We start from the raw sequence: 55,916 nt of genomic DNA on the forward strand, positions 1-55,916 counted from the left end.
CGGTCGCCGCCGCCTGCACCGTCGAGCGCAGCATCGTCCCGGGGGTCGAGGTCACGCACCGGATCCTCGGCGCCGAGGGCGAGACCGTCACGGAGGAGGACGCCCGATGAGCATCCGCCCCATCCGGATCGTCGGCGATCCCGTGTTGCGCACTCCCTGCGATCCCGTCCGCGAGATCACGGACTCCACGCGCCGCCTCGTGGCGGACCTCGTGGACACCGTCGACGACGAGGGCCGCGCGGGGGTCGCCGCGAACCAGATCGGCGTCTCCGTGCGCGCCTTCTCCTGGAACCTCCCGGACCTCGAGCAGCCGCTGGGCTGCATCCTCAACCCCGTCATCGTCGAGCTCTCGGACGAGCTGCAGGACGGGGACGAGGGCTGCCTCTCCGTCCCGAACCTCTGGTTCCCGCGCACCCGCTCCGCCTACGCGCGCTGCGTCGGCATGGACGTCGAGGGGCAGGAGATCGAGCTCGAGGGGGAGGGGATCATCGCGCGCCTCATCCAGCACGAGGTGGGCCACCTCGACGGGGCGCTGTACATCGACGGCCTCGAGCGCTCCGTGCGCAAGCAGGCGTTGCGCGCCATCCGCGAGACCCTCTAGTCTGTCCCCGGGCCTCGGTCCGCCACCTGCAGTCCATCGCAGCCTGCATCCTGTCCGCCGATTCGTGGGGAAGACGTCTCGGAGACCGGAAGGAACGCGATGACCCAGGGTGTTGTCCACATCCACTCCGCCCCGCGCGCCCTCACCCCTCACATTGAGTGGGCCGCGAGCGGAGTCCTCGGCATGCCGTGCCGCATCCGCTGGGAGGAGCAGCCCGCCCACCGCGGGATGCTCCGCGGCGAGATGACCTGGCGCGGCCGGGAGGACACCGGCGCCCGCCTCGTGAGCGCCCTGCGCGGCATGCACGAGGTGCGCTTCGAGGTGACCCAGGAGGCCACCACCCGGCAGGACGGCTCTCGCTGGAGCTGCACCCCCGACCTCGGCATCCACTACGCCATGACCGATCGCGCCGGCAACACGGTGCTCGGTGAGGACCAGGTGCGCGGCGCGATGGAACGGGCGGGCGCGGATCCCACGGCACTGCACCGCGAGCTCGGCATCGCGCTCGGCGAGCCCTGGGACGAGGAGCTCGAGATCTACCGGCACGGCGCCGAGGGCGCACCGATGCGCTGGCTCCATCGCGTGGGCTGAACCGCCCACCGGCGCCCGATGGCGCCGCCACCTCCTGCCGGTCGTCGGAGCCGCCGCGCGCCACCACCTGTCGGACGGTCCCCGCGCCGCCCGCCCCTCGCGCAGAGCGCCCCGCCCGGATCACCGGGACGGGGCGTTCTGCGTGACGGGTCGAATCAGGCGCTCGTGAACATCACGGCCACGTCGTGACCGCCGAACCCGAAGGCGTTGTTCAGGACCGCGAGATCACCCGAGGGGAGCTCCGCCGGCGCATTCTGCGCGACCCGCATCGGGGTCTCGGGGTCGAGGTTCTCGATGTTGATCGTCGGCGGGGCGATGCGGTGGTGCGCCGCGAGCACGGAGAAGACCGACTCGAGCGCGCCCGCGCCGCCCAGGAGGTGACCGGTCATCGACTTCGTCGAGGTGACGACGAGCTGGTCGGTGACGCCTCCGAGGGCCTGGGAGACGGCGTTCAGCTCGCCGATGTCGCCGAGCGGGGTCGAGGTGCCGTGGGCGTTGACGTGCTTGACGTCCCCCGCCTCGAGACCGGCGTCCTCGAGCGCCTCTCGCACCGCGCGGGCCTGGCCCTCCGCGGAGGGGGCGGAGATGTGGTGCGCGTCCGAGGCCATGCCGCGGCCGGCCACGTAGGCGTAGACGCGCGCACCGCGGGCGGCGGCGTGCTCCTCGGACTCGAGCACGAGCACGGCGGCGCCCTCACCGAGGACGAAGCCGTCGCGATCGGTGTCGTAGGGGCGGGAGGCGTGCTCGGGATCGTCGGTCCGCGTGGAGAGCGCGCGGATGTTCGCGAAGCCGGCGAGGGGCAGCGGGTGCACGCAGGACTCGGTGCCGCCCACGACGACCACGTCGGCGCGGCCGGAGCGGATCATGTCGAAGCCCTGGGCGACGGCCTCCGCGCCGGAGGCGCACGCGGAGACGGGGGTGTGCGCCCCGGCCTTCGCGCCGAGCTCGATCTCGATGTGCGCGCTCGAGGAGTTCGCCATGAGCATCGGGACGGTGAAGGGGTTCACGCGGCGGGCGCCGCGCTCCCGGACCACGTCCCACTGGTCCAGGATCGTCCAGACGCCGCCGATGCCGGTGCCGATGACGACGCCGAGGCGCTCACCGGGCACCTCGGGGGTGCCGGCGTCGGACCACGCCTCGCGCGCGGCGATGAGGGCGAACTGGCCGGAGGGGTCGAGCTTCTTCGCCTCGGGACGGGCGAGCACGTCGAACGGGTCGATCGTGACCTCGCACGCGAAGTCCACGGCGAGGCCGTAGCGCTCCTTCCAGTCGTTGTCGAGGGTGTGGGCCGTCGACGTGCCCTTGAGCGCGTTCTCCCAGGTGGTGGCGATATCGCCGCCGAGGGGGTTGACGGTGCCGAGACCGGTGACGGCGACACGGGGGCGAGGAGCGGTCATCTGGACCTCCGGAACGACGGGGACGGGAAGGGGCGAGGTGCAGCGACGCCCGGGACCAGAGGCCCCGGGCGCCAGGAGCGGGTCAGGACTGGGCGCCCGCGATGTAGGTGACGGCGTCGCCGACGGTGACGAGGTTCTTGACCTCTTCGTCGGGGATGCGGACGTCGAACTTCTCCTCGGCGTTGACGACGATGGTCATCATCGAGATGGAGTCGATGTCGAGGTCGTCGGTGAAGGACTTGTCGAGCTTGACGTCCTCCGTGGCGACACCGGTCTCCTCGTTGACGATCTCGGCGAGGCCCTCGAGGATCTCGTTCTCGGTGCTGGCCATGGGTGCTCCTTGTGGGTCGGTTTCTCTGGCGGGGACAGACTACCCGCGACGGACGGAGTCCGAGCGGTGATGGTCCGTCCTGGTCCGGCGCGGCGTGACGGTCACGACATGCCGCACCGGGTGGCGGGTGCTCAGGGGAGCACGATCACCTGGCCGGCGTAGGCGAGGCCCGCGCCGAAGCCGAACTGCACGAGGACGTCACCGCTGCTCGCGGAGCCCTCCTCGAGCAGACGATGGGTCGCGAGCGGGATCGACGCGGCCGAGGTGTTCCCGGTCTCCGCGATGTCCCTCCCGATGACGACGCGCTCGGGCAGCTTCAGCTGCTTGGCGAGCTCGTCGATGATGCGCATGTTCGCCTGGTGCGGCACGAACACGTCGATGTCGTCGACGGTCAGGCCGGACAGCTCGAGCATCTCGCGGATCTTCTCCGCGGTGTGCCACACGGCCCAGCGGAACACGGTGCGGCCGTCCTGCTCGAGCGTGGGCCACTCGGCGGTGCCGTCGCGGTAGTCGATCATCGACCCGGTCATCCGGATCGTGCTCCAGTTGTCGCCGTCGGAGCCCCACACGGTCGGGCCGATCAGCGGCTCGTCGCTCGCGCCGACCACGGCCGCGCCCGCGCCGTCGCCGAGCAGGAACGAGATCGAGCGATCGGTGGGGGAGACGAAGTCCGAGAGCTTTTCCGCGCCGATGACCAGCACGTTCCGGGCGCTGCCCGAGCGGATCAGCGCGTCCGCCTGGCCGATGCCGTAGGCGAAGCCCGCGCACGCGGCGGAGATGTCGTAGGCGATGACGTCGGGACGGCCGAGCTCCCCGGCGAGCAGGGTCGCGAGCGACGGGGTCGGGTAGGGGAACGATATCGTCGAGACGATGATCGCGTCGAGGGTCTCGAGGTCGATGCCGGAGCGCTCGATCGCCTCCTTCGCCGCGGCGAGGGAGAGGTCCTTGACGCCCACCTCGCGGGACGCGCGGGTGCGGGTGACGATGCCGGTCCGCTGGCGGATCCACTCGTCGGAGGAGTCGATGGGGCCCACGAGGTCGTCGTTGGGGACCACCAGGTCGCCGCGGGCGGCGCCGTAGGCGAGCACCCGGGAGCCGGCGACGACGGGCTGGGTCTTCAGCGCGGGTGCCATGGTCAGTCCTCCTGATGCGCGCTGGAGCGGTCGTCGGAGCCCGAGGAGAACAGTCCGTGCTCCGCGACGAAGGCCCGTGCGGCCTCGAGATCGTCGGGGGTGTTGAGGTTCATCAGAGCGACGCCCTTCAGCTCCCGCTTGGCGAGGCCGGTGAGCGTCCCCGCGGGGGCCACCTCGAGGATCCCGGTCACCTGCTTCTGCGCGAAGACCCCCATGCAGGACTCCCAGTCCACCGGAGCGGAGACCTGGTCGACGATCAGCTCGAGGTAGCGGGAGCCCGTGGTCACGATCTCGCCGCCCGCGTTGGACACCAGCGGGCACTGCGCCAGGGGATCCGAGACCGTCAGGCCGGGGGCGAAGGCGGCGAGCTCCTCCCGGGCCCCGGCCATGAAGGCGGTGTGGAAGGCCCCCGCGACCTGCAGCGGGATGACGCGGGCACGAGCCGGAGGGTTCTCCACGAGGGCCTGGATCTGCGCGGCGGTGCCCGCGGCGACCACCTGGGCGGCGGAGTTCAGGTTCGCCGGCGCCAGATCGTGCTCGCGGATCGCTGCGATGACCTCGTCGCGCACTCCGCCTACGACCGCGGCCATCGAGGTCGGCTCGGCCGCGGCGGCGGTCGCCATGGCCCGGGAGCGCACGGCGACCAGTCGCATCGCGTCCTCGGCCGTGAGAACACCGGACAGGGCCGCGGCGGTCACCTCGCCCACGCTATGACCGGCGAGCAGATCCGCCTGCGCGCCGGCCGCGAAGCCGTCCCCTTCGGTGAGGCAGTCCGCGGCGGTCAGACCCGCGGCGACCAGCAGCGGCTGGGCCACCGCGGTGTCGCGGATGGTCTCCGCATCGGACTCGGTGCCGTGGCGGAGAAGGTCGACGCCCGCGGCCTCGGAGAGCCCGGAGAGGGACGCCTCGACGCCGGGCAGCTCGAGCCACGGGGCGAGGAAGCCGGGCTTCTGCGCCCCCTGTCCGGGGCAGACGATCGCGAGCACGGGGACCTCCAAGGGAGTGGACGGGGCGGGCCGACCGGACGGCGGGACCCGCGGGGGTGAGGGGAGACGGCACCGGGCCGCCCGTCCCGGAGGACGGACGGCCCGGTGCGTGGATCAGGACTCGCCGCCGAACGACCCGGACTGGCCGGCGTTCACGTTCGTCAGGTCGTACTTGTCGAGCGCCTGGCGGACCACCGACGGGTCCACCTTGCCCTCGCGGGCGAGCAGCTGCAGAGCCTTGACGACCATGGAGTGCGCGTCGATCTTCAGGTGGCGTCGGGCGGCCGGACGGGTGTCGGAGAAGCCCCAGCCGTCGGCGCCGAGCACGCCGTAGCTGCCCGGGACCCACTCGCGGATGAGGTCCGGGACCAGGAAGTCGTAGTCGCTCGAGGCGACGAACGGCCCGGTCACGCCCTGCAGGCGGGAGGAGATCCACGGGGTGCGCTGGTCCTCGGGGTGGAGCAGGTTGTGCTTCTCCGCCTCGAGGGCCTCCTTGCGCAGCTCCGTCCAGGAGGTCACGGACCACACGCTCGCGCGCACGCCCCAGTCCTCCGCGAGGATCTCGCGGGCGTGGCGGGCCCACGGCACGCCGACGCCGGAGGAGAGCAGCTGGACCTCGGGACCCTCGCTCTCCGCGGCGCCCTCGAGCAGGTACATGCCCTTGAGCAGACCCTCGACGTCGAGCCCCTCGGGCTCGGCCGGCTGCACGATCGGCTCGTTGTAGACGGTGAGATAGTAGAAGACCTCCTGGAGGCGGGTCTCGTCCTCCCCGTACATCCGCTGCAGGCCGTCGCGCAGGATGTGCCCGATCTCGTAGCCGTACGCCGGGTCGTAGATGACCGTGCCCGGGTTGGTGTAGGCGAGGATCGGGGAGTGGCCGTCCATGTGCTGGAGGCCCTCGCCGGCGAGGGTGGTCTTGCCGGCGGTCGCTCCGATGACGAAGCCCTTCGCCATCTGGTCGCCGGCGGCCCAGAAGAAGTCGCCGGTGCGCTGGAACCCGAACATCGAGTAGAAGATGTAGAGAGGGATCATCGGCAGGTCATGGGTGGAGTACGAGGTGCCCGCCGCGGTGAACGCGGAGGTCGAGCTGATCTCGTTGATGCCCATGTGCTTGATCTGGCCCTGCACCGACTCCTTGTAGGCCAGGAGCAGGTCGCGGTCCACCGAGAGGTAGTTCTGGCCGTCGGGGTTGTAGATCTTCGCCGTCGGGAACAGCGAGTCCATGCCGAAGGTCCGCGCCTCGTCGGGGATGATCGGTACCCAGCGCTTGCCGCTCTGCTTGTCGCGCAGCAGGTCCTTGAGCAGTCGCACGAGCGCCATGGTCGTGGCGATCTCCTGCTTGCCGGAGCCGCGCTTGGCGACCTCCCAGACCTTCTCCTCGGGCATCGGCAGCGGGGTGTGCTCGGTGCGGCGCGAGGGCACCGCGCCGAGCTCGGCGCGACGGGACTCGAAGTAGCGCATGACCTCGGAGTCGGGCTCGGGCACGTAGAGCGGGGCGTCGTAGACGCTGCCGGACTCGAGCTGCTCGTCGGTGAAGGGGATGTTCAGGGTGTCGCGGAGGGCCTTGAGGTCCTCGAGCGTGAACTTCTTCATCTGGTGGGTCGCGTTGCGGCCCGCGAAGCTCTTGCCCAGGCGGTAGCCCTTGATGGTGTGCGCGAGGATCACCGTGGGCTGGCCCTTGTGGTCCATCGCGGCCTGGAAGGCGGCGTGGATCTTCCGGGTGTCGTGGCCGCCGCGGTTGAGCTTCCACCAGATGTCGTCGTCGGACATGTCCTCGACGAGCGCCTTCGTGCGCGGGTCGCGACCGAAGAAGTTGTCGCGGATGAAGCCGCCGTTCTCCGCCCGGTAGGTCTGGAAGTCGCCGTCCGGGGTGGAGTTCATGAGGTCGATGAGGGCGCCGTCGTCGGAGGCCTCGAGCAGCGGGTCCCAGCCCGCGCCCCAGATCACCTTGATGACGTTCCAGCCCGCACCGCGGAACTGCGCCTCGAGCTCCTGGATGATCTTGCCGTTGCCGCGCACCGGGCCGTCGAGGCGCTGCAGGTTGCAGTTCACGACGAAGGTGAGGTTGTCCAGGTGCTCCTTGGCGGCGATGTGCAGCGCGCCGCGGGACTCGACCTCGTCCATCTCGCCGTCGCCGAGGAACGCCCAGGTGTGCTGCTGGGAGGTGTCCTTGAGACCGCGGTTGTGGAGGTACTTGTCGAACGAGGCCTGCTCGATCGCGTTGACCGGGCCGATGCCCATCGAGACCGTCGGGAACTCCCAGAAGTCCTGCATCGCCCGCGGGTGCGGGTAGGACGGCATGCCGACGGGGCTGGACTTCTCCTGGCGGAACCCGTCGAGCTGCTCCTGGGTGAGGCGGCCCTGGAGGAAAGCGCGGGCGTAGATGCCGGGGGAGGCGTGGCCCTGGAAGAAGACGTGGTCGCCGCCGCCCTCGTGGTCACGGCCGCGGAAGAAATGGTTGAAGCCCACCTCGTACATCGTCGCGATCGAGGCGTAGCTCGAGAGGTGGCCGCCGACGGAGACGCCGGGGCGCTGGGCGCGATGGACGATCATCGCCGCGTTCCAGCGGTTGATGTCGCGGATCTCGCGCTCGAGGCGGAGGTCACCGGGGTACTCGGGCTGCTGATCCGCCGGGATCGTGTTGACGTAGTCCGTCGTCAGCGAATCGGGCAGGTGGAGATCCTGGTGGCGGGCATGCTGGATGAGGTTCTGGACGATCTCGGAGGCGCGGTCCTCACCGCGCTGCTCCACGAGGCCGTCGAAGGAGTCCAGCCACTCCCGCGTCTCCTCGGGATCAGGATCCTGCGCATGGCTGGGCAGGTTGATACCGATGGGACGAGGCGTCTCGAACGAACTCACACTGTCCTTCTCTCTACGGGAGGCGTCGGACCAGCCGACGGATGGTGCGACGGTGCGCCCGGACCTTCGGCCATGGTGCCCGCCAGCCTACCGTCGTGCGCACCGCTCCCGACGGTCCTGTCGGCCCCTGGGACCGTGAGAGACCCGACACGCGCCGCGGGTGGAGGAGGGCGGGCGGGCCGAGGATCCCGCCCCCGCCGGTGCGTGCCGACGGGCCGTGGGATAGCATCGACCTGCGCGCAGCAGTGCCTCTGGGCCTCTGTCCCCGGGCGTCCGCTCCGCATCCGGCGCCGCTCGTGCGCCGTCCGTCATCCCCGTCCCGTGAGGAGTCCGTTCTTGTCACCGTCGTCCGACGTCAATGCCACCAGCTCGCCCGTAGAGGTGATGGCCCTCTCGACGGGGCAGATCGTGCAGGAGTTCGGGTACGACGACGACGTCGACCTCGATCTGCGGGACGCGATCGAGGACGCCATCGGCGAGGAGCTCGAGGACGAGGACTGCCAGGAGATCGTCGACGCCGTCATCATGTGGTGGCGCGAGGAGGACGGCGACCTCACCGACGCCCTCATCAACACCCTGACCACCCTCACCGCGGGCGGGCCGATCTGGCTGCTGCTGCCCAAGGCCGGCCGTGACGGCCACGTCACCCCCGGCGAGGTCCAGGAGGCCGCGGGCACCGCGGGCCTGCGCGTCATGAGCACCGTGAGCCTCGCCGCGGACTGGACCGGCACCCGCCTCGCCTCCCGTCAGTGATCCACCGGCGCCGTCCTCCCGGGGCGGCGCCCACGGGGCCTCGCCCCGACGGGGTCGTTAGCTCAGCCGGTAGAGCGCCACGTTTACACCGTGGATGTCGGGGGTTCGAACCCCTCACGACCCACCCGATCAGCACCCTCGACGCAGGGCGAGCACTCCGGTGCGTCCGTCGAGCGCGCCGTGGAACCGGGCCGTGAGCGCCGGATCCGATGCCTTCCGTGCGAGCAGGGCGGCCTGCTCCCGGTGCAGCTCGAGCAGCAGCATCCCGCCCGGGGCGAGCCAGGTCGGCGCCTCGGTCACGAGCCGCCGCGCGAGGTCCAGCCCGTCCTCCCCGCCGTGCACCGCGAGCTCGCTCTCGTGCTCGCGCACCTCGCGGGGGAGGAGCGGCAGCGCCGTGGTCGGGACGTAGGGGGTGACCGCCGCGATCACGTCGACCGCGCCGCGCAGCGACGCTGGGAGCGCATCGAGCAGGTCCCCGCGGTGCACGCCGGCCGTGGGCGGCAGGTGGCGGTGTGCGTGGGCGAGCGGGACCGGGTCCACGTCCGCCACGTCCAGGGAGACGGTGGGCAGCGCACGGTGCACGACCGCGGCGATCGGGGCGATGCCGCAGCAGACCTCGACGAACCGGAGGTCGCGGGGCGAGGCGGGGTGACCGCGCAGGGCGGCGACCGCGAGCCGGGCGAGCAGGCGCGTGCGGCGCCGGGGCACGAAGCAGCCGGGGCCGAGCGGCAGCTGCAGCCCGCAGAACTCGACCTCGCCCACCACGTGCTCGAGCATGGCCCCGGCGATCCGGAGCGCGGCGAGCTCCTCGAGCTCCTCGGCGGAGCGGGCCCGGGAGAGGAGCAGCTGTGCCTCCTCCTCGGCGAAGACGCTGCCGGCGGTGCGCAGCCGCGCCGCGAGGGCGCTCGCGCTCAGGCGCTGCGCGTCAGCAGGTAGGCCAGGCACAGCGCTCCGACGACGATCACGACCACGAGCAGCCAGATGACGGCGGAGCGGGAGTCGCGCTCACGCTCGCGCTCCGATCGGGGTCGCGCCGCGTCGGCGCGCAGGGCGCGCACGGTGCGCGGGATCATCACCACCAGCGTGGTGACGATGGCGATCGCGAAGACGATGAGGATGACGGTGCCCACGGGCCCAGTCTGGCATCCCCGCCCTGCTCGTGTCCTGCACGGGTCCGACGGGTGCCCGCGATGCATGTCGCTCGGTGCGCGTGACCGCGGATGAGCCCGACGTGGCGTGCCCGACCCCGGCACCGCCGGCGGCGCCTCCCGTTCCTATACTGGAGGACCCCCAAGGTCCCCTATGGGAAGGCACCGCATGACCGCGCCGCAGGCGTCCACCGTCCCGTCCCCGCTCGACGTGGCCCGGATCCGGGAGGACTTCCCGATCCTCGGCCGCCGGCTCGACGAGACCACCCCGCTGATCTACCTGGACTCCGGAGCGACCGCCCAACGCCCCCAGCAGGTCATCGACGCCGAGGTCGCCTTCCTCCGTCACGACAACGCCGCCGTCAAGCGCGGGGCCCATCGCCTCGCCGAGGCCGCGACCGACGCCTACGAGACCGCGCGGGAGACCGTCGCCGGCTTCGTCGGCGCCACGCGACCCGAGGAGATCGCGTTCACGAAGAACGCGACCGAGGCGCTGAACCTCGTCGCCTACTCGCTGGGCAACGGGGACGCCTCGACGCCGGAGCGGCTGCGGGTGCGCGAGGGCGACGAGATCCTCGTGACCGAGATGGAGCACCACGCGAACCTCGTGCCCTGGCAGGAGCTCGCGCGGCGCACCGGCGCCACGCTGCGCTGGATCCCGCTCGGCGACGACTTCCACCTCGACCTCTCCGACCTGGGCTCCCTCCTCACCGAGCGCACCAAGGTGCTCGCCCTGACCCACCAGTCCAACGTGCTGGGCACCGTGAACCCGGTCGCCGAGCTCGCCGAGGCCGCCCACGCCGTGGGCGCGCTCGTGGTGCTCGACGCGTGCCAGTCCGTGCCTCACATGAGCGTGGACCTGCCGGGCCTCGGCGTGGACCTCGCCGCGTTCTCCGGGCACAAGATGCTGGGGCCGACGGGGATCGGCGCGCTCTGGGGACGCCACGAGATCCTCGAGCAGCTGCCGCCCTTCATCACCGGCGGATCCATGATCGAGACCGTGACCATGGAGCGCACGACCTACGCCGAGCCGCCGGCCCGCTTCGAGGCGGGCACCCCGATGATCTCCCAGGCCGTCGGGCTCGCCGCCGCCTGCGACTACCTCTCCGCGCTCGGCATGGACGCGGTCGCCGCCCATGAGCGCGAGCTCACCGACCGCGCCGTGCGGGGCCTCGCCGCCCTCCCCGGGGTGCGGATCCTGGGCCCTGGCCCCGGTCCGGACCGGGTGGGCGCCGTGTCCTTCGTCCTCGAGGGGCGCCACCCCCACGACGTGGGCCAGGTGCTCGACTCCCGCGGCGTCGAGGTGCGGGTGGGCCACCACTGCGCCTGGCCCCTGCACCGCCGCTACGGCGTGCCCGGCACCACGCGTGCCACCTTCTCCGTCTACACCACGCCGGAGGAGGTCGATGCGCTCGTCGAGGGCATGGGCGCCGTCATCGACTTCTTCGCCCGCTTCGAGTGATCGGAGACCCCATGGATCTCACCTCCCTGTACACCGACATCATCTTCGAGCACGACAAGCGCCCTCTCCACGCGGGGCTGCGCGAGCCCTTCGACGCCGAGGTCCACCACGTGAACCCCACCTGCGGCGACGAGATCACCCTGCGCGTGCACCTCGGCACCGGGGAGGACGGCGCCGTGCGCGTCGAGGACGTCTCCTACGACGCGACGGGCTGCGCGATGAGCCGCTCCTCCGCCTCGATCATGAGCGACCTGCTCATCGGGCGCACGCTCGCCGAGATCGAGCCGATCGCCGCCCACATGGACCAGGTCATGCATGCCCGCGGCAAGCAGGCCGGGGACGAGGAGATCATCGGCGACGGCATCGCGCTGGTGGGCGCCGCGAAGTTCCCCAACCGGGTGAAGTGCGTGCTCATGTCCTGGAAGGCGTTCCAGGCCGCGCTCGTCGAGACCCGCGTGCTGGGCGCCTGATGGGTGCCCCGGTGCTCGGCGACGTCGTCGGCGTCCTCGAGGAGGCCTACCCGCTCTCCTGGGCGGAGGACTGGGACCGCGCGGGCCTCGTGCTGGGGGAGCGGCAGGCGCCGGTGCGCTCCGTGCTGCTCGCCGTCGACCCGACGCTCGACGTGGCCCGCGAGGCGATCGACGGCGGTCACCAGCTGCTCGTCACCCACCATCCGCTGCTGCTGCGCGGCGCGAGCTTCCTCCCGGCAGACGACGGCAAGGGCGCGGTCGTCACCGCCCTGCTGCGCGCCGGCGTCGGCCTGTGGTGCGGGCACACGAACGTGGACCGCTCCACCCTCGGCACCGTCGGCGCCTGGATCCGGGCCCTCGACCTGCAGGACGCCCGCCCCCTCGGCGGCGGCGCCGAGGGACGGGACGCGACCGCCCGCGAGGGCGCCGGCCACGGCTCCTCCCGCTTCGGCCTGGGCGCCGTGGGCACGCTCCCCGCACCGATGAGCGTCGCCGCGCTCAGCGAGCGGATCGCCGGGATCGTCCCCGCGACAGCCCGCGGCATCCTCCGCACCGGCGACCCGGGCCGGATCGTCCGCACCCTCGCCGTCTGCCCCGGCGCGGGGGACTCCTTCCTCGCGGACGCCGCCGCGGTGGGGGCGGACGCCTACGTCACCTCGGACCTCCGCCACCATCCGGCCCTCGAACACGTGGAGTCCGCCGCGGACCCGCTCGCGGTCCCGGCGCTCGTGGACGTGCCGCACGCCGCGAGCGAGGCCCTGTGGCTCCCGCTCGCCCAGGAGCTGCTGACCGCGGCCCTTCCCGGTCTCGAGGTGGCCGTCTCCGCGCGCACCACCGATCCCTGGACCGGGCGCGCGGGCTGAGCCGTGGCCCGACTGGTCCTCCTCAACGGCGCGCCCGGGAGCGGGAAGTCGACGCTCGCCCGGGAGCTCGTCGCCGGCGACCCCGCCGCGCTCGCGATCGACGTCGACCAGATCAAGCACGGCCTCGGCTCCTGGCCCGGTGACCCGCAGCGGGCCGGGCTCCGGGCACGGGAGCTCGCCCTCGTGCTCGTCGAGGCGCAGCTCGCCGCCGGAGCCGATGCGGTGCTCGGGCAGTACCTCGCCCGGCCCGGGTTCCCCGCGGCGCTCGAGGAGGCGGCCCGCCACCACGGTGCCCGCTTCCACGAGCTCGTGCTCGATCTCGACGCCTCCGTGCTCGCCGCCCGGCTCGCGGCCCGTGCGGAACGACCGGACCGGCCCGAGCACCCGGTGAACAGCGTCCTCGCCGGGCCGACGGACGCGCCGCGGATGATCGCCTCGCTCGAGCGGATCGAGGAGATCCGCCCGCGGGCGCGGCGGATCGACGCCCGGGGCGGGATCGCGGAGGTGCGGGAGCGACTGCGCGCCGCGATCACCGCGGCGGAATCCGTCGACGATGCCACGGAGGACGACGGCGGCACGGAGGGCCCCGGCGGATCGGGGGAGGGGCCTCAGCCCACCGGGTCCACGACCACGAGCTGATCCCCGTCGAGCTCGACGCCGAGCGGCGCACCGGCGACCCCCGGCACCGCGGCGAGACGCTCGCGCAGCAGGTCCACGAGGGCGTCCGCGTCGCCGGGCAGCTCCGGGGCGGCGATCAGCTCCCGGGTGACGATCCCGCGGTAGCGCTTCGCATCGTGCGAGATCACCTTCCGCACGCCTCCCCGCTCCTGCACGGGTGCGACCTGCAGAACCCGCGCCCCGTGCCCGCTGCGCAGCGGGAGCATCGAGCGGTACGCCCCCGAGCGGGAGTCGACCACGAGCGGCGAGGGCCCCGCCCCCGTCTCCTCGAGCAGGCGCGTGCGCAGCGGCTTCAGGTGGGTGGACCACCAGGGCCCGGCCGCTCCGAGCCGCTGCACGCGGGACCCGGCGGAGAGCCGGTAGGCGGGCACGTGGTCCCCGGCGGCGTCGACGACGCCGAGCAGGGCGCTCATGATGAGCACCCGTCGGTCCTCGGGGATCACCGCGCCGGCGGAGAGCTGGTCGTAGAGCACCCCGGAGTAGACGGAGATGGCCGGCCCCGCGGGCTCCTCGTGGATCGCGGCCATCCGCGCCACGAGCTCGGGGGAGGAGGCGGGCACGCCGAGGCGCTCCCCGCCGTCGCGCCCCTCGGCGGTGCGCCGCGCCGCCCTCAGCATCGTCTCCCGCGCCCGCGCCAGCTCCGGGTGGGTGAGCGTCGACGGATCCAGCGGTGCGCTTCCGTCGGCGGGGCGGGTCTTCGTCTCGGAGGGCGGCAGCAGCATGAGCACCCGTCCATTGTCCCGGGCCGCGGCGTCGGGGCCGGCAGGCGGGGCGGAGAGCTTGCGCACGCCGCGACCGTGCCCGGCGCAGGGCAGGGACTCGCGGGCGTAGGATCCTGGGCGGACCAGTCGGCCGGGCAGTCGCGTCCCCGCACTCGTGCGGGGCCGAGGAAAGTCCGGGCTCCGTCTGGCACGGTGGTGGGTAACGCCCACCCGGAGTGATCCGCGGGACAGTGCCACAGAGAGCAGACCGCCTCCCCGCCCTCGGGCGGGGCGGTAAGGGTGAAAGGGTGGTGCAAGAGACCACCGCGGTCTCGGTGACGAGGCCGGCACGGTAAACCCCACCGGGAGCAAGGTCGGACAGGGCGCGTTCGAGGGTGCCAGCCCGAGCGTCCGGGTGGACCGCTGGAGGTCGTCGGCAACGGCGATCCGAGAGGGATGACTGTCGAACACAGAACCCGGCTTACAGGCCGGCTGGTCCGCTCGACATGGACGGGCCCGGACGCGAGAGCGTCCGGGCCCGTTCCTCGTCGGCGGGGGCGGTCCTCAGTCCGAGGACGCCGCCTTCTTCGCCCGCTTGGCCTCCTTGCGGGCCAGCGCCGCGGCGCCGATGATCCCGGCCTCGTTGCGCAGCTTCGCGGGCACGATCGGGGTCTTCAGGTCCAACAGCGGCAGGTACTTCTCGTGGTGCTTGGAGACGCCGCCGCCCACGACGAACAGGTCGGGGCTGAAGAGGAACTCGATGTGCGCGTAGTACTCCTGCAGGCGCGCCGCCCAGGTCGTCCAGTCGAGGTCCTCGCGGTCCCGGGCGGAGTCCGCCATGTACTTCTCGGCGTCCATGTCGTGGAGCAGCACGTGCCCGAGCTCCGTGTTGGGCACGAGCTCGCCGTCGTTGAACACCGCGCTGCCCACGCCGGTGCCGAGCGTGGTCACGATGACGACGCCCTTCTGCTTGCGGGCCGCGCCGAACTCGGCCTCGGCGATGCCGGCGGCGTCCGCGTCGTTGACCACGAACACGTCGTGGCCGGTGCGCTCGGTGAACAGGGCGTCGGCGTCCGTGCCGATCCAGGAGTCGTCCACGTTCGCCGCGGTGCGGGCGATCCCGTGCTGGATGACCGCCGGGAAGGTGACGCCCACCGGCATGCCGGCGGGGACGTCGAAGGAGTCCAGGAGGTCGCGGACGGTGTCCGCGACGGCATCGGGGAGGGACGGCTGGGGGGTCGGGATGCGCACGCGGTCCGCGGCGAGCTTCCCCTTGCGCAGATCGACGGGGGCGCCCTTGATGCCGCTGCCGCCGATGTCGATGCCGAAGGCCGTCTTCTGCTTGTCAGAGCTCACGATGGGTCCTCGTCCCGGTCCGCCGGGTCCGGGGCCGTCCGACGGGCGGCCGCGAGGGACAGTATGCCGAAGATCTCCTCGCGGCACGGACCCCGTCCTGCCCGTCGGCCCGTTCAGACGACCGTGAGCAGCTCCGGCCCGTCCTCGGTGATCACGAGGGTGTGCTCGAACTGCGCGGTGAAGCCGCGGTCGCGGGTGACGACGGTCCAGCCGTCGTCCCACTGCTCCCACGCCTGCGAGCCGAGCGTGACCATCGGCTCGACCGTGAGCGTCATGCCCTCGGCGATGACGTCGTCGAACATGGGCGCCGAGTCGTAGTGGGGGATGACCAGCCCGTTGTGGAAGCCCTCCGCCACGCCGTGACCGGTGTAGTCGTGCACGGACTCGTAGCCGAAGCGGCGCACGAACTTCTCGATGACCCGGCCGATGACGTTGACCTCGCGGCCGGGCTTCGCGGCGCGGATGCCGCGCATCATCGCCTCCTCGGAGCGGGTGACGAGCCCGTCGACGCGCGGGTCGACCTCGCCCACCCGGAAGGTGGCGTTGGTGTCGCCGTGCACGCCGTGCAGGAAGGCGGTGACGTCGACGTTGAGGATGTCGCCCTCCTCCATGACCGTCGAGTCGGGGATGCCGTGGCAGATGACCTCGTTGAGGCTCGTGCAGCACGACTTCTCGAAGCCGAGGTAGCCGAGGGTCGAGGGATACGCGCCCTCGGAGAGGAGCACCTCGTGGACGACCGCGTCGATCGCGTCGGTCGTCACCCCGGGGCGCGCGGCCTCGCCGGCGGCCTGCAGGGCGAGGGCCGCGACGCGGGAGGCCTCGCGGACGCGGGCGATGACGTCGGGCGTCTGGACGTAGGGACCGGAGTCGGAGACCGCCTCGTCCTTGCCGACGTACTCGGGGCGCTCGATGCTCGCGGGCACGCTGCGCCGGGGGGAGAGCTCGCCGGGCACCAGCTCCGCGCGTCCCTCCGGACGGATCCATTGCTGCTCTACAGTCATGGGCACCATCCTCTCAGCTCTGGGAAGGAGCACACCGTGAGCGAGCCCACGCCGTTCTACTACAACCTGGACACGAAGCAGGTCGAGGAGGGGCACCAGTCCCCGGGGAGCCAGCTGATGGGTCCCTACGCCTCCCGCGAGGAGGCGCAGCACGCGCTCGAGAAGGCCGCCGCGCGCAACGAGTCCTGGGACCGCGACGACGCGGCCTGGGACGCGGAGGACTGACCTCCGCGGATCAGCCCTCCCGGCCCGGGGTCACTCGAAGGAGTGCTCCGGGCCCGGGTAGGCGCGGGAGGTGACCGCGGCGCGGTACTCCTCCGCCGCGGTCTGCAGCTGACCGCGCAGGTGCGCGAAGGTGCGCACGAAACGGCCCTCGAAGCCGGAGAGGCCGGCCATGTCCTGCCACACGAGCACCTGGCCGTCGCAGTCGGGGCCGGCGCCGATCCCGATCGTCGGCACCGCGACCACCTCGGTGATGCGGGCGGCGACCGCGGCGGGCACGAGCTCGAGCACGATCGCGGAGACCCCGGCCTCCTGGAGGGCGATGGCGTCGTCGGCGAGCTGATCGGCCCCGGCGGTCTCCCGGCCCTGGACGCGATGCCCGGAGAGGGCGTTCACGGACTGCGGCGTGAAGCCCAGGTGGCCGATGACGGGGATCCCCGCGGCGACGAGCGCCCGCACCTGCGGCACGATCTCGTGGCCGCCCTCGAGCTTCACGGCCTCGGCGCCCGCCCGGATCAGCTCGACGCCGTGGCGCACGGCGTCCTCGGGGCCGGTCTGGTAGGTGCCGAAGGCGAGGTCCGCGACGACGAGCGGGCGGTGCACGCTGCGGGCGACCGCGCCCGTGAAGGTCAGCATGTCCTGGTGGGTGGTCGACGTGGTCGAGGCGTACCCGAGCACGGCGGTGCCCACCGAGTCGCCCACGAGCAGCACGTCGATGCCCGCGGCCTCGAAGACCTGCGCGGAGACCTGGTCGTACGCGGTGAGCATCGTGAACGGGCGACCGCGCTCCTTCGCGTCCAGCAAGTGGCGCAGGCGGATCTTGGCCGGGCCGGAGGTCGGGGGTGTCGGGGCGCTGCTCACGGGGTCTCCTGGGCGGGTCGGTGACGGACGGCTCCCATTGTGCCCGCGCAGGGCGGGACGTGGGGACCTCTCCCCATGGTGGGCGCCCGCAGGGCTGTGGCAGGCTGACGCTCACAGGGGACGCACAGCAGGTGGGTCCCTCCGGGGAACAGGGAACACCGATGACCACCATGATCCGCAGGAACGCCCGCCGCGGGGCCGTCGCGCTCGGAAGCCTGGCCGTGGTGCTCGGCGCCGCCGCGTGCGGCGGCAGCTCCGACGACGCCGCCGCGCCGGAGGAGAAGACCACCGAGGCCGCCAGCGCCGCCGAGGAGGCCGGGGACGACGCGGCCGCCGCCGAGGACAGCGCCTCCGACGAGGGCGGCGCCGCGAGCGAGGACGCCGGTGACGACGCCGCGGCCTCCGGCCCGCTGTCCGAGGAGGACCTCACCGCCGCGAGCCAGGCGTTCGTCGACTTCCTCACCGCGGCCGTCGAGGGCGACTCGGAGAAGGCGTGCGGGCTCATCAAGGATCCGACCACGGGAGATGCCTTCGCCTCGAGCAACCTCGAGACCTGCAAGTCGCAGTTCGGGTCGATGACGAAGGCGTACGAGGGTCAGGACTCGAGCCTGTTCACCACCGAGACGGTGACGGCGGCGGACAACGGGGACGGCACCGCCGCGATCTCGTTCAACGGCCAGGACATGGGCATCTCGATGTCCAAGGGCTCCGCGGGCAGCTGGCTCGTGGACACCTCCACCGCCACGAGCTGAGCCCGCCCAGCGCACACCACCCACACCCGACCCGCCCCCGGGACAGCATCCCGGGGGCGGGTCGCGTCGTGCACACTAAGGGCATGGATCAGCTGCAGGACGACGTCATCCGCCGGGTCACCGATCACGACGTGCGGTTCATCCGCCTGTGGTTCTGCGACATCGTAGGGACGCTGAAGTCCATCGCGATCTCGCCCGCGGATCTCGAGACCGCCTTCACCGAGGGCGTCGGCATCGACGGCTCCACGATCGAGGGGCTCACCCGCAGCTACGAGTCCGACATGCTGCTGCGGCCGGACCCGCGCACCTTCGAGCTGCTCACCTGGCGCGGCACGAGCAACGCGACCGCCCGCATGATGTGCGACGTGCTCACGCCGGACGGCGAGCCCGCCGCCTCGGACCCGCGCCGTGTCCTCAAGGACATGCTCGCCCGCGTGGAGCAGAAGGGCCTGGACTTCTACACGCACCCCGAGATCGAGTTCTACCTCTTCCAGGAGCCCTACCGGACCGGCCGCGCTCTCCAGCCGATCGACCACGCCGGCTACTTCGACCACGTGCACCGCGGCAACGGCCAGGACTTCCGCCGCGCCGCGATCGAGCACCTCGAGGGCATGAACATCCAGGTGGAGTTCTCCCACCACGAGAACGGCCCCGGCCAGAACGAGATCGACCTGCGCTACGCCGACGCTCTCACCACGGCGGACAACATCATCACGCTGCGCACCGTCGTCAAGGAGGTCGCGCTCGGCATGGACCAGGTGGCGACCTTCATGCCGAAGCCGATGATCGAGCACCCCGGCTCCGGCATGCACACGCACCTCTCGCTCTTCCAGGGCGGGCGCAACGCCTTCCACGAGCCGGGCGCCGAGTACGGCCTCTCCCGCATGGGCCGGCAGTTCATCGCCGGCCTGCTGCGTCACGCGGGGGAGTACTGCGCGGTGACGAACCAGTGGGTGAATTCCTACAAGCGCCTGTGGGGCGCGCAGGAGGCCCCGAGCTACGTCTGCTGGGGGCACAACAACCGTTCAGCGCTCGTGCGGGTGCCCTTCCACAAGCCCACCAAGGGCACCAGCTCACGCGTGGAGTTCCGGGGCCTGGACTCCGCCTCCAACCCGTACCTCGCCTTCGCGGTGCTGCTGGCGGCGGGGCTCGAGGGCATCGAGCAGGAGTACGAGCTGCCCGAGGGCTCCGAGGACGCCGTGTGGGACCTCACCGAGCGCGAGCGCCAGGCGATGGGCATCGAGCCGCTGCCCACGGACCTCTTCCGCGCCCTCGAGATCTTCGAGAGCTCCGAGCTCATGGCCCGCACCCTCGGCGAGCAGGTCTTCGAGTTCTTCCTGCGCGACAAGCGCAACGAGTGGTCCCGCTACCGAGAGCAGGTCACGGACTACGAGCTCGACGCGACCTTCGGGCGCGTGTGAGGGAGGGCATCCCGTGACCCCCGAGCCGCCCACCACCACCGGTGCCCTCGCACGACTGGGCTTCACGAGCACCGAGCGGGTGCGCCGCTTCCTCACCGAGCCGGCGCTGGCCGGGCTCGAGAAGGGCGCGGCGGCCGCGCTCGGCGCGACCCCGGACGGCGACGAGGCAGTCCTCGGTCTGCTCCGCCTCGCGGAGTCCGCGATCGAGGCGGGGCACCGGACCCTGCTCCAGGAGTTCCTCGGGGACGTCTCCACGCCCGGGAAGCCCGGGCATCGGCTGATCCGGCTGCTGGGGACCTCCGTCGCGCTCGGCGACGTGCTCACCCGCCATCCCGAACTGCTCGAGGTGCTGCGCCGCGGCGACGACGGGCTGACCCGGCCCCGGGACGCCGTGCGCGAGGACCTGCTGCGTGCCGTGGGCGCCGACCCCGCCGCCGACGTCCCCCTCGCCGCGCTCACCGGCCGTGAGGCGCGGGACGCCCTCCGCGTCGCCTATCACGAGCGCCTGCTGCAGATCGCCGCGGCGGACGTCGTCGCCGAGGAGCCGGTGCCGCTGCAGCCGCAGGTCTCCGCCGCGATCGCCGACCTTGCCGACGCGGCCCTCGAGACCGCGGCCGCCGTGGCCCGCGGCGCCGTGGACGGGCACGAGGCGGTGCGCTGGAGCGTCATCGCCATGGGGAAGACGGGCGCCCGGGAGCTCAACTACCTCTCCGACGTCGACGTCATGCACGTCGTCGCGGTGGCCGACGGCGCGGACATCGACGAGGACGAGCTCGTCGCGCGCGGATCCGCCCTCGCGCGCGAGCTCGCGCGGGTCTGCTCGGACCGCACGGCCGAGGGCTCCCTGTGGCAGGTCGACGCGAACCTCCGCCCCGAGGGCAAGGACGGCCCGCTCGTGCGCACCCCGGACTCGTTCCGGCGCTACTACACGACCTGGGCGAAGTCGTGGGAGTTCCAGGCGCTGCTGAAGGCGCGCGCCGCGGCCGGCGACCGGGAGCTGGGCCGCGACTTCGAGGCGATGGTCGAGCCCTGGATCTGGAAGGCCTCGACCCGCGACGGCTTCGTCGAGGACACCCGCGCCATGCGCCGCCGGGTGATCGCGCACATCAAGGCCGGCGAGGCGGACAGGAACCTCAAGCTCGGTCCGGGCGGACTGCGCGACGTCGAGTTCACCGTCCAGCTGCTGCAGATGGTCCACGGCCGCACCGACGAGCAGCTCCACGCCCGCACGACCCTCGAGGCGCTCGCGCGGCTGGGGGAGGGCGGCTACATCGCCCGCTCCCAGGTCGAGGAGATGGACGAGGCCTATCGCTTCCTGCGCGCCACCGAGCACCGGCTGCAGCTGCACCGCATGCGCCGCATTCAGGTCCTGCCGACGGCCGAGGGGGACCTGCGCCGTCTCGCCCGCTCGCTGCGGCTGGGCCCCGAGGAGTTCCGACGCCGCTACCAGCGCACCCGTCGGCGCGTGCGGCAGCTCCACGAGGAGATCTACTACCGACCGCTGCTCGTCACCTCCGCGAAGCTCTCCGACGATCAGATCGCGCTGAGCCCGGAGGGCGCCGCGGTGCGGCTCTCCGCGATCGGCTACCGGGACGGGGCACGCGCCCTGACCCACATCAAGGCCCTCACGGACGGGCTCTCGCGCCGCGCCGCCATCCAGCGCCAGCTCCTGCCCGCGCTGCTCGAATGGTTCTCCGAGGGCACGGACCCGGACCTCGGCCTGCTCATGTTCCGGCGGCTCTCCGACGTCATCGGCTCCGAGCACTGGTACCTGGGGCTCCTGCGGGACTCCGGCACCGCCGCCCGCCGTCTCACCGCGGTGCTCTCCACGAGCCGCTTCGTGGGGGAGCAGCTCGAGCAGATCCCCGGCGCCGTGCGCTGGCTGTCCCGCGACGAGGACCTCCGCCCGCTCGGCCGGGAGCACCTGAGCCGCGAGTTCCTCGCCGTCATCCGCCGCGTCGAGACCGTCGAGGCGGCACGGGACGTGCTGCGACGCACCCGCAACCGCGAGCTGCTCCGCATCGCGCTCGCCCACCTCACCGGCCTCGCCGCCCCGCGCGAGGTGGCGCACGCGCTCACCGATCTCGCGGAGGCGGTGCTCGAGGCCGGGCTGCTCGTCGCCTACCACGCCGTCGCGCGGGAGCGGAAGGTCGTGGCCGTCGACTCGGTGCCGCTGCCCGAGGTCGACGCCGTGGACGAGCACACCGCGCCGCAGCTGCGGGAGCGCCGCTCCGACCCGGCCCGCGCCCTCGGCATCGAGATGGCGATCATCGCGATGGGCAGCTTCGGCGCCCGGGAGATGGGCTACTCCTCGGATGCGGACGTCCAGTTCCTGGTCCTGGACCGCGGCGCCGGCGCGGCAAGCGGGGAGATCGGCGTGGCCGTCGCGACGCAGGTCCAGCACATCCTCAACGCCCCCGCCTCCGGGACCGACATGAGGGTCAGCGCGGACCTCCGCCCCGAGGGACGCAACGGCCTGCTCGCCCGCACGCTGCCCGCATGGGTCGACTACTACCGACGTGACGCCCTCACCTGGGAGAAGCAGGCGCTGCTCCGCGCGCGGCCCGTCGTCGCCTCGCAGTCCCTCGCCGAGGAGATCACCACGGAGATGGACCGCCACCGCTATCCGGCCGGCGGCCTCGATCGCGATGCCCGGCGGGAGATCACGCGCATGAAGGCGCGGATCGAGTCGGAGCGGCTGCCCCGCGGCGCCGATCCGGCCCGCCACGTGAAGCTCGGCAGGGGAGCGATGACGGACGTCGAGTGGTGCGCCCAGCTCGTCGCCCTCGAGCACGCCCACGACCACGAGGAGCTGCGCACGCCGTCCACCCTCGCGACCCTCGAGGCCGCGGCGGAGGCGGAGCTGCTCGATGCCCGCGAGGTCCGCGAGCTCACGGACGCCTGGGCGCTGTGCTGGCAGATCCGCCGCTGCCTGTTCCTGTGGAAGGGACGCGAGGGGGACCTGCTGCCGACGGACCGCTGGGACCTCCGCGCCCTCGCCCGGCTGGTGGACGGCGAGGAGGACTCCGCCGCGGACCTCGAGGAGCGGTACCTGCGGCTCACCCGCCGCTCCCGGACGATCGCGGAGGAGATCCTCTTCGGCGACAGCTCGGGGATGTCCGACCGCTGAGGGGCGCGCCACGTCGCCCCGGTGCGCACGGGACGGCCTCCCGCACCGCAGGCCGGGCCCGGCGTAGCCTGGGCCGGGCTCCCGCCACCGTTCCTCCCTCCGGCATCGCCGCCCCCCACCCTCGATCCGTCCCTCCACCACCCTGAGGTGCCATGACCACGCCCCGACTGAGCGCCGACTCCCCGCGCGGACGCATGTACCGCCTCGAGCCGGACGGCCCGCTCGTCTATCCCTCGATCACGACGGTCTCCGGGATGCGCGCGAAGGACCACCTCCAGGGCTGGTACGCCACGATGGCCTCCAAGCGGGCGCTCGAGATGTACAGCTGGCTCGCCCGGAACCCCGACCGGGCCGGGGCGGAGATCTCCCGGGTGACCCGTGATCGCTGGGGCTCGCAGAAGAAGATCGCCGCCGCCGCCGAGGAGCACACCCGCGGCGCGGCGGACTTCGGCACGCTCGTGCACGCGGCCTGCGAGATCTGGGGTCGTGACGGCGCGCGCCCGGCGCGGGCGCAGGTGGGGGAGATCGTCGCCGAGATGCGCTCCGCGAGCGGCGCCTTCGCCACGGAGAAGGACCTCGACACGCTGCTCACCCGCGCGGACGAGCGCCTCGACGGGTACGGCGCCTTCCTCGAGGCCTACCAGCCGGAGTTCGTCGAGGTCGAGCAGACCGTCGTCAACCACACCGTGGGCTACGCGGGCACGACCGATGCGATCGTGAGGATCGGCAACACCGTGCTCAGCGCCGACATCAAGACCTCGAAGAAGGTGCGCGGCGACTACGCGCTGCAGGGCGTCGCGGTCACCCGCGCCGAGCACCTGCTCGACGACGACGGCACCGTCCGGGACATGCCCGAGCTCATGGGCGCCTTCGTCATCCACCTGCCCGAAGGCGGCGGCTTCGCCGCGGTGCCATTGCGCACCGGGGACGCCGAGTTCGAGGTGTTCCGCGCGCTGCGCGCCGCCTGGTCGTTCGTCCCCGAGGACTGCGCCCTCCCCGCGGCGGGATCGCCGAAGGAGCTGCTGCTGTCGCTGCTGCGCGCCAAGGGCGGCCTGGACGACCTGGGTTGAGCCGCCGGGCTCAGTGCTCCGGGCGCAGCATCCCCCGCTCCCGGGCCGCGGCGACGGCCTCCGTGCGGCTCGTGACGGCGAGCTTGTCGAAGACGTGCACCAGGTGCGTCTTCACCGTCGCCTGGGACAGGAACAGCTCGCTCGCGATCGCGGAGTTGCTGCGCCCGGCGGCGACGAGGGCGAGCACCTCGAGCTCACGTGCGCTCAGCGCCGTCGGCGAGTCCCGGTCCCGGAGCCGGCGCGCGATCCGCGGGTCCAGCTGCGCCCCGACGGCATCTGACGCGGATGCGGCACCGGGCGACCCGGCGCCCCGCCCGGCGCGGCGCACGGCCGCCGCGAGCTCCTCCGCCGGGGAGTCCTTCAGGAGGTAGCCCGCGGCGCCGGCGTCCATCGCCGCGAGCACGTCCTGGTCGTTGTCGTAGGTCGTGAGGACCAGCACCGCCGGCGGCGGGTCGAGCGCACGCAGCGGGCCGATCACGGCGGTGCCGCGGGTGCCGGCGCCGAACTGCAGGTCGAGCAGGACGACGTCGGGGGAGACCCGCCGGGCGAGGTCGAGGGCGGCCTCCGCGGTCCCCGCCTCGCCCACCACCTCGATGCCGTCCTCCGCGGCGAGCACCGCGAGCAGGCCGCGGCGCACGATCGCATGGTCGTCGGCGAGCAGCACACGGCAGGTCATCGGGCCTCCTGGGGGTCGGCGGGGCCGGTGGGGGCACCGGGGATCGGGGTGTCCTCCGGGAGCGGGAGCGAGACCTGGACGGCGGTGCCCTCGCCGGGAGCGGACTCCACGAGCAGCGTCCCACCCACCGAGGCGGCGCGGGCGCGGGCTGAGCGCAGCCCGAACCCCTCCGCCGCGAGGTCGAATCCGCGGCCGTGATCGACGACGTCGAGCAGCACCGCGTTCCCCTGCAGGGAAACGGTCACGACGGCCTGCCGGGCATCGGCATGCCGCACCACGTTCGCGACGAGGTTCTCGGTGAGCCGGGCGAGGGCGCGCGAGAGGCTGCGGGGGAGCATCGGGCACGCCGGGTCGGTGAGCAGCTCGTCCCGGAGCCGGAGGTCCAGGTCGCCCTCCGCCGCGCCGCGCGCGACGATCCGCTCGAGCTCCGTGTGGAGGGCGGCGGGAGTGGGCAGCTCGGGCTCCGCGTCGTCCACGAAGCGCCTGGTCTGCACCGAGGTGCGTCGGGCCGCGGCACGGGCCTCGGCGAGCAGGCGGCCGACCTCCCCAGCGTCCTCGCGGTGCAGCGCGCCGTCGGCCGCATCGAGCAGGAGCTGGATGGACAACGAGGACTGCGCGACGGTGTCGTGCAGCTCGCGGGCGATGCGGTCCCGCTCCGCGGCGGTCGCGGCGGTGCGGGTCTGCTCGGCGATGAGGTCCCGGGCCTCGGCGAGCTCCCGGGCGAGGCGGGTACGCCGGTCCACCTCGTGCTGGAGGGCGCGCACCGTGAGCACGACGGCGAGGGCGACGAGGGCCCCCACCACGGGACCGACGATCTCCCCGGCGCTCGGGCTGCCGTCCCGCCCGCCGTAGCCGAGGACGGCGAGGGCGGTCACGACGATCAGCGCGACCACGCCGCCCACGGTGGGCAGGGCGTACAGCACGGCGAAGTCGAGCCCGAAGGCGATCCACACGGTGCCCGGGTCGAGGACGAGCGTCACCGCCCAGACCAGGACCGTGGGGGCGAGGTAGCCGAGCGCCCACCAGCTCCCGTGGGGCGAGGGGGAGTGGCGCAGCGCCCGGCGCGCACCGATCGAGTACACGGAGGCCAGCACCACCAGCAGGGCGACGAGCAGGAGATCCGCCGAGGTCGAAAGCGGGGCGAGCGCGAGGCCCGCCGCGAGCGCGATCAGCAGGTAGACCAGCGCGTGCACCGCCCAGCGCAGCGCCGCGGCGAAGGGCGTGCCCACCAGGTCCACCGTCAGGTCCTGCGCCGGCACGGCCGGGGGGACGGGTTCCGGGGTCGAGGCGACGGGCTCGTGGCGCGGGTGGGACATGGTGCGAGCCTATCCGCGGGGCCCCGGGGCCCCCGGGAACGCGACCGGTGCGAGCCGATGGTTAGGCCCCCGGAACGGGGGACGGGCCCCGACCCTGCACGGATGCAGGACCGGGGCCCGTCAGGACACCGAGATCGGCTCAGATGTCGTAGTACAGCTCGAACTCGTGGGGGTGCGGGCGGAAGCGGAACGGATCGATCTCCGTGGTGCGCTTGAGCTCGATCCAGGTCGAGATGAGGTCCTCGGGGAACACGTCGCCCTCGGTGAGGTAGTCGTGGTCCGCCTCGAGCGCGTCGAGCGCCTCGCCGAGGGACGCCGGGAGCTGCTTGATGAGCTGGTGCTCCTCGGGGGGCAGCTCGTAGAGGTCCTTGTCGATCGGCTCGGGCGGCTCGATGCGGTTGCGGATGCCGTCGATGCCGGCCATGAGCTGCGCCGCGAAGGACAGGTAGGGGTTCGCCGAGGGGTCGGGCGCACGGAACTCGATGCGCTTGGCCTTCGGGGAGGAGCCGGTGACCGGGATGCGGATCGCGGCGGAGCGGTTGCGGGCCGAGTAGACCATGTTGACCGGGGCCTCGAAGCCCGGCACGAGGCGCTTGAAGGAGTTCACCGTGGGGTTGGTGAAGGCCGTCAGCGAGGGGGCGTGCTCGATCAGGCCGCCGATGTACCAGCGGGCGAGGTCGGAGAGGCCGCCGTAGCCGCGCTCGTCGAAGAACAGCGGCTCGCCGTCCTTCCAGAGCGACTGGTGGGTGTGCATGCCCGAGCCGTTGTCGCCGAAGAGGGGCTTCGGCATGAAGGTCGCGGTCTTGCCTGCGTCCCACACTGTGTTCTTCACGACGTACTTGAACTTCATGACGTCGTCCGCCGCGTTGAGCAGCGTGTTGAAGCGGTAGTTGATCTCCTGCTGGCCGGCGGTGCCCACCTCGTGGTGCGCACGCTCGACCTCGAGGCCGGTGTCGCCGAGGATCGCGCAGATCTCGTCGCGCAGATCGGCCATCTGGTCGTTCGGCGGGACGGGGAAGTAGCCGCCCTTGACGCGGGTCTTGTAGCCCTGGTTGCCGCCGAACTCGGACTCGTCGCGGTCCGTGTTCCACGAGGCCTCGTCGGAGTCGATCGCGTAGAAGCCGGAGTTGATGCCGGTCTTGAAGCGGACGTCGTCGAAGATGTAGAACTCGGCCTCGGCGGCGAAGAACGCGGTGTCCGCGATGCCGGTCGAGGTGAGGTACTCCTGCGCCTTGGAGGCGACGGTGCGCGGGTCGCGGGAGTAGGGCTCGTCCGTGAACGGATCCACGATCGAGAAGTTGATGATGAGCGTCTTGCGCTCACGGAACGGGTCCAGGTACGCCGTGTCCAGATCCGGGACGAGCTTCATGTCGGACTCGTGGATCGCCTGGAAACCGCGGATGGAGGAGCCGTCGAACAGCTGCCCCGTCTCCATGGCCTCCTCGTCGAAGGAGCTGGCCGGCAGGTTGAAGTGCTGCATGACGCCGGGAAGGTCGCAGAAGCGGATGTCGATGAACTCGACGCCCTCCTCCTCGATGAACTTCACGACCTCGCTGGGATTGTTGAACACATCTCCTCCATCCGCACCGGGCGGTGCGTCTTGTGCTGTCTCACCCCGGGGCCATCTCGTGCCCCCGGACGTCCCGGCGCCCGAGCATGAGCGCCGTTCGCGGGTGCGCCCAGCGTAGACCGTGGGGATGACGGTCGCCCTGCGCTCCCGCGGACCGGTCGCGGCGCCCCGGACCCGCTCTCGCGCGGGAACGGGGCGGGTCCCAGGGACCGCTCCGCGCCCACGGCTAGGCTGGGCGCGTGATCGAGCGCAAGGACCTGGGCAGCTGGATGGACGGCGCCCCGAGCGAGGCCGGGCACGTCCCCGGGTCGACCTGGGGCCTGCCGGCCGACGGCCCCGGCGCGGTCGCCCCGGCAGGCCGCCGCTTCGCCACGCTGCTCGTCGACTGGGCGCTCGCCTCGGTCGTCTCCGCCCTCGTGTTCGACGACGAGTCCGTGGCGACCCTCGTCCTCTTCGCGACGATGAACGTCCTGCTCATCACGGTCTTCGGTGCGACGCCCGGGCAGTTCCTGCTGCGCCTGCGGGTGACCCCGGTGAGCGGCCGCTCGCCGATGGTGCTGCGCGCGCTGATCCGCGCGCTCCTGCTGCTGCTCGTCCTGCCCGCGGTCATCTGGAACCGCGACCGGCAGCCCCTCCACGACGCGGTCGCCGGGACCGCCGTCGTGCGCGCCTGAGCCCCCGCGCACGCACCGCCACCGCCGGCGCGGATCCCGTGACGCGAGGCCGTTGACCGCCCGCTGGACGCCGCCGCTGCGCACGGACAGCCGTCGGCTTCGCCTCCTCGACCGTCCCGGCGTCCCGCCGTCGCGCTGCCGACGGCGCCTCGACCGGTGTTCCCAGAAGCCGTGAATGTGCGCTCTGACCTGCGCATCCACGAAGATAACGTTCCGATAACGACGATAACGAATAGGTAACGCCGTCTCACGGGTGTCCATCGTCGGGCCCTCCGGCGTCGCCGGACGGCCATCGGACAGCACGGAACCCCGCCGGCAGACGCCGACGGGGTTCCGGATGCTGAGACGATCCGAGGCTCAGCGGCCGCGCATCGCCTTGCGGTTGGGGCGTGCGCGCATCGGGTCGACGCCCTTCGGCACGGCCTGGCGGATCGAGCGCTGGAGAGCCGCGAGACGCTTGGTCACCTGCGCCGCCTCGTCCTTCGTGAGCGTCCTCTTCAGACGCGTCATGTGCGAGGGCAGCTTGTGCAGCGGCACCTGGCCCTCACCGTCGCCCACGACGATCTGGTGGATGGGCACCTCGTCGTGGGGCAGCACCCGCCCGATCGCCCGGCGCTCCTTCTCGATGAGCTTCAGCGACAGGTTCGAGGCGTCCTCGGCGACGATCACGATGCCCGGGCGCCCGGAGGCGCGGAAGAGCATCTTCTGGCTGCGCGGATCGATCTGCACCGGCTCCTCGGAGACGTTCCAGCCGCGACGGATCGACTGCATGGCCGCGAGAGCGGCACCGGGCTGGTCCTTGATCCGCTCGAAGGCGGCGCGCTCCGCACGACGGGCGAGGATGATCATCGCGAGCAGGACGCCCACGGCCAGACCCAGGAACACGCCGTACCAGGGGCTGTTGAACACCAGCCAGCTCAGCAGCACGAACACGACGATCGAGAGCACGATCGCCCCGATCATCAGCGGCGCAGTGGCCTTGTCGACGCTCTGGGTGTACTTGAACACCTCGAGCATCTGCTTGAGCCGGCCGGGCTCCTTCTTCGGCTTCTCGGCGGCGGCGCCCCGGGGCGCGGTGGACTCGCTCTTGCGGGCCATGGTGGTACTCGGTCCTCTCGGTGGTCGGGCGTCAGCCCGCTGCGACCTGCTGCTGGCGGGCGACGACGCTCGCCGCCTCCTGACGTGCCGGCTGGTCCACGTCCAGGTGCCGCAGGTTCTCCGGGATCTCACGGCCGAGCTTGCGCATGGCCTGTGCCCAGAGCTTGCCGGCACGGTAGGAGGAGCGGACCATCGGACCAGCCATGACGCCGAGGAAGCCCATCTCCTCGGCCGCACGGGACAGCTCGAGGAACTCCTCGGGCTTGACCCAGCGGTCGATGGGGTGGTGCAGCTTCGACGGTCGCAGGTACTGGGTGATGGTGATGATGTCGCAGCCCGCGTCGTGCAGCTGCTGGAGGGAGTCGACGATCTCCTCGGTGGTCTCGCCCATCCCCAGGATGAGGTTCGACTTGGTGATCATGCCGTTGTCCTTGGCGAGGCGGATCACCGAGAGGGAGCGGTCGTAGCGGAAGGCGGGGCGGATCTGCTTGAAGATCCGCGGGACCGTCTCCAGGTTGTGGGCGAACACCTCGGGGCGGGACTCGAAGACCTGGGCGAGCGCCTCGCCGTTGCCCTTGATGTCGTCGATGAGGAGCTCGACGCCGGTGCCGGGGTTCATCGCGTGGATCTGGCGGCAGGTCTGCGCGAAGAGCCCGGCGGCGCCGTCGGGCAGGTCGTCGCGGGCCACGCCCGTGATCGTGGAGTAGCGCAGGCCCATCTCCTTGACGGACTGCGCGACCTTGAACGGCTCCATCGGATCCACGGCCATCGGCTTGCCGGTGGCGATGTCGCAGAAGTCGCAGCGGCGGGTGCAGGTGTCACCGCCGATGAGGAAGGTCGCCTCGCGATCCTCCCAGCACTCGAAGATGTTGGGACAGCCTGCCTCCTCGCAGACGGTGTGCAGACCCTGCCCGTGCACGCGCTTCTTCATGGCGCTGTACTCGGGGCCCATCACGGCACGGGTCTTGATCCATTCGGGCTTGCGCTCGATCGGGACCTCGGCGTTGCGCTTCTCGACGCGCAGCAGGCGCCGTCCTTCGGGAGCGATGGTCACCCTCGTGCCTCCTCGGAGTCGACTGTCACGGCAGTCTATCGAGCATGGAGGGCGGGCGGCGGCTCAGCGCGCTCGCGGGGCAGTGCGCTCCGCCACGAGCTCGCGCAGCCGCTCCTCCGCGACGTCGATCACCGCGGAGACGGGCACGCGGCGCCCCAGCTCCCGGCTGATGCTCGTCACGCCCGCGTCGTCGATGCCGCAGGGGATGACGTTCTGCGCCCACGAGAGATCGTTCGCGCAGTTCAGGGCGAAGCCGTGCATCGTGGTGCGCTTGGAGACGCGCATGCCGATCGCGCAGACCTTGCGGTCCTCCTCGCCGTCGCGCACTACCCAGACCCCGCTGCGGCCCTCGACCGGGCACGTGGGGAGTCCGATCTCATCGCACACGTCGATGATCGCGTGCTCGAGGGCGCGGACGAAGCCCACCACGTCGATCGGGGCGGCCAGCGTGACGATGGGGTAGCCGACGAGCTGCTGGGGACCGTGCCAGGTGATCTTGCCGCCGCGGTCGATGTCGACGACCGGTGCGCCGTCCTGCGGCCGCTCGGCCTCCGCCGTGAGCTTCCCGGCCGTGTAGACGGGCTGGTGCTCGAGGAGCAGGAAGGTGTTCGGCCGCTCGCCGGCGACGACCTCGGCATGGATCCTGCGCTGCAGATCCCACGCGGCCCGGTACTCGAGGGGACCGGGGGGAAGGTCGAACTCCTCATGGCGGTCCTCCCCGGGCCGGGGGTCGCTGAGGCCGAGGCGGATCACGTCGAGCACCCGGCCACCATACTCCGGCCACGACCTGCGCACTGTGGACGACCAGCGGGCCGGACACGCACCGTGGACGACACTGCCGCCATGCAGCCATCGGACGACGCCGCCCCCGCACCGACCCCGGCGGGGCACGAGGCCGGGGTACGGGGGCACGGACGCCGACGCGGCGACGGAGCACGCGCTCCCCGCCCCCTCACGACGCAGGAGGATCGGGAGGAGACGCTGCTCGAGGACGGCCGGCAGGGCGTGCGCGTGCGACCGCTCACCGCTGCGGGGGAGCTCCGGGTGCGCGAGGAGATGCAGCTGCTCGCCGAGCTCGAGATGGCCGGGGTACGCGCGGCGCCGGCCGTGCTCGCCGTCGAGGAGGAGGGCTACCTGCGTGAGCTCCTCGCGCCGGTGCGCGCCGGGACCGGGCGCCGCAGCGACCCCGACGGCGCCCCGCACACCGGGGAGCGCGAGGCGCTGGCGGCGGCGCGGGAGGATCTCGACGCGCTGCTCGCCGCTCTCCACGAACGCGGATGGGTCCTCGGGGCGGCGCCGGGCACGGGCCTCGGCCGACGCGCCTCCGGGGGCGTCGCCCCGATCCGGCTCGACGGGCTCCGGCGTTCGGGGAGCATCGGCGACCGGCAGCTCGACCGGCTCTGGGCGGACTCGGTGCTCGAGGACGGCGACCGGACGCTCCGACGCCGCGCCCCCTCGCGGAGCTGGACGGACCTCGAGGGCGGGAGGACCACCGGAGACATCGGAGACGACGGCGATGCGGGACCTGCGGCGGACCACGACCAGGAGGCGCCGCCCGAGGTCCCGGCACCGGAGACCGCACCGGGGATCGAACCGGCGGCGTTCCCGCCATGGCCCGGCCCCGTCCCGGGGGCCGCCCTCCCGCTGCCGGCACCCCGTGCCGCCGGCGGGGAGCACCGCACACGAGCGCGATCCCGCGCCGGCCTGTCCCGTCGCACCGTGGACCGGCTCCGTCGGACGGCCCGACGACGCCCCCGGACCCTCCTCGCCGCAGTGCTGGTCGGAGCCGTCCTGATCGGCGGATGCGCCGTCGTGGGGGCACGGTTCGCCGGGTCCGGCACCGCGGGCGAGGTCATCGCCGACGCCCCTGCCGCCCAGGCGCCGGCCGCGGCCGAGATCACCGACGCCCTCGCGCTCGCCACGGAGCTGGGCGCGGCGCGCCACTCCTATGTCATCGGGGCCTCGGGCACCTCGGTCGCCGTCCCGGGCAGCGACGCCGCGGCGGAGGACGACGCGCTGCGCGCCGCCTACGCCGGCAGCGAGGTGCGCGGCGGGGAGCCGGTCGTCGAGGACGCGGAGCTGCTCGCGGTCGAGGACGGCCCCGGGACGGCATCGCTGCGCGTGGTGACCTCGACCCCCGCCCACGAGGTGCAGGAGCAGGACGGCACGGTGCGCGCCGTCGCGGCGACGGCGCCGTCGGCCGTCGTGCTGCACCTCCAGTGGACCGGCACCCGCTGGCGCATCGCCTCCACCGAGGCCGCGTAGGAAAGCAGGTGGCCCGGCATCCTGGGCAGGATGCCGGGCCACCGGTGCTCGCTCAGGCCCGCGGGGGAGCGGGCCGGGCGTCGATCGGGCTCAGAGGCCGAGATCGGACTCGAACGCGCCCTCCTCGAGCCGCTTCTTCATGTGGGTGAGGAAGCGGGCGGCGTCGCCGCCGTCCACCAGGCGGTGGTCGTAGGAGAGGAACAGGTACATCATCGAGCGGATCGCGATGGAGTCGTCCCCCTCCGCGTTCTGCACGACCGCCGGGCGCTTCACGATGGTGCCGCAGCCCAGGATGCCGACCTGCGGATCCGGGACGATCGGGGTGTCCCAGAGGGCGCCGCCCGAACCGGTGTTCGTGATCGTGAAGGTCGCACCCTGGAGATCGTCCGGGGTGAGCTTGTTGGCCTTCGCCCGGGCGCCCAGGTCACCGATCTGCCGGGCGAGGCCCGCCAGGTTCAGGTCCCCGGAGTTCTTGATGACGGGGACCACGAGGCCGCGCTCGGTGTCCGCCGCCATGCCGATGTTCTCCGACGCGCCGTAGCGGATCGTCTCGCCGTCGATCGTGGCGTTGAGCTTCGGGTAGGTCTTCAGCGCCTCGACCGCCGCCTGCATGATGAACGGCAGGAAGGTGAGCTTGGCGCCCTCGCGCTGGGCGAAGGAGTCCTTGGCACGGCCGCGAAGCTTCGCGACGCGGGTCATGTCGACCTCGACCGCGGTGGTCAGCTGGGCCATGGAGTGCAGCGACTCCATCATCCGCTTGGCGGTGACCTTGCGGATACGGGTCATCTTCTCCTCGGTGCCGCGCAGCGGGGAGACCTCGACCGGAGCAGCGGCAGCGGCGGCGGGGGCGCCGGCGGGAGCCGAGGCGGCCGGGGCCGCCTGCTGCTGCGCCTGCGCGTCGATCGCCTTCTGCACGTCCTGCTTGCGGATGCGGCCGCCGAGACCGGTGCCGGCGACCGACGAGAGGTCGATGCCGGCCTCGGCCGCCATCTTCCGCACGAGCGGGGTCACGTAGCCGGAGGACTCCGCGCCGGAGACCGAGGCATCGGCCTGCGGGGCGGGAGCGGCGGGCGCCGCCGGAGCGGCGGGGGCCTTCTCCGGTGCGGGAGCCGGGGCCTCCTTCGGAGCAGGGGCCGGGGCCGGCTTCTCCTCGGCCGCGGGCTCCGGAGCCTTCTCCTCGGCCTTCGCCTCGGGCGCCGGGGCGGCCGGGGCCGCCGCGGGGGCGGAGCCGGAGGAGTCGCCGACGATCGCGAGCACGGCGCCGACCTCGGCGTCCTCGTCCTCCTGGACGCGGATCTCGATCACGGTGCCGGCGACGGGCGAGGGGATCTCGGTGTCGACCTTGTCGGTCGAGACCTCGAGCAGGGGCTCGTCGACCTCGACGGTGTCGCCGACGCTCTTCAGCCAGCGGGTGACCGTGCCCTCGGTGACGGACTCGCCGAGCGCGGGCATCGTCACCTCCTGGCCCTCACCGGAGCCGCCGGCGGCCGGCTTCTCCTCGGAGGCGGGGGTGTCGGTCGAGGGGGCGGCGGTCTCGTCGGACGCGAGGTCCTCGCCCTGGGCGGGCTCGGCGGCGGGCTCCTCCGCGGGAGCCACCTCCGCCGGGGCCTCGGCACCGGAGTCGCCGGAATCGGCGGCGCCGGAGCCGGAGCCGTCCCCGATCACGACGAGATCGGCGCCGACCTCGGCATCCTCGTCCTCCTGCACCAGGATCTGCTCGATGGTGCCGGCGACGGGGGAGGGGATCTCGGTGTCGACCTTGTCGGTCGAGACCTCGAGCAGGGGCTCGTCGACCTCGACGGTGTCGCCGACGCTCTTCAGCCAGCGGGTGACCGTGCCCTCGGTGACGGACTCGCCCAGTGCGGGCATCTTGACGGTTTCGGACATCAGGTGTCTCCTTCGGAAGTCGTCAGGCTCAGGCGTGGGCGTGGAGGGGCTTGCCGGCGAGTGCGAGGGCGGCCTCGCCCATGGCCTCGTGCTGCGAGGGGTGGCCGTGGATCAGCGAGGCGACGTCCTCCGGGTAGGCCTCCCAGTTCACCATGAGCAGGGCCTCACCCATGAGCTCCGAGACGCGCGTGCCGATCATGTGGACGCCGACGATCGGGCCGTCCTTCTCGCGCACGAGCTTGATGAAGCCGGTGGTGTTGAGGATCTGGGACTTGCCGTTGCCGCCGAGGTTGTACTCGTAGGACTGCACGCCCTCCTCGCCGAACTGCTCCTTGGCCTGCTTCTCGGTGAGGCCCACGGAGCCGAGCTCCGGCTCGCAGTAGGTGATGCGCTCGATGCCGGACTCGACTATCGGTGCGGGGTTCAGACCGGCGATCCGCTCCGCGACGAAGATGCCCTGGGCGAAGCCGCGGTGGGCGAGCTGGAGGCCGGGGACGATGTCGCCGACGGCGTGGATGCCGGGGACGTTCGTCTCGAGGGTCTGCTTGTCCGCGAGCACGAAGCCGCGGTCCATCTCGATGCCCTGCTCCTCGTAGCCGAGGTCCTTCGTGTTCGGGCCGCGGCCCACGGCGACGAGGAGGTAGTCGCCCTCGTAGACGGTGCCGTCGGCGAGGGTGACCTTCACACCGTCGGCGGTCTGCTCGGCCTTCTCGAAGAAGATGCCGAGCGAGAAGGCGATCCCGCGCTTCTTGTAAGCGCGCTCGAGCGCCTTGGAGAGCGACTCGTCCTCATTGGCGACCAGGTGGGGCAGGCCCTCGATGATCGTGACGGACTCGGCGCCGAGCGACTTCCACACCGAGGCGAACTCGACGCCGATGACGCCGCCGCCCAGGATGATGGGGTTCTTCGGCATGTCCGTGAGCTGCAGCGCGGCCTCGGAGTCGATGATGCGGCCGCCCAGCTCGAGGCCGGGGAGCGTCTTGGAGAACGACCCGGAGGCGAGCACGACGTTCTTGCCGGTGAGGGTGCGGGTGCCGCCCTCGGTCTCGACGGTGACGGTGTTCTTGCCGGTGAGCTTGCCGTAGCCCTCGACGTACTCGACCTTCGCGGACTTCACGAGGCCCTGGAGACCCTTGTACAGGCGGCCGATGATCTTGTCCTTGAAGCCCAGGACCTTCGAGTAGTCCACCGCGTTCAGGGTGATGTCCAGGCCCAGGGCGGAGCCCTCGGCGGGGGCGCCGGCGATCTCGCCGACGTGCAGGAGGGCCTTCGTGGGGACGCAGCCGCGGTGCAGGCAGGTGCCGCCGACCTTGTCCTTCTCGACGAGGGCGATGCTGAGGCCGAGCTGGGCGCCGCGCAGAGCGGTCGCGTACCCGCCGCTGCCACCGCCCAGGATCACGACGTCGTACTGGTCAGTGGTTGTATCCGCCACCTGTGTGCTCCTCGGTGCGTAGGGGGATCATGCGGCACGGCTGCCGGCCCCGTGGCCGACGCTGCCGCTTGCGGGGTCCATGCTAGGCCACGTCAGGGGCTCATGAGGCCCAGTCGGGGCCTCGTCGGGAGTGACCTGAGCGGCGTCCGCGCCGTGGGGGCCGGACCCGACGGTCGGTCCGGCCCCCACGGCGCGTCGGCCGGTCGGCTCAGGCGCGGCCGGCGCGCTGCTCGAGCACGGAGAGCACGGTGCGCATGCTCATGCCCGTCGCGCCCTTGCCCATGTAGCCGAACGGCGCGTCCGCGTAGGCGGGGCCGGCGATGTCGAGGTGGGCCCACGGGACGTCGCCCACGAACTCCTGGAGGAACACGCCCGCGGTGAGGGCGCCGCCCCAGCGGCCGGCACCCATGTTGCGCAGGTCCGCGACGAGGCCGTCCAGCGCGGGGCGCAGCTCCTCGGGGAAGGGCAGGGGCCAGAAGGGCTCACCGGTGGCGGCGGAGGCGGCGAGCACCTCGTCGCGCGCGGACTCCGTGCCCATCACCGCGGCGGTGCGCTGGCCGAGCGCGACGACGGCCGCACCCGTGAGCGTCGCCACGTCCATGACGAGGTCGGGCTCGCCGGCCGCGGCGTCGACGAGGGCGTCGGCCATGACCATGCGGCCCTCGGCGTCGGTGTTGAGCACCTCGACCGTGCGGCCGTTGCGCATCGTGACGACGTCCCCGGGACGCTGGGCGCCGCCGCCGGGCATGTTCTCGGCCAGGGCGAGGTAGGTCGTCACGGCGACGGGGAGGCCCAGTCGCGCGGCGGCGAGGGTCGCGCCGAGCACGGTCGCGGCGCCGGCCATGTCCGAGGTCATCTCCTCCATGCCGGCCGGCGGCTTGAGCGAGATGCCGCCCGTGTCGAAGGTGATCCCCTTCCCGACGAGGGCGACCGAGGAGACCGCGCCCGCGGGGGCGTACTCGACCTTCACCAGGCGCGGCGGCCGGGCCGAGCCCTGACCCACGCCGACGATGCCGCCGTAGCCGCCCGCGACGAGCTCCTCCTCGTCCAGCACGGTCACGGTGAGCGGGAGATCCGCGGCGAGCTCCTGGGCGCGCTCGGCGAAGGCCGCCGGGTACAGCAGGTTCGGCGGGGTGTTCACCAGGTCGCGCACGGCGGCGACGGCGTCCGCGAGGATCTCCGCCCGCTCGACGGCGGCCGGGGCGAGGTCACCGAGCACGGAGATCGCACCGAGGGCAGGCTTGGCGCCCGCGGCCTCGGACTTGTGGGCGATGAAGGCGTAGGCGCCGAGCGCCGCGCCCTCGAGGGCGGCGGCGAGCTGCTCGCCCGTGGCGCCCGGGAGCGCGATCGCGGCGGAGCCGACGCCCGCGAGGGACCGGGCGGCCGCGCCGTAGGCGAGACGCACGTCCTGGTCGGAGACGTCCGCGAGCTCCTCGGCGCCGAGACCGACGAGCAGCAGGCTGCCCGCGGAGGTCAGGTCGCCGGCGGGGAGGCGATGGATCTCGCCGCGGCCGGCGGAGGGGGAGAGGGCGGCGATGGCCGCGGTGACGGCGTCCTCACCGGGCACGACGGACGGAGCGCCGTCGGCGCCGCGGAGCAGGGGGAGGACCAGGACGTCCGTGTCGACGGAGGTCACACTGGCATCGGAAACGGTGATCGAAGGCATGGCATCTATCGTAGGCACCGGTCCGGCGCCCTCGGGGCGGCACGTCCCGGGCCCGGGCATCCCGCCGCCGGGGAGCACCCGGACTTCGGCACGGCGGCAGGACGAGGACGGACCGGACATGGCGGTGCTCAGCACCCTGGTCTACGTGGTGGGCGCGCTGACGGCGCTGCTCGCCGTCTACTACACGGTGCGGGATCTGACCGCGGATCTCGTGCTGCTCGGGGCGAGCGCCCTGACGCTCGTGGTGTGGGCGGTGATGGGGGGCGCGCTGCTGGCCCGCGACCTGGGCGGCGGGAGCGTCGACGATCCCGTGACGCTCTACGGCTACCTCCTGACCGGCCTCGTGCTCCCGCTCGCGGGCGGATGGGCGGGCCTCTGGGAGCGCACGCGCTGGGGGAGCCTCGTGATCGGCGCGGCGGCCGTGACCGAGATGGTGCTCATGATGCGGCTCCCGCAGATCTGGGCGGGGGGCTTCGCATGAGCGCGCGCCCCTCCCGCGGTCTCACGACCCTCCTCGTCTTCGTGTACGGACTGTTCGCGCTCTCCGCGACCGCCCGCTCCCTCGTGCAGATCCTCCGCGAGTTCGACCGCGCGCCCGTCGCGTACACGCTCTCGCTCGTGGCCGCGCTCACCTACATCGCCGTCACGCTGACCTTCGCGCTGCGCGGACCGCGCTCGCCGCTCGCCCTCGCGCTCGTGATCGTCGAGCTCGTGGGCGTGATCGCCGTGGGGACGCTCACCCTCGCGGACCCGGCGCTGTTCCCCGAGCCCACCGTGTGGTCCGACTTCGGGATCGGGTACGGCTTCGTCCCGCTCGTGCTCCCGCTCGCCGCGCTCGCGCACATCGCGCGCAGCAGGCGCCGCGCCCGCCGCGGCCAGGACGCGGGACCGACCGCGGAGGAGGGCCGATGACCGCGTACGGTAGGGCCGTGACCACCGCCGACTCCTCCTCGAGCACCGCCTACGAGGCGCTGTTCCAGCACGTCCTTCGACGGATCGACCCGGAGCGCGCCCATCATCTGACGATCGACGCCCTGCGCCTCGCGCAGTCCCTGCCCGGGGGCCACGCCCTGCTGCGCACCCTCTTCGGCACCCCGCACCCGGCGCGCGACCCGCGGCCGACGCGCACCGTGCTGGGCGCCGAGCACGCCTCCCCCCTCGGTCTCGCCGCCGGGTTCGACAAGGACGGCGTCGTGCCGCTGGCGCTGCTGGACCTCGGCTTCGGTCACGTCGAGGTGGGGACCGTCACCGCGCGGCCGCAGCCCGGGAACCCGCGCAAGCGGAGCTTCCGCCTGATCCCGGACCGCGCCCTCATCAACCGCATGGGCTTCAACAACGAGGGGGCCCGGGCCCTCGCGAAGAGCCTCGCCAGGGCCCGTCGCACCGAGCGCGGCCAGCGCGCCGTGATCGGCGTGAACATCGGCAAGAACAAGGCGACGGCCCTCGACGACGCGGCGGACGACTACCGCTCCTCGGCGCGCCTGCTCGCCCCGTATGCGAGCTACCTCGCGATCAACGTCTCGAGCCCGAACACCCCGGGCCTGCGCGACCTGCAGTCCGTGGACGCGCTGCGCCCGGTGCTCGCCGCCGTCCTCGAGGAGGCGCGCTCCGCGGAGCGGCGCCTGCGCCGGGACGTCCCGGTGCTCGTGAAGATCGCCCCCGACCTCCACGACGAGGACGTCGTCGCCGTCGCGCGGCTCGCGACGGACGTGGGCCTCGCCGGAGTCATCGCGACCAACACGACCATCGACCGCCCGGCGGACCTCCGCAGCGACCGCGGCCTCGTCGAGTCGATCGGCGCGGGCGGCCTCTCCGGTCCGGTGCTCGCACGCCGCTCCCTCGAGGTGCTCCGCCTGCTGCGCCGCGAGCTGCCGGCGGAGACCGTCGTCATCAGCTGCGGCGGCGTGACCACCGCCGCCGACGTCGCCGAGCGTCTGGAGTCCGGCGCGGATCTCGTCCAGGGCTACACGGCCCTCATCTACGAGGGGCCCGGCTGGCCGGGACGGATCGCGCGCGAGCTCGGCGCCCGCGGCATCGTCTGAGACCGCGCCTACCCTGGAGAGCATGGACGAGGACCTCTTCTCGCTGGGCGGGGACGCCCCCGCGCCGCGCACCCTGAGCGAGGGCAACCGGGACCACCGGGCGCCGCTCGCCGTGCGCATGCGCCCGGCGTCCCTCGACGAGGTCGTGGGGCAGCACCAGGTGCTCGACCCCGGCAGCCCGCTGCGGCGCCTGGTCGCGGCCGACGACTCCCGCACCGCGCCGTCCTCGGTGATCCTCTGGGGCCCGCCCGGGACCGGGAAGACGACCCTCGCGTACGTCGTCGCGAGCTCCGGGGACCGGGAGTTCGTGGAGGTCTCCGCGGTGCTCGCCGGCGTCAAGGACATCCGTGACGTCGTCGACGCGGCACGTCGACGCCTGCGCACCACGGGCAAGGAGACCGTGCTCTTCGTGGACGAGGTGCACCGCTTCTCGAAGTCCCAGCAGGACGCCCTCCTGCCGAGCGTCGAGAACCGCTGGGTCACCCTCATCGCCGCGACGACGGAGAACCCGCACTTCTCCGTCATCTCCCCGCTGCTGTCCCGCTCGATCGTGCTCACCCTCGAGCCGCTCGAGCGGGCCGACCTCGACACCCTCGTGGACCGCGCCCTCGCCGAGGAGAAGGGTCTGGGCGGGGCGGTCGAGCTCACCGACGACGCCCGGGAGGCGCTCCTCCGCCTGGGCGGCGGGGACGCGCGCAAGATCCTCACCTCGCTCGAGGCGGCTGCCGCCGCCGCGCTCACCAAGGACCCGCCCGTCGTCGACGCGGAGGTGCTCGCGCAGGCCGTGAACCGCGCCGCGCTGCGCTACGACCGAGCCGGGGACCAGCACTACGACGTCACGAGCGCCTTCATCAAGTCGATGCGCGGCAGCGACGTGGACGCGTCGCTGCACTACCTGGCCCGGATGATCGAGGCGGGGGAGGACCCGCGCTTCATCGCCCGCCGCGTCGTCATCGCGGCGAGCGAGGAGGTCGGCATGGCCGATCCCACCGCGCTCCAGGTCGCCGTCGCCGCCATGCAGGCCGTGCAGATGCTGGGCATGCCCGAGGGGCGGATCCCGCTCGCCCAGGCGGTCGTGCACATCGCGACGGCCCCGAAGTCCAACGCCGCGTACAAGGCGCTCGACGAGGCGATCGCGGACGTCCGCTCCGGCCGCGCCGGGGTGGTCCCCCCGCATCTGCGCGACGCCCACTACTCCGGGGCGAAGAGCCTCGGTCACGGCGCGGAGTACCGCTACGCGCACGACTCGCCGCACGGCGTGGTCCCGCAGCAGTACGCCCCGGACGAGCTCGTCGGGACGGACTACTACCGCCCGCGGGAGTCCGGCCCCGAGGGCCGCGTGGCCCAGCGCGTGCAGGCCCTGCGGCGGATCGTGCGAGGTGGCGACGGCGGGAACGGCGCCGGCGGGGGCGGGGACGGCGGCACGGCGTGAGGCACTCCACAGGAAGCGCGGTGCGACCTGCGCCGCGGGCCGTTGAGCCGCGAGCGGGGCTGCGCTAGTCTGGGTCGCTGAATCCGCGGCTGCTTCATTGGATTCAACCCCCGTCGACAACAAGAGGTAGACCTCGTGACCAACGTCACCCGCGCGCGCCGTCAGGCGCGTCTGTCCCGAGCACTCGGGCTCCCGCTGACTCCGAAGTCCGTCAAGTACTTCGAGAAGCGTCCGTACCCGCCCGGCGAGCACGGCCGCGCCCGCCGCCGCACCGAGTCCGACTACGCCGTGCGCCTCCGCGAGAAGCAGCGTCTGCGCGCGCAGTACGCCCTGCGCGAGAAGCAGATGCACCGCTCCTACCTGGACGCGAAGAAGCAGCCGGGCCTGACCGGCGAGAGCATGGTCGAGCTCCTCGAGATGCGCCTGGACGCGCTCGTGCTCCGCTCCGGCTTCACCCGCACCATCCTGCAGGCCCGTCAGGCCGTCGTGCACCGCCACGTCCTGGTCGACGGCAAGCTGGTGGACCGCCCCTCCTTCCGCGTGAAGCCGGGCCAGACCATCCAGATCAAGCCCAAGTCGCAGGCCATGGAGCCCTTCCAGGTCGCTGCCGAGGGCGGCAACTCCGACGTGCTCGCCTCCGTGCCGAGCTACCTCTCGGTCGAGCTGTCCGAGCTCAAGTCTCAGCTGGTCTCCCGTCCCAAGCGCGCCGAGGTCCCCGTGACCTGCGACGTGCAGATGGTCGTGGAGTACTACGCCCGCTGATCACCCGGGATCACGGCGAAGGCCCCGGCTGGCGTGCTCCGGTACGCTGACCGGGGCCTTCGCGTCCCCATCTGCCTCCTCGGCCCCACGACCGCACCGCCATCCGGCCCCGGTCCGTGCGGCCTCCCTGCTCCTCGTGCCCGGAAGGACCCCCACGACCATGCGCACCTCCGAGATCCATCGGCGCTTCCTCGCCCACTTCGAGAAGAAGCGGCACACGGTCGTGCCCAGCGCGTCCCTGGTCTCCGCCGACCCCTCGATCCTCTTCACGATCGCCGGCATGGTCCCCTTCATCCCGTACATCGTGGGCACCGAGAAGGCGCCCTACGACCGTGCGGTGAGCGTGCAGAAGTGCATCCGCACCAATGACATCGAGAACGTGGGCCGCACGACCCGGCACGGCACCTTCTTCCAGATGGCCGGCAACTTCTCCTTCGGCGACTACTTCAAGACCGGTGCGATCGACTTCTCCTGGGAGCTCCTGACCTCCTCCGTCGAGGACGGCGGCTACGGCCTCGACCCGGAGAGGCTCTGGATCACGCTGTGGGAGGAGGACCAGGAGTCCTTCACCCACCTCACCGAGGTCATCGGCCTGGACCCCGCGCGCATCGTGCAGCTGCCGTGGGAGGAGAGCTGCTGGGACACCGGCCAGCCCGGCCCCGCGGGCTCCACGGGGGAGTGGTACTACGACCGCGGCCCCGAGTACGGCCCGGACGCCCCCACCGGGCGCCTGCCGGAGTGGCCCGGGGACGAGCGTGCGGAGGACCGCTACCTCGAGATCTGGAACCTCGTGTTCGACCAGTTCCTGCGCGGCCCCGGCAAGGGCAAGGACTACGAGCTCCTCGGGGAGCTCGACCAGAAGGCGATCGACACGGGCCTCGGCGTGGAGCGCCTCGCGTTCCTCCTGCAGGGCAAGCAGAACATGTACGAGATCGACCAGGTCTTCCCGGTGATCGAGGTCGCGCAGCAGCTCACCGGCCGCGAGTACGGGGCCGACGCGGAGGACGACGTGCGGATGCGCGTCGTCGCCGACCACGTGCGCAGCGCGATGATGCTCGCCTCCGACGGCGTCCGCCCCGGCAACGAGGGCCGCGGCTACGTGATGCGCCGGCTGATCCGTCGCGCGGTCCGCTCCATGCGCCTGCTGGGCTACGCCGATCCGTCGATGCCGCACCTGCTCCCCGCCTCGCTCGAGGTCATGAAGGAGTCGTACCCGCAGCTCGAGACCGATCGCGGGCGCATCAGCGACCTGATCCTCGGCGAGGAGGAGGCGTTCCGCCGCACCCTCGCGACGGGCACCACGATCTTCGACCAGATGGTGGGCGAGGTGAAGCAGGACGGCGGCCGCGCCGTCCCGGGCGACGCCGCGTTCCGCCTGCACGACACCTACGGCTTCCCGATCGACCTCACGCTCGAGATGGCGCAGGAGGTGGGGCTCTCCGTCGACGAGACCGGCTTCCGCACCGCCATGCAGGAGCAGCGCGAGCGTGCCCGCGCCGACGCCGCGGCGAAGAAGACCGGCCACACCGACACCGCGCTCTACAACCGCCTGCTCGGCCAGCGCGGCGAGGCCGTGCCCTTCCTCGGCTACACCGAGTCCACGGTCTCCACGACCGTCGAGTCGGTGCTCGTGGACGGCGCGCTCGTCGACACGGTCACCGCCCCGGCGGACGTCGAGATCGTCCTCGCGGCGACCCCGTTCTACGCGGAGATGGGCGGCCAGCTCGCCGATCAGGGCCGCATCGCCCTCGCCTCCGGCGGCATCGTCGAGGTGGACGACGTCCAGGCGCCCGTGAAGGGCCTTCCCGTGCATCGCGGCCGGCTCGTCGAGGGCGAGGTCCATCCCGGTGCGGGCGCGGTCGCGAGCATCGACCTCGAGCGTCGCGGCGCGATCGCCCGCGCGCACACCGCGACCCACATGGTGCACCAGGCGCTGCGCGAGGAGCTCGGTGACGGAGCGACCCAGGCCGGCTCGGAGAACTCGCCGGGCCGCATGCGCTTCGACTTCCGCTACGGTCAGGCGGTGCCGCACTCGAGCCTCGAGCAGGTCGAGGGGCGCGTGAACACGCTGCTCCAGGAGGAGCTCGAGGTCACCGACCGGCAGATGCCGATCGACGAGGCGCGGGCGCTCGGCGCCCAGGCGCTGTTCGGCGAGAAGTACGGGGACGTGGTCCGTGTGGTCTCGATCGGCGGTGACTGGTCCCGTGAGCTGTGCGGCGGCACCCACGTGGGCTCGACCGGCGCGATCGGCTCCGTGCAGCTCATGGGCGAGTCCTCGATCGGCTCCGGCGTGCGCCGCGTCGACGCGCTCGTCGGCCTCTCGGCCTACCGCCGGCAGGCGAAGGAGCGCGCGCTCGTCTCCCAGCTCACCGACCTGCTGAAGGTCGGCACCGCGGAGGACATCCCCGAGCGCGTGCGCTCCCTGACCCAGCGGCTCAAGGACATGGAGAAGCAGCTCGCGAGCCTGCGCGGGGCCCAGCTCCAGGCGCAGGCCGGGCAGCTGCTCGAGCACGTGGTCGACGCCGGCGGCGTGCGGCTGCTCGTGCACGACGCGGGGGAGGGCATCGCCGCGGGCGACCTGCGCACCCTCGCGCAGGACCTCCGCTCGCGCCTCGGCGAGGACTCCGCCGCCGTCGTGGCCGTCGCCGGTCACGAGGACGGTCGTGCGGCGCTCGTCGTCACGACCAACGCCGCCGCCCGTGAGGCGGGCCTGAAGGCCGGTGCGCTCCTGCGCACCGGTGCGGAGGCCATTGGCGGCCGCGGCGGCGGCAAGGACGACATGGCCCAGGGCGGCGGCGGCGAGCCGGCGCGCACGGGGGAGGCCCTCGAGGCCGTCCGCGGGGCCGTGTCGGCGATCGCGGCCGCATGAGCGAGCTCCCGCGCGGGGTCAGGCTCGGGGTGGACGTCGGCGACGTCCGCGTCGGCCTGGCCCGCAGCGACCCGGACGGCATGCTCGCCACCCCGGTCGAGACGGTGCCCCGGGACACGGCGGTCGCCGCCATCGCCGCCTGCGCCCGGGAGACCGAGGCGCGTGCCATCATGGTCGGGCTTCCCCGCACCCTGAGCGGTGCCGAGGGCCCCGCCGCGCAGAAGGCGCGGCAGGTCGCCGAGGAGCTCGTCGCCGAGCTCGCCGGCGATCCCGACCCCGCCGAGGTGCGGATGGTCGACGAGCGGCTCACGACGGTCTCCGCGCACCAGGCGCTCCACGCGTCCGGCCGCAAGGGGCGGAAGCACCGCCAGGTCGTGGACCAGGTCGCTGCCGTGATGATCCTGCAGCAGGCGCTGGACCTCGAGCGCAGCGCCGGCCGTCGCGCCGGCGAGCTCGTGGCCGCGGCGGTTCCCGAGCCCGGCGCCGCCGGGGGACCCGAGCAGGAGGACGGCTGATGAGCGAGGGCCAGGGCGAGGACGATTCCGTCAGCTTCGACGAGCTCGCCGAGTCGCAGAACCCGCGGGACGAGGACGCCTCGACCGGCCACGGCCGTCGGCGCGCCGCCGGCCCGGCGCGCCGTCGGCGACGCCGGGGCCCGCTGCGCAGGGCGCTGCCGGTGCTGCTCGTCCTGCTCGTGCTCGGCGGTCTCGGTGTGGGCGGCGTCTACGGCTACCAGTGGCTCACCTCCAACGTGAGCCTCGAGCAGGAGGACCCGGACTTCCCCGGGCCGGGCAGCGGCGAGGCGCTCGTCCAGGTCGCCGAGGGCGACACCGGCACCGACATCGCCAAGACCCTCGTCGACGCCGGCGTCATCAAGACCACCGGGCCCTTCATCACCCAGTTCTCGAACTCCCCGGACGCCTCCGGCATCGAGCCGGGCCTGTACCGGCTGAAGAGGGGGATGACCTCCTCCGACGCGCTCACGATGATCCTGGACCCGGCGAACGTGGCGGGCCACCGCGTGATCGTCCCCGAGGGGCTGCGGGCGGAGAAGATCTGGGCCGTGCTCAGCGAGGCGACCGACATCCCCGTCGAGGACTTCGAGGCCGCCGCGAAAGACTACACCTCCTTCGGCGTGCCCGAGAACGACGCGAAGTCCCTCGAGGGCTACCTGTGGCCGGGCCGCTACGACGTCCCGGAGGACGCCACCGCCGGCGAGGTCATCTCGATGATGACGGACCGCATGCAGACGGAGCTCGAGAAGCTCGGCGTCGCCCCGGAGGACGAGCACCGCGTGCTCACGCTCGCCTCGATCGCCGAGAAGGAGGCGCGCGACCCGGACGACTACGGCCGGGTGGTGCGCACCCTCGAGAACCGCCTCGAGGGCGTGGGCGAGGCGAAGGGGAAGCCGATGAAGCTCCAGCTGGACTCGACCGTCGCCTATTTCACGGGCAGCGACACGATCTCCACCACGCCCGCGCAGCGCAAGCAGGACAGCCCGTACAACACGTACCTCCACGAGGGGCTGCCCGTCGGGCCGATCTCCAATCCCGGCAAGGCGACGATCCAGGCGGCGCTCGACCCGCCGGAGGGCGACTGGCTGTACTGGGTCACCGTCAACACCGACACGGGCGAGACGAAGTTCGCGGCGACCTACTCCGAGCACGAGAAGAACGTGCAGGAGTGGCGTGACTGGTACGACGCGAAGCAGGGCGGCTGATCCCGTGCGCCGCTTCGCCGTGGTCGGCTCTCCCATCGAGCACTCCCTCTCCCCGCTGCTCCATGCCGTCGCGTACCGCGAGCTGGGTATCGAGGACGCCGTCTACGAGCGCCACGAGGTGGACGCGGGCGAGCTCGCCGGCTTCCTGACCGGGGACGGCGCGGGGCTGCAGGGGCTCTCCGTCACGATGCCGGGCAAGCCGGAGGCGTTCGCCCTCGCGGCCGAGCACGACGGCACCGCCGCCGCCCTCGGCGTCGCCAACACGCTCGTGCGACGCCGGGACGGATCCTGGCGCGCGGAGAACCACGACGTGCACGGGATCGTCGCCGCGCTCCGCGACCACGGCGCCGGGACCGTGCGCCGCGCGGGCGTGCTCGGCTCGGGGGCCACGGCGCTCAGCGCGGCGCTGGCGCTGTGCAGGATGGGGGCGCAGGAGATCCTGCTGAGCGCGCGCCGCCCGGAGAGGCTCGCCCCCGTCGTCGACCTCGTCACCGCGCAGGGAGCCGACGCACGGATCGTCCCCTGGGACGGCGCCGCCCAGCTGCTCGGCACCGAGGTCGTCGTCAGCGCCCTCGCCGCCGCGGGTGCCCGCGCGGTCGCCGAGGAGTGGCGTGCCCGCCCCGACCTCCCCGTCGTCCCGCTCCTGCTCGACGTGCTCTACGACCCGTGGCCGGCGCCGCTGGCCGGTCTGCTGGGCGAGCGGGGCACCGAGGTGGCGAACGGGCTGGAGATGCTCGTGCACCAGGCCGACATGCAGATCCGGTCGATGGTCGGCGCGCCCTCCGCCCCCGTCGCGGCGATGCTCGACGCCGCGCGGGAGCAGCTGCGCCACTGATCGGACCGCCTGCCCCGGGACGTGCCCCGGCAACCGTCCGGAATCCTTGCCGCGCTCGGTCAAGGGAAAGTAAAGTGGGCGTCGATCCCCGGCCCGTCCGCCGGGGGCTGAGGAGTCACCATGGACCTGACGCCGGACGTCACCACCCCGCTGCTGCGACGATGCACGGCACTGGCCACGATGGCCCGCGTCGAGCTGCTCTCCGAGCATCGCCACCGCGCGGCCGACGAGCTCTCCGAGGTCCTCGACGAGATCGTCTCCTGGTCCGGCTCCCGCTTCGACGATCCCGATCCGACGATGCTCGCCCTGTGCGCCGCGGCCCTGCTCGACCTCGCGGACAGGATCCCGGGGACGGCCACCGTGCTCGCCGCGCGGGTCGCGGACGCGCTCGGAGTGCTGACAGGGCAGATCCCCGCGGGGCCGCTCTCCGTCAGAGCGTGATCGTCGCCACGAAACTGCTGGCAGGGACCCTTTCGGTGCAGTGGTGGGGTCAGTCCCGTGCTACTGTTCAGGAGTCGTCGCAACGACCACTCGTCCGGGTGGCGGAATTGGTAGACGCGCTAGCTTGAGGTGCTAGTGGCCGTATTAGGTCGTGGGGGTTCAAGTCCCCCCTCGGACACGTTTCTCGAAGGCCCCGGCTCCCTGAGCCGGGGCCTTCGGCGTTCCTCGACATCCCTCGATGTCCTGCGACACCTCTCGATGGTCCGCGATCCTCGTGCCCGCCCCGGTTCCCGCAGGCCCCGGCGTGCATGCCATGATCGCCATCATGGTGCACGTCTTCTTCCACAACCCGGTGATCGCCGGGAACACCGGCAACGCGATCCGCCTCGCGGCCGTGACCGGTGCCCGCCTCCATCTCATCGAGCCGCTCGGCTTCGACCTCGAGGACGCGAAGCTGCGCCGGGCCGGGCTGGACTACCACGACCTCGCCGAGGTCCGGATCCACCCGGATCTCGAGACCGCCCTCGCCGCCGTCCCGGACTCCCGCGTGTTCGCCTTCACCGCCCGCGCGAGCACCAGCTTCGAACGGGTCGAGTACCGGCGTGAGGACGTGCTGCTCTTCGGCACCGAGCCCACCGGGCTGCCCGAGGAGGCGATGACGCACCCACGGGTGAATGACCGTGTGCGGATCCCGATGCTCCCCGCACGCCGCTCGCTCAACCTCGCGAACTCCGCCTCGATCGCGGTCTACGAGGCCTGGCGCCAGCTCGGCTTCGACGGGGCCGGGGCATGAGCGGCTCCTCGCGCCCCGGCTCCTCCCGGGGCAGGCCCGGCCTTCCCTCGCGCATCGAGCGCCGCAACGCCCAGTTCCAGCAGTGGGAGTCCCTGCTGCGATCGCGCAGCAAGCGCACCCGCAGCGGCGAGATGATCCTGCAGGGCGTCCGGCCCATCACCCAGGCGGTCGCCCACGGCATGGAGCTGCGAGCCCTGCTCACCGACGGCCGGGAGCGGCACTCCCGCTGGGCGGCCGAGCTCCTCGCCGCCGCGCCCGCCCCCGTCGTCGAGCTCGCCCCCGATCTCATGGCCGAGCTGGGAGAGCGGGAGGACGGACCGCCCGAGCTGCTCGCCGTGGTCGCCGTGCCGCAGGACGATCCCGCGCGCCTCGGGCCGGTGCTGGACGCCGCCGGCGGGGCGCCGATGATCGTCGCCTTCGACCGCCCGTCGAGCCCCGGGAACATCGGCTCCCTCGCCCGCACCGCCGACGCCCTCGGCGCGAGCGCGCTCGTGACGACCGGCCACAGCGCCGACGCCTGGGACCCCGCCGCGATCCGGGCGAGCACCGGGTCGCTCATGGCGCTGCCCGTGCTCCGCCTCGCCGCGCCGCGGGACCTGCTCGCGGTCGTGGACGCGCGGCGGGCGGCGGGTGAGGGGTGGACGGTCGTGGGTCTGGACGAGGCGGGCGGTCGCACCCTCGACCAGGTGGACCTCACGGGGCCGACGGTGCTGGTGGTCGGCAACGAGACGACCGGGATGAGCGCCCCGTGGCGCGAGGCCTGCGACGAGGTCGCGGAGATCCCCATGGGCGGCAGCGCGTCCTCCCTGAACGCCTCCGTCGCCGGCTCGATCGCCCTCTACGAGCGTCGCCGACAGCTGGGCTGACCCGACCGGACCTCCCTGCCGAACCGGGGCGGGCTCAGCCTCCGAGCGCGGGGCCCAGCAGCGGGACGCCGAGCAGCCCCAGGAACGGGGTGGAGAGCAGCACCGGTCCCAGGGCGAAGCGGGCCCTCCCGGTCCCCGTGCGCACGAGCGTCACGGCGCCGGCGATCCCGGCGAGCAGCAGGGCACCGCAGGCCCCGGCCACGACGGCGCCGCCGCCGAGCATGCTCGTCATCAGCACGACGACGGGGAGGGTCTTCGCGTCCCCCATGCCGAGCAGCGGCGGGGCGAGGAGGGCCAGCAGCACCGCACCGGTGCCGATGACCGCGGCGAGCACGAGCGCGACCCGCAGCGGTGAGCGCAGCGCCGGCTCGACCAGCGCGCTCAGTCCGAGGCCGAGGAGGGTGACCGCCGTGAGCGCCCCCACGAGAGGGTTGGGGAGCCGGTGCTCCCGGGCGTCCCACCAGGACAGCCGCATCGCGAGCGGGAGATAGGCGAGGACGAGCACCAGCTGCGGGAGCAGCGTGGTCGGGTCCGGGGTCGGCATCGGCCCATTCCAGCAGAGCGTCCGCTCCGGCGCTCCGCTGCGGCCCTGAATGTGGACGGGGCCGTCGGCCCCGGCGACGACGGGTCAGAGGCCGCTCGGGTCCCCGAGCGTCGAGCGGACGCGGATGATGCGCCGGCGCATCCACACCTTCTTCCCGCCGCCGAGGTACCTCCGGGTGCGGGCGAGCTCCCAGCGGCCGTACTCGGCCTCCTCGGTGAGGTGCGCCCGCACCTGGCCCACGGAGGTGCGGGGAGGGACCGTGATGATCTGGAACTCGTAGTCCTCGGGGCGTCTGCCCCGTTCCACGGGGAGGTCCGGCACCCCTCGGGGGTCGCGGACGTGGACGATGCGGCCGAGCGGCGGACGGGACGGCGAGGGCACGGGCGGGGCCTCCGGGACGTGGATGGTCGGCGGGCGGGCGCCGGGCCGAGGGTCCTGCAGGTCTCCCAGGATTTTCCGGTCGTCCGTGCTGTCCATTCTGCCGCCGGACGGGGTACCGTCCAAGCATGAACACGGATCCTCGCTCCGCTCTCGCCGCGCTGATCGCTGCCCTGGAACGTCACTATGAGGCGGCCGCCGCCTCCCGCGGTGACGACGATCCCGCGCTGGAGGCCGCCACCGAGCAGCTCACCAGCGCGTTCGACACCTATGACGATGCCCTCTTCGAGGCCTACGACATCGCGACGCCCCTCATCGTCTTCGACGGCGACGAGGACGACGACGATGACGACTTCGACGACTTCGACGATCTGGACGACCTCGACGACGAGGACGACGATGACGACGACTTCGACGACGAGGAGGAGGGCGACGCCGAGGAGCGCTGATCGGCGCTGACGAGCGCCCTCCGGCACTCCTCGCAGGACCTCCACCGACTCTTCACCGACGGTGCCCACGCGGCGCCGGGCCCCGTGCCCGGCGCCGCGTAGTCTGTCTCCGGCCGCGATGCGGCCCGACCGTCGACGTGGGCGCCCGCCCCGTCCCGACCCGGGTGGACCGCTTGAGCGGAGCACCGAGAAGGAGCCTCCTTGTCCGTCCTCGACGCGATCATCCTGGGCATCGTCCAGGGGCTGACCGAGTTCCTGCCGATCTCCTCCAGCGCCCATCTGCGCATCATCGGCGAGCTGCTCATGCCGGGCCAGGACCCGGGCTCCGCCTTCACCGCGATCGTGCAGCTCGGCACGGAGACGGCTGTCCTCCTGTACTTCTGGAAGGACATCACGCGGATCATCGGCCGTTGGTTCCGGGCGCTCGCGGGCAGGGTCCCGCAGTCCGACCCGGACGTGCGGCTGGGCTGGTTCGTGATCCTCGGCTCGATCCCGATCGGCGTGCTCGGGCTGCTCTTCGAGAACCCCATCGACCACGCGCTGCGGAACCTCTACATCACCGCGACGATGCTGATCCTCTTCGGCCTCCTGCTGGGCCTCGCGGACAGGATCGCGCCGCAGCGCAAGGAGCTCTCGGACATGACCGTGCGCGACGGCGTGCTGTTCGGCCTCGCCCAGGCGCTCGCGCTGATCCCGGGTGTCTCCCGCTCCGGCGGCACGATCACCGCCGGCCTGCTGCTCGGCTACTCCCGCAAGGCCGCCGCCCGCTACGCGTTCCTGCTGGCGGTCCCGGCCGTCTTCGCCTCGGGCCTGTACAAGGCCGCGAAGGAGATCCCGACCCTGCTGAGCTCGGACGGGCAGGCCGCCGCGGTCGCCGCCGGCCAGCCCTCGCTGCTCGCGATCGTCATCGCGACGATCGTCGCCTTCGGCGTGGGCTACGTCGTCATCGTCTGGTTCATGAAGCTCATCGAGAACCGCTCGTACCTGCCGTTCGTGGTCTACCGCGTCGCTGCGGGCGTGCTCCTGCTGGTCCTGCTGCTGGCCGGGGTGCTGGACCCCCTCGCGGGCTCCTGAACCACCGGCGGGGGCGCGCCCGTATGATCGTGCGGTGCGTTCCTGGACCTCTCCTTCCCTCACCCCCCTCCCGGCGTCGGGCCGCCCGCTGCGGCTCCACGACGACCGGCTGGGCCGGATGACCACCGTGATCCCGCAGACCCCCGGCGCCGCCCGGGTGTACGTCTGCGGGATCACGCCGTACGACGCGACCCACCTGGGCCATGCGGCGACCTATCACGCGGCGGACCTCATGCGGCGCGCGCTGCGTGACACCGGCCACGAGGTCGAGCTCGCGCAGAACGTCACCGACGTCGACGACCCGCTGCTCGAGCGGGCCGAGCGTGACGGCGTCGACTGGCAGGACCTCGCCGCCTCCCAGGTCGAGCTCTTCGCCGAGGACATGGAGGCGCTGCGGATCATCGCCCCGGAGACCTACCTCTCGGTGAGCGAGGCGATGGACGAGATCATCGCGACCGTCGAGGCCCTGCGCGCGCGCGGTCGCGCCTATCCCGTCGACAACGGCGACGAGGCCGCGGGCCCCGACTGGTACCAGGACCTCTCGATCGACGGCGCCCTCGGCGACGTCTCGGGCTGGGACGAGGCGGCGATGCTCGAGGTGTTCGCCGAGCGCGGCGGGGACCCCGACCGCGCCGGCAAGCGCGGCCGCTTCGACCCGCTGCTCTGGCGCGCCGAGCGCGCGGGCGAGCCCGCCTGGGACGCCGGCGAGCTGGGCCGCGGCCGCCCGGGATGGCACGTCGAGTGCCTGTCCATCGCGGAGCGCGGCCTGGGCCTGCCCTTCGACGTGCAGACCGGCGGCAGCGACCTCGTCTTCCCCCACCACGACATGAGCGCCGCGCACGCCGCCGGGCTCGGACACCCCTTCGCCGCGCTCTACCCGCACACCGGGATGGTCGCCTACGAGGGCACGAAGATGAGCAAGTCGCTCGGCAACCTCGTGTTCGTGCACCGTCTCGTGCGCGACGGGATCGAGCCGGCGGCGATCCGCCTCGTGCTCATGGCCCACCACTACCGCTCCGACTGGGAGTGGACGGACGCCGAGCTCGAGCAGGCCCAGGAGCGGCTGAGCGCCTATCGCGCCGCCGCGGCGGCGGGCGCACCGCGCGCCGACGTCGTCGAGGAGCTGCGCTCCGCCCTGCGCGACGACCTCGACACCCCGCGGGCGCTCGCGGCGCTCGACGCCTGGGCCGCGGCCCCGCACGGGGACGGCGCGGAGACGTCGGAGCTCCCGGCGGGTGCCCCGTCGGACACCGCCCAGGCCGTGGACGCGCTGTTCGGCATCTCCCTGGCGGGCTGATCACCGACGCCACGAGCGGGCGGTCGCGGGGAATCGCGACCGCCCGCTCAGGTGTGGATCATTCGCCGTCGCGCCGGCGCAGGAACTTCTCGAACTCGCGGGCGATCGCGTCCCCGCTCGCCTCGGGGAGCTCCGCGGCGTCCTGGGCGCGCTCGAGCCGGCGCACGTAGTCGGCCACGTCCTCGTCGGTGCGGGCGAGGTCGTCCACGCCGCGCTCCCAGGCCTCGGCGTCCTCGACGAGCTCCTCCATCGGGATCGGCGCGCTGATCGAGTCCTGCACGGCCCGCAGCAGCGCGAGGGTCGCCTTGGGGGAGGGGTTCTGCGCCACGTAGTGCGGCACCTGCACCCAGATGCTCGTGGTGCGCAGGCCCGCGCTCGTGGTGCGGCGGGCGAGGATCGTCGGCACCCCGACGGGCCCCTCGTACTGGCCCACCGGATCGACCTTCTCCGCCGCGCCGGGCTCGATCCCCACGCTCACCGGGAGCGGCCGGGAGTGCGGGGCGTCGGCGAGCAGGGCGCCGAGGGAGATCACGGAGCTCACGTCGAGCACCTGGAGCTGCTCGAGCACCTCGTCGCAGAAGCGCTTCCAGTGCAGCGAGGGCTCGGGGCCCATGACGGTGACGATCTCCGGACCCTGCGGCGGCTGCAGGATGCGCAGCTCCGTGTCCGGCCAGTCCAGGACCCGGAGCCCCTCCTCGGTGGTGCGGATCTCGGGACGGTTCACCTGGAAGTCGATGAAGGCCTCGGCGTCCACCGCTCCGGCCGGGCGGGAGGGCCAGATCTCGAGCAGGTGCTCGAGGACTCCGGTGGCGGCCTCCCCGGCGTCGTTCCATCCGCTGAAGGCGGTGAGGGCGATGCGACTCATCCCTTCATCATAGGACCGCGCCGCTGCGCCTGGCGGTGGCGCGTGACCCGTCACCAGGGGCGGGCCAGGAAGCCCGGATACGCTCGGGCGGGGCGGCTCCACCGGCCGCCCGTCGACCTGCTGTCCCGCCGTCCCGCTGACACGGAGGAACCGGAGCCCATGCCCTCACCCTCGCTCCGGCTGCCCGGTCTCCCGCGGCTCGAGATCCGCACCAGCACCCTGCTCACGGTCGTCGTGCTCGCCGCGTTCGTGCTGCCCCTGCTCTCCGCCCCGGACCGGCCGACGGGGGTCGCGGTGCTGCTCGCCGTGCTGACGGCGCTCGCGCTGATCCTCTCCGTGCTGGGCCACGAGATCGCGCACGCCCTCGTGGCCCGTGCCTTCGGCGGCCGGGTGGACCACATCGCGCTCACCTTCGCCGGGGGCCACACGCAGTACCACGGCGAGAAGGTCGGCACGCTGGGCTCGCTGCTGGTCTCCCTCGCGGGCCCCACTGCGAACCTCGTGCTCGCGGCTCTCGCCGCCGGGGCGGCCGCGCTGCTCCCCGTCGGGACCGCTCCGGCGCAGGTCGTGGGGCTGACGGCGACGCTGAACGTGGCCCTCGCGGTCTTCAACCTGCTGCCGGGGCTGCCGATGGACGGCGGCCGCGCCCTCGAGACGGCCCTCGGCGCGGTGCTCCGCCGCCGGGCGCTCGGCACCCGGATCACGGCCGTGCTCGGGATGGCCATCGCGGTGCTCGTCGTGCTCGTCCCGCTCTGCCGGATGATGCGCGCCGGGGGAGCGGGCACCGGACTGATGCTCACCCTGCTGTGGGCCGTGATCATCGCGTCGATGCTCTGGCAGGGCGCCTCCGCGGCGCTGCGCGGGGCGAGCCTCCAGGAGCGGATCGACCAGCTCACCGCCCGGGGTCTCGCGCGCCGCGTGCCGCTGCTGGCTCCGCAGACGCTCCTCGGCGAGCTCCCGGGCGCGCTCTGGCACGACACGGACGCGCTCGCGGGCGCCCTCGTCCTCGCCCCGGCCCCCGGGGGAGGCGCGCCGCGGGTGCTGCGGATCGACGTGGACGCCGCCCGGGGCGTCCCCGCGGCGAGCCGCCCCTCCGTCCCGGTCACCGCGGTCGCGGCGCCGCTGGGCGAGCTCGGGGAGCTCCCGGCGGAGCTCGCCGGCGACCACCTGGTCGAGGCGATGATGGCGACGCCGCATCCCGTGTACCTGGTCCGGGAGGACGACGGCACCGTGCTCGGTGTGATCATCGGCTCCGAGGTCGCGGCACGCCTGCGGGGACGGTGAACGGGCCCGGACCGGGAGCGGACCTCCGCCTATGCTGGCGGGCATGACCTCGACCCCCTCCCCGGACGCCGGCGCCCCGGCACCCGCCCCCGCCGCGGTGCCCGCACCCCGCGCGGCCCGCCCGGGCCTGGACCGCACCGGCCCCCTCACCCTCGGCGACAAGGTGCAGCTCGCCGACGCCAAGGGTCGCCTGCACACGATCACCCTCCGCGAGGGCGGGGAGTTCCACAGCCACCGCGGCGTGCTGCGCCACGAGCAGCTCATCGGCGCGGAGGACGGCGTCGTCGTCGAGGACAACCACGGCACCCCGTACCAGGCGCTGCGCCCGCTCTACGCCGACTACATGCTCTCCATGCCGCGCGGCGCCGCGATCATCTACCCCAAGGACTCCGCGCAGATCCTCATGTGGGGCGACATCTTCCCCGGCGCCCGGGTGCTCGAGGCGGGGGTCGGCTCCGGCGGCCTCACGACCGCCCTGCTGCGCGCCGTGGGCCCGGAGGGCGCCGTCCACTCGATCGAGCGCCGCGAGGACTTCGCGACCGTCGCGAAGGAGAACGTCGACACCTTCTTCGGCGTCGCCGAGGGCGAGGACCACCCCTGGTGGGACCTCACGATCGGCGACTTCCAGGACGTCGCCCCGACGCTCGGCGAGTCCGCCGTGGACCGCGTCGTGCTCGACATGCTCGCCCCCTGGGAGTGCGTCGAGGCGGCCGGGGACGTGCTCGTCTCCGGCGGCGTCTTCCTCGCCTACGTCGCGACCGTCACCCAGCTCTCCCGCACCGCCGAGGCGCTGCGGGACCACGGGGAGTTCACCGAGCCGGACGCCTGGGAGTGCTTCGTG

General features: G+C 72.9%; 55 protein-coding genes, 2 tRNA genes and 1 other RNA gene (2 of these 58 only partly in view). 35 read left to right on the forward strand and 23 right to left on the reverse strand.

All coding sequences use genetic code 11. The annotated features are described in order from the left end of the window. The 3 genes from ACYVAP_RS07785 to ACYVAP_RS07795 all read left to right on the forward strand — a co-directional run. A protein-coding gene (locus tag ACYVAP_RS07785; protein WP_498860222.1) for an OsmC family protein crosses the window boundary here: on the forward strand, positions 1–110 show its final stretch. 370 nt of this gene lie to the left of the window's left edge; the window shows 110 of its 480 coding nt (coding positions 371–480); its start codon lies beyond the left edge, outside the window; it ends in the stop codon at positions 108–110. Beyond that, positions 107–601 carry a peptide deformylase gene (locus ACYVAP_RS07790; protein WP_498860223.1) on the forward strand — a complete coding sequence of 165 codons (495 nt, stop codon included), beginning with the start codon at positions 107–109 and terminating at the stop codon, positions 599–601. The genes ACYVAP_RS07785 and ACYVAP_RS07790 overlap by 4 nt, the downstream gene beginning before the upstream one ends. Before the next feature lie 99 nt (positions 602–700). Further along, the gene (locus ACYVAP_RS07795; protein ID WP_498860224.1) at positions 701–1,192 is read left to right on the forward strand and encodes a DUF3145 domain-containing protein; all 492 of its coding nucleotides are present in this window, start codon (positions 701–703) and stop codon (positions 1,190–1,192) included. Positions 1,193–1,347: 155 nt separating this feature from the next. On the opposite strand, the gene ACYVAP_RS07800 is transcribed toward ACYVAP_RS07795, so the two are convergent. The 5 genes from ACYVAP_RS07800 to aceE form a co-directional block, all read right to left on the reverse strand. Then, complete coding sequence (locus ACYVAP_RS07800; protein WP_498860225.1) at positions 1,348–2,589, reverse strand: beta-ketoacyl-[acyl-carrier-protein] synthase family protein; 1,242 nt, start codon at positions 2,587–2,589, stop codon at positions 1,348–1,350. 82 nt (positions 2,590–2,671) lie between these two features. Beyond that, a complete protein-coding gene (locus ACYVAP_RS07805; protein WP_137770722.1) occupies positions 2,672–2,920 on the reverse strand; it encodes an acyl carrier protein in 249 nt (82 codons plus the stop codon). A 131-nt stretch (positions 2,921–3,051) separates the two neighbouring features. Next, positions 3,052–4,053: a beta-ketoacyl-ACP synthase III gene (locus ACYVAP_RS07810; RefSeq protein ID WP_498860226.1), complete on the reverse strand. Its 1,002-nt coding sequence runs from the start codon at positions 4,051–4,053 to the stop codon at positions 3,052–3,054. 2 nt (positions 4,054–4,055) lie between these two features. Next, positions 4,056–5,039 (reverse strand): ACP S-malonyltransferase, encoded by a 984-nt coding sequence (locus tag ACYVAP_RS07815; RefSeq protein ID WP_498860227.1) that lies wholly within the window; start codon positions 5,037–5,039, stop codon positions 4,056–4,058. Positions 5,040–5,153: 114 nt separating this feature from the next. Next, complete coding sequence (aceE, locus tag ACYVAP_RS07820; protein ID WP_498860228.1) at positions 5,154–7,898, reverse strand: pyruvate dehydrogenase (acetyl-transferring), homodimeric type; 2,745 nt, start codon at positions 7,896–7,898, stop codon at positions 5,154–5,156. A gap of 336 nt (positions 7,899–8,234) precedes the next feature. On the opposite strand from aceE, the gene ACYVAP_RS07825 reads away from it, so the two are divergent. After that, the gene (locus ACYVAP_RS07825) at positions 8,235–8,651 is read left to right on the forward strand and encodes a DUF3052 domain-containing protein (protein ID WP_498860229.1); all 417 of its coding nucleotides are present in this window, start codon (positions 8,235–8,237) and stop codon (positions 8,649–8,651) included. Positions 8,652–8,702: 51 nt separating this feature from the next. Continuing rightward, positions 8,703–8,775, forward strand: a tRNA-Val gene (locus ACYVAP_RS07830). Between the two features lie 5 nt (positions 8,776–8,780). Here the strand turns inward: ACYVAP_RS07830 and ACYVAP_RS07835 are convergent. After that, complete coding sequence (locus ACYVAP_RS07835; protein WP_498860230.1) at positions 8,781–9,596, reverse strand: class I SAM-dependent methyltransferase; 816 nt, start codon at positions 9,594–9,596, stop codon at positions 8,781–8,783. Next, positions 9,563–9,781, reverse strand: a complete 219-nt coding sequence (locus tag ACYVAP_RS07840) for a hypothetical protein (RefSeq protein ID WP_137770727.1) — start codon at positions 9,779–9,781, stop codon at positions 9,563–9,565. The genes ACYVAP_RS07835 and ACYVAP_RS07840 overlap by 34 nt, the downstream gene beginning before the upstream one ends. Before the next feature lie 187 nt (positions 9,782–9,968). Between ACYVAP_RS07840 and ACYVAP_RS07845 the strand changes: the two genes are divergently transcribed. The 4 genes from ACYVAP_RS07845 to ACYVAP_RS07860 are packed head-to-tail and all read left to right on the forward strand — an operon-like array spanning position 9,969 to position 13,233. Beyond that, positions 9,969–11,261, forward strand: a complete 1,293-nt coding sequence (locus ACYVAP_RS07845) for an aminotransferase class V-fold PLP-dependent enzyme (RefSeq protein WP_498860231.1) — start codon at positions 9,969–9,971, stop codon at positions 11,259–11,261. An 11-nt stretch (positions 11,262–11,272) separates the two neighbouring features. Further along, positions 11,273–11,731 (forward strand): Fe-S cluster assembly sulfur transfer protein SufU, encoded by a 459-nt coding sequence (gene sufU, locus ACYVAP_RS07850; protein ID WP_259359836.1) that lies wholly within the window; start codon positions 11,273–11,275, stop codon positions 11,729–11,731. Continuing rightward, a complete protein-coding gene (locus ACYVAP_RS07855; protein WP_498860232.1) occupies positions 11,731–12,594 on the forward strand; it encodes a Nif3-like dinuclear metal center hexameric protein in 864 nt (287 codons plus the stop codon). The genes sufU and ACYVAP_RS07855 overlap by 1 nt, the downstream gene beginning before the upstream one ends. Positions 12,595–12,597: 3 nt before the next feature. Next, positions 12,598–13,233, forward strand: coding sequence for an AAA family ATPase (locus tag ACYVAP_RS07860; RefSeq protein ID WP_498860233.1), 636 nt, complete (start codon positions 12,598–12,600; stop codon positions 13,231–13,233). On the opposite strand, the gene ACYVAP_RS07865 is transcribed toward ACYVAP_RS07860, so the two are convergent. Next, a complete protein-coding gene (locus tag ACYVAP_RS07865) occupies positions 13,203–14,060 on the reverse strand; it encodes a YaaA family protein (RefSeq protein ID WP_498860234.1) in 858 nt (285 codons plus the stop codon). The two genes, ACYVAP_RS07860 and ACYVAP_RS07865, sit on opposite strands and share 31 nt — an antisense overlap. A 56-nt stretch (positions 14,061–14,116) precedes the next feature. On the opposite strand from ACYVAP_RS07865, the gene rnpB reads away from it, so the two are divergent. After that, an RNA gene (rnpB, locus tag ACYVAP_RS07870) (RNase P RNA component class A) lies at positions 14,117–14,473 on the forward strand. 64 nt (positions 14,474–14,537) lie between these two features. Here the strand turns inward: rnpB and ppgK are convergent. After that, entirely contained in the window at positions 14,538–15,329 is a 792-nt protein-coding gene (gene ppgK / locus ACYVAP_RS07875) for a polyphosphate--glucose phosphotransferase (RefSeq protein ID WP_137770733.1), read from the reverse strand. A 113-nt stretch (positions 15,330–15,442) separates the two neighbouring features. After that, positions 15,443–16,330 carry a M24 family metallopeptidase gene (map, locus tag ACYVAP_RS07880; RefSeq protein ID WP_498860235.1) on the reverse strand — a complete coding sequence of 296 codons (888 nt, stop codon included), beginning with the start codon at positions 16,328–16,330 and terminating at the stop codon, positions 15,443–15,445. A gap of 36 nt (positions 16,331–16,366) precedes the next feature. Between map and ACYVAP_RS07885 the strand changes: the two genes are divergently transcribed. Continuing rightward, positions 16,367–16,555 (forward strand): SPOR domain-containing protein, encoded by a 189-nt coding sequence (locus ACYVAP_RS07885; protein WP_137770735.1) that lies wholly within the window; start codon positions 16,367–16,369, stop codon positions 16,553–16,555. Positions 16,556–16,585: 30 nt separating this feature from the next. On the opposite strand, the gene panB is transcribed toward ACYVAP_RS07885, so the two are convergent. Continuing rightward, positions 16,586–17,413: a 3-methyl-2-oxobutanoate hydroxymethyltransferase gene (gene panB, locus ACYVAP_RS07890; protein WP_498860236.1), complete on the reverse strand. Its 828-nt coding sequence runs from the start codon at positions 17,411–17,413 to the stop codon at positions 16,586–16,588. Positions 17,414–17,574: 161 nt separating this feature from the next. Between panB and ACYVAP_RS07895 the strand changes: the two genes are divergently transcribed. The 4 genes from ACYVAP_RS07895 to ACYVAP_RS07910 all read left to right on the forward strand — a co-directional run bounded on the left by ACYVAP_RS07895 (position 17,575) and on the right by ACYVAP_RS07910 (position 23,786). Next, positions 17,575–18,165 carry a hypothetical protein gene (locus tag ACYVAP_RS07895; protein ID WP_498860237.1) on the forward strand — a complete coding sequence of 197 codons (591 nt, stop codon included), beginning with the start codon at positions 17,575–17,577 and terminating at the stop codon, positions 18,163–18,165. 83 nt (positions 18,166–18,248) lie between these two features. Further along, entirely contained in the window at positions 18,249–19,586 is a 1,338-nt protein-coding gene (locus ACYVAP_RS07900; protein WP_137770737.1) for a glutamine synthetase family protein, read from the forward strand. Positions 19,587–19,599: 13 nt separating this feature from the next. Beyond that, positions 19,600–22,716 (forward strand): bifunctional [glutamine synthetase] adenylyltransferase/[glutamine synthetase]-adenylyl-L-tyrosine phosphorylase, encoded by a 3,117-nt coding sequence (locus tag ACYVAP_RS07905; RefSeq protein ID WP_498860238.1) that lies wholly within the window; start codon positions 19,600–19,602, stop codon positions 22,714–22,716. A 152-nt stretch (positions 22,717–22,868) separates the two neighbouring features. Further along, complete coding sequence (locus ACYVAP_RS07910) at positions 22,869–23,786, forward strand: PD-(D/E)XK nuclease family protein (RefSeq protein WP_498860239.1); 918 nt, start codon at positions 22,869–22,871, stop codon at positions 23,784–23,786. A 10-nt stretch (positions 23,787–23,796) separates the two neighbouring features. Here ACYVAP_RS07910 and ACYVAP_RS07915 read toward each other — a convergent pair whose 3' ends face one another. The 3 genes from ACYVAP_RS07915 to glnA all read right to left on the reverse strand — a co-directional run bounded on the left by ACYVAP_RS07915 (position 23,797) and on the right by glnA (position 27,348). Then, positions 23,797–24,462, reverse strand: coding sequence for a response regulator (locus tag ACYVAP_RS07915; protein ID WP_137770740.1), 666 nt, complete (start codon positions 24,460–24,462; stop codon positions 23,797–23,799). Further along, complete coding sequence (locus ACYVAP_RS07920) at positions 24,459–25,778, reverse strand: sensor histidine kinase (RefSeq protein ID WP_498860240.1); 1,320 nt, start codon at positions 25,776–25,778, stop codon at positions 24,459–24,461. The genes ACYVAP_RS07915 and ACYVAP_RS07920 overlap by 4 nt, the downstream gene beginning before the upstream one ends. Positions 25,779–25,917: 139 nt before the next feature. Beyond that, on the reverse strand, positions 25,918–27,348 hold the full coding sequence (gene glnA / locus ACYVAP_RS07925) for a type I glutamate--ammonia ligase (RefSeq protein ID WP_137770742.1): 1,431 nt from the start codon (positions 27,346–27,348) through the stop codon (positions 25,918–25,920). A gap of 239 nt (positions 27,349–27,587) precedes the next feature. On the opposite strand from glnA, the gene ACYVAP_RS07930 reads away from it, so the two are divergent. Beyond that, entirely contained in the window at positions 27,588–28,022 is a 435-nt protein-coding gene (locus ACYVAP_RS07930; protein ID WP_498860241.1) for an RDD family protein, read from the forward strand. A gap of 357 nt (positions 28,023–28,379) precedes the next feature. On the opposite strand, the gene ACYVAP_RS07935 is transcribed toward ACYVAP_RS07930, so the two are convergent. The 3 genes from ACYVAP_RS07935 to lipB form a co-directional block, all read right to left on the reverse strand. Beyond that, the gene (locus tag ACYVAP_RS07935) at positions 28,380–29,120 is read right to left on the reverse strand and encodes a DUF4191 domain-containing protein (RefSeq protein WP_498860242.1); all 741 of its coding nucleotides are present in this window, start codon (positions 29,118–29,120) and stop codon (positions 28,380–28,382) included. 31 nt (positions 29,121–29,151) lie between these two features. After that, positions 29,152–30,174 (reverse strand): lipoyl synthase, encoded by a 1,023-nt coding sequence (lipA, locus tag ACYVAP_RS07940; protein ID WP_259359850.1) that lies wholly within the window; start codon positions 30,172–30,174, stop codon positions 29,152–29,154. 63 nt (positions 30,175–30,237) lie between these two features. Beyond that, positions 30,238–30,936: a lipoate--protein ligase family protein gene (gene lipB, locus ACYVAP_RS07945; RefSeq protein WP_498860243.1), complete on the reverse strand. Its 699-nt coding sequence runs from the start codon at positions 30,934–30,936 to the stop codon at positions 30,238–30,240. An 81-nt stretch (positions 30,937–31,017) separates the two neighbouring features. Between lipB and ACYVAP_RS07950 the strand changes: the two genes are divergently transcribed. After that, positions 31,018–32,439 carry a hypothetical protein gene (locus ACYVAP_RS07950; RefSeq protein WP_498860244.1) on the forward strand — a complete coding sequence of 474 codons (1,422 nt, stop codon included), beginning with the start codon at positions 31,018–31,020 and terminating at the stop codon, positions 32,437–32,439. 90 nt (positions 32,440–32,529) lie between these two features. Here ACYVAP_RS07950 and sucB read toward each other — a convergent pair whose 3' ends face one another. The 3 genes from sucB to ACYVAP_RS07965 form a co-directional block, all read right to left on the reverse strand. Beyond that, the gene (gene sucB, locus ACYVAP_RS07955; protein WP_498860245.1) at positions 32,530–34,326 is read right to left on the reverse strand and encodes a 2-oxo acid dehydrogenase subunit E2; all 1,797 of its coding nucleotides are present in this window, start codon (positions 34,324–34,326) and stop codon (positions 32,530–32,532) included. A 28-nt stretch (positions 34,327–34,354) separates the two neighbouring features. Continuing rightward, on the reverse strand, positions 34,355–35,758 hold the full coding sequence (lpdA, locus tag ACYVAP_RS07960; RefSeq protein WP_498860246.1) for a dihydrolipoyl dehydrogenase: 1,404 nt from the start codon (positions 35,756–35,758) through the stop codon (positions 34,355–34,357). A gap of 208 nt (positions 35,759–35,966) precedes the next feature. Then, entirely contained in the window at positions 35,967–37,424 is a 1,458-nt protein-coding gene (locus ACYVAP_RS07965; protein ID WP_498860247.1) for a leucyl aminopeptidase family protein, read from the reverse strand. 118 nt (positions 37,425–37,542) lie between these two features. On the opposite strand from ACYVAP_RS07965, the gene ACYVAP_RS07970 reads away from it, so the two are divergent. From ACYVAP_RS07970 to ACYVAP_RS08030, 13 genes are all read left to right on the forward strand, one after another. Further along, positions 37,543–37,905: a hypothetical protein gene (locus ACYVAP_RS07970; protein WP_498860248.1), complete on the forward strand. Its 363-nt coding sequence runs from the start codon at positions 37,543–37,545 to the stop codon at positions 37,903–37,905. Continuing rightward, entirely contained in the window at positions 37,902–38,336 is a 435-nt protein-coding gene (locus ACYVAP_RS07975) for a hypothetical protein (RefSeq protein WP_498860249.1), read from the forward strand. Before ACYVAP_RS07970 ends, ACYVAP_RS07975 begins: the two co-directional genes overlap by 4 nt. Further along, positions 38,333–39,466, forward strand: coding sequence for a dihydroorotate dehydrogenase (locus tag ACYVAP_RS07980; protein ID WP_498860250.1), 1,134 nt, complete (start codon positions 38,333–38,335; stop codon positions 39,464–39,466). The genes ACYVAP_RS07975 and ACYVAP_RS07980 overlap by 4 nt, the downstream gene beginning before the upstream one ends. 22 nt (positions 39,467–39,488) lie before the next feature. Beyond that, positions 39,489–40,898, forward strand: coding sequence for a replication-associated recombination protein A (locus tag ACYVAP_RS07985; RefSeq protein ID WP_498860251.1), 1,410 nt, complete (start codon positions 39,489–39,491; stop codon positions 40,896–40,898). Positions 40,899–41,033: 135 nt separating this feature from the next. Then, positions 41,034–41,660, forward strand: coding sequence for a 30S ribosomal protein S4 (rpsD, locus tag ACYVAP_RS07990; RefSeq protein ID WP_498860252.1), 627 nt, complete (start codon positions 41,034–41,036; stop codon positions 41,658–41,660). A 160-nt stretch (positions 41,661–41,820) separates the two neighbouring features. Then, positions 41,821–44,529, forward strand: coding sequence for an alanine--tRNA ligase (alaS, locus tag ACYVAP_RS07995; RefSeq protein ID WP_498860253.1), 2,709 nt, complete (start codon positions 41,821–41,823; stop codon positions 44,527–44,529). Next, positions 44,526–45,044: a RuvX/YqgF family protein gene (gene ruvX / locus ACYVAP_RS08000; RefSeq protein WP_498860254.1), complete on the forward strand. Its 519-nt coding sequence runs from the start codon at positions 44,526–44,528 to the stop codon at positions 45,042–45,044. The genes alaS and ruvX overlap by 4 nt, the downstream gene beginning before the upstream one ends. Further along, entirely contained in the window at positions 45,044–46,249 is a 1,206-nt protein-coding gene (mltG, locus tag ACYVAP_RS08005; RefSeq protein ID WP_498860255.1) for an endolytic transglycosylase MltG, read from the forward strand. Before ruvX ends, mltG begins: the two co-directional genes overlap by 1 nt. Positions 46,250–46,253: 4 nt before the next feature. After that, the gene (locus ACYVAP_RS08010) at positions 46,254–47,084 is read left to right on the forward strand and encodes a shikimate dehydrogenase (protein ID WP_498860256.1); all 831 of its coding nucleotides are present in this window, start codon (positions 46,254–46,256) and stop codon (positions 47,082–47,084) included. A gap of 120 nt (positions 47,085–47,204) precedes the next feature. Then, on the forward strand, positions 47,205–47,525 hold the full coding sequence (locus ACYVAP_RS08015) for a hypothetical protein (RefSeq protein WP_498860257.1): 321 nt from the start codon (positions 47,205–47,207) through the stop codon (positions 47,523–47,525). Between the two features lie 92 nt (positions 47,526–47,617). After that, positions 47,618–47,703 (forward strand) — tRNA-Leu (locus tag ACYVAP_RS08020). A gap of 147 nt (positions 47,704–47,850) precedes the next feature. Next, entirely contained in the window at positions 47,851–48,318 is a 468-nt protein-coding gene (locus tag ACYVAP_RS08025; protein WP_264451120.1) for a tRNA (cytidine(34)-2'-O)-methyltransferase, read from the forward strand. Next, a complete protein-coding gene (locus tag ACYVAP_RS08030) occupies positions 48,315–49,184 on the forward strand; it encodes an RNA methyltransferase (RefSeq protein WP_498860258.1) in 870 nt (289 codons plus the stop codon). Before ACYVAP_RS08025 ends, ACYVAP_RS08030 begins: the two co-directional genes overlap by 4 nt. A 34-nt stretch (positions 49,185–49,218) precedes the next feature. On the opposite strand, the gene ACYVAP_RS08035 is transcribed toward ACYVAP_RS08030, so the two are convergent. Beyond that, entirely contained in the window at positions 49,219–49,728 is a 510-nt protein-coding gene (locus tag ACYVAP_RS08035) for a hypothetical protein (protein WP_498860259.1), read from the reverse strand. An 84-nt stretch (positions 49,729–49,812) separates the two neighbouring features. Next, complete coding sequence (locus ACYVAP_RS08040; protein WP_416232195.1) at positions 49,813–50,049, reverse strand: DUF5703 family protein; 237 nt, start codon at positions 50,047–50,049, stop codon at positions 49,813–49,815. A gap of 185 nt (positions 50,050–50,234) precedes the next feature. On the opposite strand from ACYVAP_RS08040, the gene ACYVAP_RS08045 reads away from it, so the two are divergent. The 3 genes from ACYVAP_RS08045 (at position 50,235) to mshC (ending at position 52,926) form a co-directional block, all read left to right on the forward strand. Next, on the forward strand, positions 50,235–50,555 hold the full coding sequence (locus ACYVAP_RS08045) for a DNA primase (protein WP_137770763.1): 321 nt from the start codon (positions 50,235–50,237) through the stop codon (positions 50,553–50,555). A gap of 201 nt (positions 50,556–50,756) precedes the next feature. After that, the gene (locus ACYVAP_RS08050; protein WP_498860260.1) at positions 50,757–51,629 is read left to right on the forward strand and encodes an undecaprenyl-diphosphate phosphatase; all 873 of its coding nucleotides are present in this window, start codon (positions 50,757–50,759) and stop codon (positions 51,627–51,629) included. Between the two features lie 34 nt (positions 51,630–51,663). After that, the gene (mshC, locus tag ACYVAP_RS08055; RefSeq protein ID WP_498860261.1) at positions 51,664–52,926 is read left to right on the forward strand and encodes a cysteine--1-D-myo-inosityl 2-amino-2-deoxy-alpha-D-glucopyranoside ligase; all 1,263 of its coding nucleotides are present in this window, start codon (positions 51,664–51,666) and stop codon (positions 52,924–52,926) included. Positions 52,927–52,984: 58 nt separating this feature from the next. Here mshC and ACYVAP_RS08060 read toward each other — a convergent pair whose 3' ends face one another. After that, the gene (locus ACYVAP_RS08060; protein WP_137770766.1) at positions 52,985–53,791 is read right to left on the reverse strand and encodes a PAC2 family protein; all 807 of its coding nucleotides are present in this window, start codon (positions 53,789–53,791) and stop codon (positions 52,985–52,987) included. 159 nt (positions 53,792–53,950) lie between these two features. Here ACYVAP_RS08060 and ACYVAP_RS08065 point away from each other — a divergent pair, with 159 nt between their 5' ends. Next, complete coding sequence (locus ACYVAP_RS08065) at positions 53,951–55,075, forward strand: zinc metalloprotease (protein ID WP_498860262.1); 1,125 nt, start codon at positions 53,951–53,953, stop codon at positions 55,073–55,075. 43 nt (positions 55,076–55,118) lie between these two features. Next, positions 55,119–55,916: the 5' portion of a tRNA (adenine-N1)-methyltransferase gene (locus tag ACYVAP_RS08070; RefSeq protein ID WP_498860263.1), read on the forward strand. It continues 288 nt past the right edge of the window; only the first 798 of its 1,086 coding nucleotides appear in the window; the start codon lies at positions 55,119–55,121; its stop codon lies off the right edge, out of view.

The sequence above is a fragment of the Brachybacterium horti genome (genome assembly GCF_054777615.1).

Excerpts from the sequence above, each read along its gene's own strand:
- ACYVAP_RS08030 (WP_498860258.1), top strand. The coding sequence starts at position 48,315 with ATGAGCGGCTCCTCGCGCCCCGGCTCCTCCCGGGGCAGGCCCGGCCTT.
- ACYVAP_RS07895 (WP_498860237.1), top strand. The coding sequence starts at position 17,575 with ATGACCACCATGATCCGCAGGAACGCCCGCCGCGGGGCCGTCGCGCTC.
- sufU (WP_259359836.1), top strand. The coding sequence starts at position 11,273 with ATGGATCTCACCTCCCTGTACACCGACATCATCTTCGAGCACGACAAG.
- sucB (WP_498860245.1), bottom strand. The coding sequence starts at position 34,326 with ATGTCCGAAACCGTCAAGATGCCCGCACTGGGCGAGTCCGTCACCGAG.
- ACYVAP_RS07900 (WP_137770737.1), top strand. The coding sequence starts at position 18,249 with ATGGATCAGCTGCAGGACGACGTCATCCGCCGGGTCACCGATCACGAC.
- ACYVAP_RS07965 (WP_498860247.1), bottom strand. The coding sequence starts at position 37,424 with ATGCCTTCGATCACCGTTTCCGATGCCAGTGTGACCTCCGTCGACACG.
- ACYVAP_RS07980 (WP_498860250.1), top strand. The coding sequence starts at position 38,333 with ATGACCGCGTACGGTAGGGCCGTGACCACCGCCGACTCCTCCTCGAGC.
- ACYVAP_RS07800 (WP_498860225.1), bottom strand. The coding sequence starts at position 2,589 with ATGACCGCTCCTCGCCCCCGTGTCGCCGTCACCGGTCTCGGCACCGTC.
- ACYVAP_RS07845 (WP_498860231.1), top strand. The coding sequence starts at position 9,969 with ATGACCGCGCCGCAGGCGTCCACCGTCCCGTCCCCGCTCGACGTGGCC.
- map (WP_498860235.1), bottom strand. The coding sequence starts at position 16,330 with ATGACTGTAGAGCAGCAATGGATCCGTCCGGAGGGACGCGCGGAGCTG.
- ACYVAP_RS07855 (WP_498860232.1), top strand. The coding sequence starts at position 11,731 with ATGGGTGCCCCGGTGCTCGGCGACGTCGTCGGCGTCCTCGAGGAGGCC.
- ACYVAP_RS07950 (WP_498860244.1), top strand. The coding sequence starts at position 31,018 with ATGCAGCCATCGGACGACGCCGCCCCCGCACCGACCCCGGCGGGGCAC.
- ACYVAP_RS07795 (WP_498860224.1), top strand. The coding sequence starts at position 701 with ATGACCCAGGGTGTTGTCCACATCCACTCCGCCCCGCGCGCCCTCACC.
- ACYVAP_RS07935 (WP_498860242.1), bottom strand. The coding sequence starts at position 29,120 with ATGGCCCGCAAGAGCGAGTCCACCGCGCCCCGGGGCGCCGCCGCCGAG.
- alaS (WP_498860253.1), top strand. The coding sequence starts at position 41,821 with ATGCGCACCTCCGAGATCCATCGGCGCTTCCTCGCCCACTTCGAGAAG.
- ACYVAP_RS07910 (WP_498860239.1), top strand. The coding sequence starts at position 22,869 with ATGACCACGCCCCGACTGAGCGCCGACTCCCCGCGCGGACGCATGTAC.
- ACYVAP_RS08065 (WP_498860262.1), top strand. The coding sequence starts at position 53,951 with ATGCCCTCACCCTCGCTCCGGCTGCCCGGTCTCCCGCGGCTCGAGATC.
- ACYVAP_RS07805 (WP_137770722.1), bottom strand. The coding sequence starts at position 2,920 with ATGGCCAGCACCGAGAACGAGATCCTCGAGGGCCTCGCCGAGATCGTC.
- ACYVAP_RS07915 (WP_137770740.1), bottom strand. The coding sequence starts at position 24,462 with ATGACCTGCCGTGTGCTGCTCGCCGACGACCATGCGATCGTGCGCCGC.
- ACYVAP_RS08035 (WP_498860259.1), bottom strand. The coding sequence starts at position 49,728 with ATGCCGACCCCGGACCCGACCACGCTGCTCCCGCAGCTGGTGCTCGTC.
- ACYVAP_RS08060 (WP_137770766.1), bottom strand. The coding sequence starts at position 53,791 with ATGAGTCGCATCGCCCTCACCGCCTTCAGCGGATGGAACGACGCCGGG.
- ACYVAP_RS07985 (WP_498860251.1), top strand. The coding sequence starts at position 39,489 with ATGGACGAGGACCTCTTCTCGCTGGGCGGGGACGCCCCCGCGCCGCGC.
- ACYVAP_RS07920 (WP_498860240.1), bottom strand. The coding sequence starts at position 25,778 with ATGTCCCACCCGCGCCACGAGCCCGTCGCCTCGACCCCGGAACCCGTC.
- ACYVAP_RS08025 (WP_264451120.1), top strand. The coding sequence starts at position 47,851 with ATGGTGCACGTCTTCTTCCACAACCCGGTGATCGCCGGGAACACCGGC.
- ACYVAP_RS08015 (WP_498860257.1), top strand. The coding sequence starts at position 47,205 with ATGGACCTGACGCCGGACGTCACCACCCCGCTGCTGCGACGATGCACG.
- ACYVAP_RS08045 (WP_137770763.1), top strand. The coding sequence starts at position 50,235 with ATGAACACGGATCCTCGCTCCGCTCTCGCCGCGCTGATCGCTGCCCTG.
- ACYVAP_RS07970 (WP_498860248.1), top strand. The coding sequence starts at position 37,543 with ATGGCGGTGCTCAGCACCCTGGTCTACGTGGTGGGCGCGCTGACGGCG.
- ACYVAP_RS07975 (WP_498860249.1), top strand. The coding sequence starts at position 37,902 with ATGAGCGCGCGCCCCTCCCGCGGTCTCACGACCCTCCTCGTCTTCGTG.
- ruvX (WP_498860254.1), top strand. The coding sequence starts at position 44,526 with ATGAGCGAGCTCCCGCGCGGGGTCAGGCTCGGGGTGGACGTCGGCGAC.
- ACYVAP_RS07810 (WP_498860226.1), bottom strand. The coding sequence starts at position 4,053 with ATGGCACCCGCGCTGAAGACCCAGCCCGTCGTCGCCGGCTCCCGGGTG.
- ACYVAP_RS07790 (WP_498860223.1), top strand. The coding sequence starts at position 107 with ATGAGCATCCGCCCCATCCGGATCGTCGGCGATCCCGTGTTGCGCACT.
- mltG (WP_498860255.1), top strand. The coding sequence starts at position 45,044 with ATGAGCGAGGGCCAGGGCGAGGACGATTCCGTCAGCTTCGACGAGCTC.